Annotated in this window: 46 protein-coding genes, 1 pseudogene and 1 riboswitch; of the genes and pseudogenes, 41 read left to right on the forward strand and 6 right to left on the reverse strand. The window is 33.8% G+C overall.

The genetic code is table 11. The annotated features are described in order from the left end of the window. Positions 1 to 242: 242 nt before the first annotated feature. The 6 genes from CVU84_16350 (at position 243) to CVU84_16375 (ending at position 7,073) form a co-directional block, all read left to right on the forward strand. Entirely contained in the window at positions 243 to 665 is a 423-nt protein-coding gene (locus CVU84_16350) for a transcriptional repressor (GenBank protein PKM93278.1), read from the forward strand. Positions 666 to 678: 13 nt separating this feature from the next. Then, positions 679 to 1,263 (forward strand): rubrerythrin family protein, encoded by a 585-nt coding sequence (locus CVU84_16355; protein PKM93279.1) that lies wholly within the window; start codon positions 679 to 681, stop codon positions 1,261 to 1,263. A 185-nt stretch (positions 1,264 to 1,448) separates the two neighbouring features. Continuing rightward, positions 1,449 to 2,483, forward strand: a complete 1,035-nt coding sequence (locus tag CVU84_16360; GenBank protein ID PKM93280.1) for an iron ABC transporter substrate-binding protein — start codon at positions 1,449 to 1,451, stop codon at positions 2,481 to 2,483. Beyond that, the gene (locus CVU84_16365) at positions 2,461 to 4,245 is read left to right on the forward strand and encodes a hypothetical protein (GenBank protein PKM93281.1); all 1,785 of its coding nucleotides are present in this window, start codon (positions 2,461 to 2,463) and stop codon (positions 4,243 to 4,245) included. Before CVU84_16360 ends, CVU84_16365 begins: the two co-directional genes overlap by 23 nt. Further along, positions 4,238 to 5,032, forward strand: a complete 795-nt coding sequence (locus CVU84_16370) for a DNA-binding response regulator (GenBank protein ID PKM93282.1) — start codon at positions 4,238 to 4,240, stop codon at positions 5,030 to 5,032. Before CVU84_16365 ends, CVU84_16370 begins: the two co-directional genes overlap by 8 nt. 415 nt (positions 5,033 to 5,447) lie before the next feature. Beyond that, positions 5,448 to 7,073, forward strand: coding sequence for an alkaline phosphatase (locus tag CVU84_16375; GenBank protein ID PKM93283.1), 1,626 nt, complete (start codon positions 5,448 to 5,450; stop codon positions 7,071 to 7,073). Positions 7,074 to 7,140: 67 nt separating this feature from the next. Here the strand turns inward: CVU84_16375 and CVU84_16380 are convergent, their stop codons facing one another. The 4 genes from CVU84_16380 to CVU84_16395 all read right to left on the reverse strand — a co-directional run bounded on the left by CVU84_16380 (position 7,141) and on the right by CVU84_16395 (position 12,337). Further along, entirely contained in the window at positions 7,141 to 8,670 is a 1,530-nt protein-coding gene (locus tag CVU84_16380; GenBank protein ID PKM93284.1) for a hypothetical protein, read from the reverse strand. Positions 8,671 to 8,746: 76 nt separating this feature from the next. Beyond that, positions 8,747 to 9,460, reverse strand: coding sequence for a hypothetical protein (locus CVU84_16385; protein PKM93285.1), 714 nt, complete (start codon positions 9,458 to 9,460; stop codon positions 8,747 to 8,749). A gap of 183 nt (positions 9,461 to 9,643) precedes the next feature. Continuing rightward, positions 9,644 to 10,417: a hypothetical protein gene (locus CVU84_16390; GenBank protein PKM93286.1), complete on the reverse strand. Its 774-nt coding sequence runs from the start codon at positions 10,415 to 10,417 to the stop codon at positions 9,644 to 9,646. 30 nt (positions 10,418 to 10,447) lie between these two features. After that, positions 10,448 to 12,337, reverse strand: coding sequence for an ABC transporter (locus CVU84_16395; protein PKM93287.1), 1,890 nt, complete (start codon positions 12,335 to 12,337; stop codon positions 10,448 to 10,450). Positions 12,338 to 12,470: 133 nt separating this feature from the next. On the opposite strand from CVU84_16395, the gene CVU84_16400 reads away from it, so the two are divergent. The 27 genes and pseudogenes from CVU84_16400 (at position 12,471) to CVU84_16530 (ending at position 39,741) form a co-directional block, all read left to right on the forward strand. Further along, positions 12,471 to 13,811, forward strand: a complete 1,341-nt coding sequence (locus CVU84_16400) for a sensor histidine kinase (GenBank protein PKM93288.1) — start codon at positions 12,471 to 12,473, stop codon at positions 13,809 to 13,811. Then, complete coding sequence (locus CVU84_16405; GenBank protein PKM93289.1) at positions 13,804 to 14,475, forward strand: DNA-binding response regulator; 672 nt, start codon at positions 13,804 to 13,806, stop codon at positions 14,473 to 14,475. Before CVU84_16400 ends, CVU84_16405 begins: the two co-directional genes overlap by 8 nt. Positions 14,476 to 14,484: 9 nt before the next feature. Beyond that, positions 14,485 to 15,783: a sugar ABC transporter substrate-binding protein gene (locus CVU84_16410; GenBank protein PKM93290.1), complete on the forward strand. Its 1,299-nt coding sequence runs from the start codon at positions 14,485 to 14,487 to the stop codon at positions 15,781 to 15,783. A 1-nt stretch (position 15,784) separates the two neighbouring features. Further along, positions 15,785 to 15,964, forward strand: a pseudogene (rbsC, locus tag CVU84_16415) (ribose ABC transporter permease). A gap of 284 nt (positions 15,965 to 16,248) precedes the next feature. Further along, positions 16,249 to 17,184, forward strand: coding sequence for a sugar ABC transporter substrate-binding protein (locus CVU84_16420; GenBank protein PKM93320.1), 936 nt, complete (start codon positions 16,249 to 16,251; stop codon positions 17,182 to 17,184). A gap of 70 nt (positions 17,185 to 17,254) precedes the next feature. Next, positions 17,255 to 18,199 carry a carbohydrate kinase gene (locus CVU84_16425; protein ID PKM93291.1) on the forward strand — a complete coding sequence of 315 codons (945 nt, stop codon included), beginning with the start codon at positions 17,255 to 17,257 and terminating at the stop codon, positions 18,197 to 18,199. Positions 18,200 to 18,494: 295 nt separating this feature from the next. Then, positions 18,495 to 19,427, forward strand: coding sequence for a hypothetical protein (locus CVU84_16430; GenBank protein ID PKM93292.1), 933 nt, complete (start codon positions 18,495 to 18,497; stop codon positions 19,425 to 19,427). Between the two features lie 32 nt (positions 19,428 to 19,459). After that, positions 19,460 to 20,749: a virion core protein (lumpy skin disease virus) gene (locus tag CVU84_16435; protein ID PKM93293.1), complete on the forward strand. Its 1,290-nt coding sequence runs from the start codon at positions 19,460 to 19,462 to the stop codon at positions 20,747 to 20,749. 452 nt (positions 20,750 to 21,201) lie between these two features. After that, entirely contained in the window at positions 21,202 to 24,858 is a 3,657-nt protein-coding gene (gene addA / locus CVU84_16440) for a helicase-exonuclease AddAB subunit AddA (protein ID PKM93294.1), read from the forward strand. A gap of 21 nt (positions 24,859 to 24,879) precedes the next feature. Continuing rightward, positions 24,880 to 25,530 (forward strand): hypothetical protein, encoded by a 651-nt coding sequence (locus CVU84_16445; protein ID PKM93295.1) that lies wholly within the window; start codon positions 24,880 to 24,882, stop codon positions 25,528 to 25,530. A 3-nt stretch (positions 25,531 to 25,533) separates the two neighbouring features. Further along, positions 25,534 to 26,475, forward strand: coding sequence for an inorganic phosphate transporter (locus CVU84_16450; protein ID PKM93296.1), 942 nt, complete (start codon positions 25,534 to 25,536; stop codon positions 26,473 to 26,475). Between the two features lie 88 nt (positions 26,476 to 26,563). Further along, positions 26,564 to 26,746 carry a small acid-soluble spore protein alpha/beta type gene (locus CVU84_16455; protein ID PKM93297.1) on the forward strand — a complete coding sequence of 61 codons (183 nt, stop codon included), beginning with the start codon at positions 26,564 to 26,566 and terminating at the stop codon, positions 26,744 to 26,746. 53 nt (positions 26,747 to 26,799) lie between these two features. Next, positions 26,800 to 27,519, forward strand: coding sequence for an SAM-dependent methyltransferase (locus tag CVU84_16460; protein ID PKM93321.1), 720 nt, complete (start codon positions 26,800 to 26,802; stop codon positions 27,517 to 27,519). Then, positions 27,519 to 28,394 carry an Hsp33 family molecular chaperone HslO gene (locus CVU84_16465; protein ID PKM93298.1) on the forward strand — a complete coding sequence of 292 codons (876 nt, stop codon included), beginning with the start codon at positions 27,519 to 27,521 and terminating at the stop codon, positions 28,392 to 28,394. Before CVU84_16460 ends, CVU84_16465 begins: the two co-directional genes overlap by 1 nt. A gap of 937 nt (positions 28,395 to 29,331) precedes the next feature. Beyond that, positions 29,332 to 29,865 carry a nuclease gene (locus tag CVU84_16470; protein ID PKM93299.1) on the forward strand — a complete coding sequence of 178 codons (534 nt, stop codon included), beginning with the start codon at positions 29,332 to 29,334 and terminating at the stop codon, positions 29,863 to 29,865. Positions 29,866 to 30,384: 519 nt separating this feature from the next. Next, positions 30,385 to 30,783, forward strand: a complete 399-nt coding sequence (locus CVU84_16475) for a bacteriohemerythrin (GenBank protein ID PKM93300.1) — start codon at positions 30,385 to 30,387, stop codon at positions 30,781 to 30,783. 21 nt (positions 30,784 to 30,804) lie between these two features. Continuing rightward, positions 30,805 to 32,733 carry a threonine--tRNA ligase gene (locus CVU84_16480; protein ID PKM93301.1) on the forward strand — a complete coding sequence of 643 codons (1,929 nt, stop codon included), beginning with the start codon at positions 30,805 to 30,807 and terminating at the stop codon, positions 32,731 to 32,733. 151 nt (positions 32,734 to 32,884) lie between these two features. After that, a complete protein-coding gene (locus tag CVU84_16485; GenBank protein PKM93302.1) occupies positions 32,885 to 33,283 on the forward strand; it encodes a GtrA family protein in 399 nt (132 codons plus the stop codon). 111 nt (positions 33,284 to 33,394) lie between these two features. Next, positions 33,395 to 33,496, forward strand: a riboswitch (TPP riboswitch). A gap of 65 nt (positions 33,497 to 33,561) precedes the next feature. After that, on the forward strand, positions 33,562 to 33,762 hold the full coding sequence (gene thiS / locus CVU84_16490; protein PKM93303.1) for a thiamine biosynthesis protein ThiS: 201 nt from the start codon (positions 33,562 to 33,564) through the stop codon (positions 33,760 to 33,762). A 2-nt stretch (positions 33,763 to 33,764) separates the two neighbouring features. After that, positions 33,765 to 34,532, forward strand: a complete 768-nt coding sequence (locus CVU84_16495) for a thiazole synthase (protein ID PKM93304.1) — start codon at positions 33,765 to 33,767, stop codon at positions 34,530 to 34,532. A 10-nt stretch (positions 34,533 to 34,542) separates the two neighbouring features. After that, positions 34,543 to 35,637: a 2-iminoacetate synthase ThiH gene (locus CVU84_16500; GenBank protein ID PKM93305.1), complete on the forward strand. Its 1,095-nt coding sequence runs from the start codon at positions 34,543 to 34,545 to the stop codon at positions 35,635 to 35,637. A 38-nt stretch (positions 35,638 to 35,675) separates the two neighbouring features. Beyond that, on the forward strand, positions 35,676 to 36,290 hold the full coding sequence (thiF, locus tag CVU84_16505; protein PKM93306.1) for a thiamine biosynthesis protein ThiF: 615 nt from the start codon (positions 35,676 to 35,678) through the stop codon (positions 36,288 to 36,290). Between the two features lie 41 nt (positions 36,291 to 36,331). Next, positions 36,332 to 37,012: a thiamine phosphate synthase gene (gene thiE / locus CVU84_16510; protein PKM93307.1), complete on the forward strand. Its 681-nt coding sequence runs from the start codon at positions 36,332 to 36,334 to the stop codon at positions 37,010 to 37,012. A gap of 54 nt (positions 37,013 to 37,066) precedes the next feature. Continuing rightward, a complete protein-coding gene (locus tag CVU84_16515; protein PKM93308.1) occupies positions 37,067 to 38,371 on the forward strand; it encodes a thiamine biosynthesis protein ThiC in 1,305 nt (434 codons plus the stop codon). A 242-nt stretch (positions 38,372 to 38,613) separates the two neighbouring features. Next, on the forward strand, positions 38,614 to 39,114 hold the full coding sequence (locus tag CVU84_16520; GenBank protein PKM93309.1) for a translation initiation factor IF-3: 501 nt from the start codon (positions 38,614 to 38,616) through the stop codon (positions 39,112 to 39,114). Between the two features lie 50 nt (positions 39,115 to 39,164). Continuing rightward, entirely contained in the window at positions 39,165 to 39,362 is a 198-nt protein-coding gene (locus tag CVU84_16525) for a 50S ribosomal protein L35 (protein ID PKM93310.1), read from the forward strand. 22 nt (positions 39,363 to 39,384) lie between these two features. Beyond that, positions 39,385 to 39,741: a 50S ribosomal protein L20 gene (locus CVU84_16530; protein ID PKM93311.1), complete on the forward strand. Its 357-nt coding sequence runs from the start codon at positions 39,385 to 39,387 to the stop codon at positions 39,739 to 39,741. 67 nt (positions 39,742 to 39,808) lie between these two features. Here CVU84_16530 and CVU84_16535 read toward each other — a convergent pair whose 3' ends face one another. Together CVU84_16535 and CVU84_16540 are read right to left on the reverse strand one after the other, a co-directional pair. Then, on the reverse strand, positions 39,809 to 41,026 hold the full coding sequence (locus tag CVU84_16535) for a 6-phosphofructokinase (protein PKM93312.1): 1,218 nt from the start codon (positions 41,024 to 41,026) through the stop codon (positions 39,809 to 39,811). 142 nt (positions 41,027 to 41,168) lie between these two features. Beyond that, a complete protein-coding gene (locus tag CVU84_16540; protein PKM93313.1) occupies positions 41,169 to 42,089 on the reverse strand; it encodes a PEP phosphonomutase in 921 nt (306 codons plus the stop codon). 275 nt (positions 42,090 to 42,364) lie between these two features. Between CVU84_16540 and nagA the strand changes: the two genes are divergently transcribed. The 8 genes from nagA to CVU84_16580 all read left to right on the forward strand — a co-directional run. Continuing rightward, positions 42,365 to 43,510 (forward strand): N-acetylglucosamine-6-phosphate deacetylase, encoded by a 1,146-nt coding sequence (gene nagA, locus CVU84_16545; protein ID PKM93322.1) that lies wholly within the window; start codon positions 42,365 to 42,367, stop codon positions 43,508 to 43,510. 4 nt (positions 43,511 to 43,514) lie between these two features. Further along, complete coding sequence (gene nagB, locus CVU84_16550; GenBank protein PKM93323.1) at positions 43,515 to 44,255, forward strand: glucosamine-6-phosphate deaminase; 741 nt, start codon at positions 43,515 to 43,517, stop codon at positions 44,253 to 44,255. A gap of 306 nt (positions 44,256 to 44,561) precedes the next feature. Then, the gene (locus CVU84_16555) at positions 44,562 to 45,419 is read left to right on the forward strand and encodes a hypothetical protein (GenBank protein ID PKM93314.1); all 858 of its coding nucleotides are present in this window, start codon (positions 44,562 to 44,564) and stop codon (positions 45,417 to 45,419) included. Positions 45,420 to 45,619: 200 nt separating this feature from the next. Continuing rightward, the gene (locus tag CVU84_16560) at positions 45,620 to 47,011 is read left to right on the forward strand and encodes a PTS sugar transporter (GenBank protein ID PKM93315.1); all 1,392 of its coding nucleotides are present in this window, start codon (positions 45,620 to 45,622) and stop codon (positions 47,009 to 47,011) included. 276 nt (positions 47,012 to 47,287) lie between these two features. Further along, a complete protein-coding gene (locus CVU84_16565) occupies positions 47,288 to 47,779 on the forward strand; it encodes a PTS glucose transporter subunit IIA (GenBank protein ID PKM93316.1) in 492 nt (163 codons plus the stop codon). A 5-nt stretch (positions 47,780 to 47,784) separates the two neighbouring features. Then, the gene (locus CVU84_16570; protein ID PKM93317.1) at positions 47,785 to 48,039 is read left to right on the forward strand and encodes a phosphocarrier protein HPr; all 255 of its coding nucleotides are present in this window, start codon (positions 47,785 to 47,787) and stop codon (positions 48,037 to 48,039) included. A 23-nt stretch (positions 48,040 to 48,062) separates the two neighbouring features. Then, entirely contained in the window at positions 48,063 to 48,332 is a 270-nt protein-coding gene (locus CVU84_16575; GenBank protein PKM93318.1) for an HPr family phosphocarrier protein, read from the forward strand. A gap of 11 nt (positions 48,333 to 48,343) precedes the next feature. Then, positions 48,344 to 49,120 (forward strand): phosphoenolpyruvate--protein phosphotransferase (locus CVU84_16580; GenBank protein ID PKM93319.1); only part of this gene is annotated, 777 nt, incomplete at its 3' end.

Here is a 49,120-nt window from a genome sequence, read left to right on the forward strand (position 1 = left end):
TCTAATTTTATGATGAGGTTATATCATACTATAGATTTATCAAACGGGACATAATCACAAATGATATACTAGGACATTATCATAAATGGTTCAGAAAAATAAACAGTGTTTATAAAAACAATATTGACAAGAAGAACAGATTCCATTATAATACAGATTGTAATGATTACAAATATGAAAATAATACAATTAATATATGGCCATTTATTAATTGTAAAAGATGACATTAGAGGAGTACTTCCATGGAAATATTAAATAATAATATTAGTACCTATCTATTGAAGAACAAGATCAAGCCTTCTTACCAAAGGATTAAAATTATGCAATATTTAGTTGAACGTAAAAATCATCCTACAGTTGAAAAAATACATAGTGATTTAGTGAATGAAATTCCAACTCTTTCTAAGACAACAGTGTACAATACTTTGACTATTTTAATGAATGCAAATATTGCAAAAAGCTTAACTATTCATGGTAATGAGTTAAGATATGATGCAGATATTCAAAGTCATGGTCATTTTATGTGTAGCCAATGTGAGACTATATATGATTTTAATATAGACTTTGATAATTTATGCATAGATGGTTTAAATAATTTCCAAATAGATGAAAAAAGCCTTTTTTATAAAGGCATTTGCGAACAATGTTTAAAAAATAAAAATTAAATGGAGGCAATGAATGAAATCATTAAAAGGAACAAAAACATCTGAGAATTTACTAAAGGCTTTTGCAGGAGAATCACAAGCTAGAAATAGGTATACATATTATGCAGCAGTAGCAAAAAAAGAAGGATATGTGCAAATATCAAATTTGTTTACTGAAACTGCTGACAACGAAAAGGAACATGCAAAAAGATTTTTTAAGTTTTTAAAAGAAAGCTTAAATGGAGAAATGGTAGAAATTCAAGCATCTTATCCAGTGGCTTTTGGGGATACAAAGTTTAACTTATTAGCAGCTGCCAATGGAGAAAACGAAGAATGGTCAGATCTTTATCCGGAATTTGCAAGGATTGCAGAAGAGGAAGGTTTTAAAGAGGTAGCAATCGTATTTAATAAAATTGCTGAAATTGAAAAACATCATGAAGCGAGATATCGCAAATTGTTAAATAACATAGAAACAGATAAAGTTTTTACAAAAGATACTACTGTTAAATGGAAATGTGGTAATTGCGGGTTCATTCACGAGGGTACTGATGCATTAGAGTTATGTCCTGCTTGTGCACATCCTAAGAGCCACTTTGAAGTGTACGTTGAAGCATATTAAGTACCATCATAAATTGCAATAAAGTTAAGTGCCGATAGAGGATTATAATCTATCGGCGCTTTCTTGTCCAGCTATCGATACGAAATAAAGATAAGCTAATGTAATTTCATAAATATATCTAGTACTATTTTTGAAAATGATATACAATATCTTTATTACAATCATAAAAACGAGGAGAATTATATATGAAAAATGCTATATTTGTTATTATATGCTGTATTATTTTAGCTGTAATCGTTGTAATTCTCGCTCCAAAGGGAAAGCTCATTGCTCAAATTAATAAAGAGGAAACAAATTCAAATACTTTAGTTATATACAGTCCACTGAATGAAGAAATCATCATACCGATTGTAAAAGAATTTCAAGAAACAACAGGAATACAAATAACCTACTTGTCGGCTGGTACAGTTGATTTGCTTACTCTTTTGGAGCGTAAGGGTGACAAACCATTAATGGATGTCCTCTGGGGAAGTAGTAAAGAATTCATAGATTCAAAATTGGAGTATTTTCAACCTTATCAAACCTCCTATGACAGCAAAATTCACAAGGGATTTAAACATGATAGAAATGATTGGAACGGATTTAATCTTTTGCCAATTGTTTTAATGTATAATAAAAAGTTAGTCTCTCCGGAAGAGGCTCCAAAATCATGGGAAGATTTACTGGATCCAAAATGGAAAGGAAAGATGGTATATACTGATCCAAATAATTCGGGGTCCTCATTTATGATTTTGTCTACATTACTATCACTAGGTAAAGAAGGTAATGAGTATAATTGGGGTAATGTCCGTAAATTTTTAAATAATGTTGATGGTAAAATTATGGCTAAGTCTTCTGAAGTATACAATGGAATAGCGAATGGTGATTTTGCATTGGGATTAACAATGGAGGAGGCGGCAGTAAGACTAATTAGAAATGGTGCTGATGTGGAGATGGTGTATCTTGAGGAAGGGACACCTGTGATTACCGATGTAATTGTCCTGATGAAAGATGCACAAAATTTGGAAAATGCAAAAATATTTATTGATTTTGTATTAAGTGATCATGTGCAAAAATATATGGTGGATTATTTTTATCTTCGCTCTATTAGAACAGATATTACCCCTCCAGAAGGGTTGATTAGCATAGAGGATTTGAATATTCTTGATTCTAATAGCGCGGATATTTATAGGAACAAAGACGAAATTTTACATACTTTTGACCAGCTCCTTTCAAAATAACGATATGGAGATCAATATGAAAAAATCCTTTCCCCTTTTCTACAAATTATTAATTTCATTTATTGTTTGCGGTATTATACCATTGATTATTATTAGTATATTAATCTACGGGCTTTCTGTGAGATTTATTAATGATATGATTTATGAACAAACACGTTTAAACCTCACCAATATGCATCAAGAGCTAAACGTGATTTTAAAAGACTATGAAGATATTATGATCACACTTCAGAGTGATGAAACAATTATGAATGCTTTATCTAATGATTTGACTAAAAATAATGAAAATAAAATATATGAGAAAATATATGATGCGCTAAAGAATCGAACTGGAAAACCACCATTGTATATATTAAATACAACAGGAGATGTTATATTTTCTACCAATCCATTGCCACATATATATGAGACTGGTATCAAAAACAATTGGGGAATTTTTCGAGAAGTAACCCAGGGAAATGATGGTACTACAACGATTTATCCTCAAAAGATAAATTATGAAGAAGGTAAAAGTAGCTTATTAAGTATGGGTAGAAAAATACTGGATTCGAAGGGCAATCCTATTGGATATGTTATTATAGATGTATATCGAGATACCATAATAAATATATTTAGACCCCACATTAATGGGGTGCCGATTCATATTGTAGTTTTAGATGACTATGACTATACTGTTTTAGATATTCAAAATCCGAATATGGAAGGCAAGTTTCAAAATGCTACATATCTCAATCATGCGAAAGATATAGAATTTAAAGGTTTTTTCAGTGAACTAGAAAGGGATAGTTATTTAACAATTTCATATAAGGATACTTATTCAAAAACAACTACAATAGCCAATGTTCATTCCAATATTTTTCATCAACTGAATGGTATTGTGAAAACACTTCTTATTATAGGATGTTTTATAAGCTTGCTTATATGTTGTTTGATCTCTATAGTATTAGCGGAGCATATATCAAATCCAATGAAGCAATTAATATATATCATGAGTAAAGTAGAAAAAGGTGACTTTTCAGCTTATACTAGCTTTAATCGTAATGATGAAATTGGTGCGTTAGGAACATATTTTAATCAAATGGTTCTACAACTTAAGAAATATTTAGATCGGCTTATGGAAGAACAAAATAAACTCAGAGTCACTGAAATAAAAATGTTGCAGGCGCAAATCAATCCGCATTTTTTATACAATACACTTGATGTCATTAAATGGAGTGCAAAGCTAAATAAAACGGAAGAAGTAACCAGTATTGTAACAAATTTAGCGAAAATACTTAGAAATAGTATCGATTGTGAAGAGGAATATGTTTCTGTAAGAAAGAGTATTGAATTTATCAACAGTTATCTTGCAATACAAAAAATAAAATATAATGATAAATTCGATGTCAATATTGACATTGATCCATCCATACTAGAACTCAAAACGCTTAGATTAATTTTGCAACCATTTATTGAAAATGCAATTATTCATGGGCTCACTTACATCGATCATACTGGTCTAATTACAATCATTGGAGAGAAAGATGGTGATGACATCATTTTTTATATTATAGATAATGGAGTTGGTATGACAGAAGATACAATCAAGCGCATAAGTAAAAGTACGAATGATAATCATATTGGTATATATAATGTTGATAAAAGAATTAAGTTATATTACGGCGATAAATATGGTGTACATATAGAAAGCATTGAAGAAAAGGGAACTAAGGTTACAATCAAAATACCTTATTTAACTGGAGGCGATAACCAATATGATTAAAGTTGTAGTTGTTGAAGATGAGGAATTTATTAGAAGAGGAATGATTTTGACAACACCTTGGGAAGAATTTGATTGTGAGGTAATCGGTGAAGCACGAAATGGTATTGAAGGTATCAATTTAATTAAGAAATTAAACCCAGATATAGTAATTACTGATGTTAGAATGCCGATTATGGACGGCATAATGATGATTAATGAACTAACAAATTTTGTAGAAGCTGAATATATTATTGTTTCAGGTTTTGACGATTTTAAATATGCACAGCAAGCCATTAAATTAGGTGTAAAAGATTATCTATTAAAACCCATTGACGATACAGAGTTTTATAATACGTTAAGAAAAATAATTGAGGTTGTAAAAGGAAAGCAAGATCATACCAACACCGCAGATCATTACTCTCAAATATCTAACTGCAAGCTCCAGTTCTTCAAGGAATACGAGTTCGAACTTCATTATGACAGCAGAAAAAAATACGTCTTTGAAGCAGTAGAATACATAAAAACAAATTATTACCGTGAAATTACATTAAGAGATGCCGCCGACAGTCTCTATATAAGTGAAAGCTATTTAAGCAGATTATTTAAAACACATACAAGCTACACCTTTATAGAATACTTAACAAGCTACAGAATTAAAATGGCCATCTCGCTATTAAAGGATCATAGAATAAAAGTATATGAAGTATCAGATAAAGTAGGATACAAGGATTCAAAATATTTCAGTGTTATATTCAAAAAATATATAGGAGTCACACCCTTAGAATTCAAATATAGTGTATCACATTAATAGTTATAATCATCTGCTTTCAAATTATCGAAAAAGGAACATTTAGTAAAAGTTCTCAGACTGTCAACAAAGGCATTTTTTCTTATCGGTGTATGTATTATTGGCAGTACGTGTTCATTTTTCTGGCCTTACCCTTCGGCCGGTCAGGCGAAAAATGAACACGTACTGCCTTTTGTATTCATCTAGAAGAAAAAATGCTTTTATCTCTGTTTCGTTAATCGATAATTAATTAGATTGTCGACAACCTATTACAAGTTTTTAAGTTATAAATTTCTTTGCCTAATCATAAAGTGTCCATAATATTAAACCATATAAGAGAATATTGGATTGTCCTTCTTCTTCAAATTCTATACAATTTTATTAACTAATGATAGCACTACAATTAAATTAGCAATAAAACTAAAGGAGATTGATTATGAAAAAACGTATTTTAGCATCAGTAATGGTAATTATGTTAACGATTACTTCTATGAGTATTGTATTTGCTCAAGAAGAAAACAAAGAAGTAGTAATTAAAAATGTTATTTTATTAGTACCAGATGGTACAAGAGTTGATTCAATAACGTTAGCAAGATGGTACAATGGTGGGGAACCGTTAGCAATGGATGAATTTGCTTGTGGACTTGTAAGAACCTATAATTCTGACTCTCCAATAGCGGACTCAGCTCCTGCAGGTAGTGCTATGGCAACAGGCTTTAAAAGTAAAACTGGATTTATAGGAGTTCTTCCAGATGAAAATACGATGCCTGGACTGAAACCTCTTGCAAAAGGTGATGAAAGAAGACCGGTTGCTTCCGTCTTAGAAGCGGCACAGTTAGCAAATAAATCAACAGGTTTGGTTGCAACCTCTGAAGTAATGCATGCTACACCAGCAGCATTTTCGGCACACTATCCTAATAGAGGTGCTTATGATATCTTAAGTAAGCATATGGTTTATAATGAAGTTGATGTAGTTTTTGGTGGTGGTTATGAATTTATGATACCTGAAGGTCGTAAAGATGATGCAAATATGGTAACAGTTCTAGAATCAAAGGGCTACGAAGTGTTAACAACAAAAGAAGAGTTTGATAGCTTTAAAGGCGAAAAGGCATGGGGTCTTTTTGCAGATGCTTCACTTCCATATGATTTTGACAATGACGGAAGTGTACCAACCTTAGAAGCAATGACTGACAAAGCAATCGATATATTAAGCAAAGATAAAGATGGATTTTTCTTAATGGTTGAAGGTAGCAAAGTGGACTGGGCTTCTCATTCGAATGATCCAATTGGAATTATTAGTGATTTACTTGCTTTTGATAAAGCTTGCAAAGTTGCACTTGATTATGCAAAAACAAATAAAGATACAGTTGTAATCATTGTACCTGACCATGGTAATGGTGGTATCAGTATTGGAGCTTCTAGTCTTGATAAAGGTTATGATAAAGAACCATTATCGAGTTTCCTTGAGCCTTTGAAAGCTGCAAAGCTTACAGGCGAAGGTATTGCAACAAAATTAAATGAAGATAGAAGTAATATTGTTGAAGTAATGGCAACATACTATGGAATCACTGATTTAACAGATGAGGAAATTGCAATCATAAAAGAAGCTAAGCTAAGCGCTATGAATGTTGCCGTAGGTCCAATGATAAGTGAAAGAGCTCATATTGGATGGACTACAAAAGGACATACTGGTGAAGATGTTGTACTTTTCATTTATTCGCCAGATCAAGACCGTTTAACGGGTGTTGTAGAAAACACAGACATCGCTTTATATATGGCTAGGAAATTAGGTGTTAATTTAGCTGATACAACCAAAGAGTTATTTGTACCTGCAAGACAAGGATTTGAAGAATTAGGTGCAAAGGTTGCTTGGAGTGAACCAGTTAAATACAATCCTATTGTTACAGTAACAAAAGGTGATGATGTTTTAGAACTCTTAGTACATACGAACAAAGCTATCTATAATGGAAAAGAAGTAGTGCTTGATGGCGTTATTGTATATAATGGAATTAGTACCTATGTTCCACAAGACGCATTAGATTTGTTTCAAGTAGCTAAATAAGAGAAATTAAACCAATTAAAAAACTCCTTTCTGGTTAAACCAAAAAGGAGTTTTTTTGAAATACAAGTTATTTATTAACAAAGCTCTCATAGGTTCGTTTAACAAATACAATACCTTCTTCACGCGAAGTGTATTCTAGTGGATTAATCGTATTGTTTCCAATACCTTTCATGATATTATGTTTAGCTACATACCTTACTTCATTTATAGCCCAGTCAGCAATTAAATGTTCATCTGCAAATTTGTTTACACCCGATACATTAAAATCCATATTAGGCTTAGCTGCGTTTAAAGCTCTATAAAGCATGATACAGATTTCTTGACGTGAAATACTAGAATTTGGAGCAAACCTATCATCAGTGATGCCTTTTACAATACCAAGCTTGAAGGCTTCTAATACGTACATATCAGAAGTATCTTTGAAAGGATTGGTCAAAGATGGTGTAACTTGTTCACTAGTTAGAGCTTGATAAAGCAAAACAGCAATACTGCAAAATTCCTCTCTAGTAATGTCTTGTTGTAAGTTCGTTAGCACTTTATTTGTTACAAGTGAATACTCTTCCGCTTTCTGTAATTCTTCCACTGCCCAAGAATTGGCAGAAAAATAGTCAAGCATATAGATTTGATTTGGCTGCTGATCAGAATTTGGTATATAAATACTTGCTAAATTTGAGTAACCGGAATTGCCTGAACTATTGCTTGAATAAACTCTATAAGTATAGGTTTCTCCTTTTGTAAGACTTGTATCATCATAATAAGTTGTATTACTTGGAGTGGTAGTTATAGGGCTATAACCACTACCATGTTGTTGCCTTTCGATATAGAATCCAGTTTCATTTTCAGAATGATCCGACCAAGTTAGATGAACTGCATTTCCGGAAAGAGTGACGGCTAAGTTAGATGGTGCTTGAGGCTTTGAAGCAAGAGAAACGGTAATTGTTTTTTCGGTGGATAAACTACTTCCAATAAAGCCAATGGTTTCTATCGTATAAGAATAGGTACCAGGTGTGACTGTTTTATCTGTATAACCATTTTGAGTGGAGTTTACTACGCTAATATTGGAGTACAATTCACCTGCTGTTTTCCTTTTCACTCTATAATAATCTACTCTTTCAGGTGTACTTTCCGTCCAGCTAAGTTGTACGCTTTGATCAGGATTAAGCGAAACCTGGAGTTCAGGTTTTAGTGGTTCGAGTAAGGAAACAGTAACCTCAATGCTATTAGAAGAATATCCATAAGATGTATTGTACCCTTGAATCCGAAATGTAAAGGGTTGAGAAGCGAACATATATGTAGGAAATGTAAATGTTTTAGTAGTTTCATCGGCATAAGCAAAAACCAAATCATCATAATTATTATTATTATTTGTTTTATATTGTATCCTATAATATTCTTCATTGTTTGAATTATCATTCCATGTAAAAGTAACTGTTGCATTAGAGCCTAATACTGCTTTGAAATCACTAGGAGCAACTACAAATTTAGGTATGGGAACACTTGCTGCAGCTGTCTGATACATAGAAAATGGTAATAGTACAAGGGTTACTATTATGCAAAAAAATAATTCAGTTATTCTTTGCAACAAACTTTGCTTCATAATTTATTTCACCTCTTTTAGTTTTTGTAAACCTCGACCAACTCACTTATTGTTAATAATCAAGAAGTATAATGTGTTACTTAAAATAGGGTTCAGAAATCATCATAATGTCAGGATTGGTGTTTTTAGGAACTCGATCTGTAACTAGATTTTGTATATAGAGTGTATTCACACCCGGAATATCAATTTCAAAAGGAATTGATTCGCCCTTTTTCACCACTATTTCTTTTAATACCTTACCCTCAAAATCATTTTCCCTAATCTTAATAATAACCTCCTCAGTTGAACCATCAAGGTCCTCCATGCAAGCGACACCACCGAATTTTTGATAGTTACCCTTTGGATAAATAAAACCACTATACTCATAGTAACCCGCAGTTCCAGTATAAATGATTCCCCACTTGTACTGTTGTTTGTTGACTTGGAGTAGTGTAGTGTCTGTACTTAACTGGCTGGTGTGATTGTTAACATAAGCCTCGCCCTCTAGAGGAACAAGCCCTCTTTCACCAAGATGAATAATTTGATTGATAGGGTCATAATTTACTGCAATGGAGAGTACTTTTGCTATGCTTCGAGCAGGAAGATAGGTCCTACCCTTGTAAGTTATGGGATACATTTGAGTGCCATCTTCATCAAGGGGAATATAATCGCTACCATTTAGTTTGATTTTAACAACGCGATTTAGGATAGCAACAATTTCTTCATTGGCGGCCGCAGCCCCTACAGTTCCCACAGTTATTCCTAAAATAAATACCATGCATAGGAATAAAGCAATTAATTTTTTGTGCATAATTCCATCCTCCTTTTAAAAACTAGTAATAGTAATAATAAAATACCTGTATTTATTTTTCATATCTAATTATATAGGAAAAATATTATCGTGAGTACACCCGAAAGTATTAGAATAATAATATAATAGGCTCCCAATTCTGGGAGCCGTGATTTATTGATCAATGATTAAAATATAGATTCATTAACAAGATTCGCTTTTTTTGACAGAGTATAAAGAAAATAGTTGACCTCGCTTCTTTATCCCGAGCTTTATGAAAATATTTTGTAGATGCATCTTCACAGTATTGATAGAAATTCCAAGATTTATAGCTATTTCAGGATTGGATTTATTAAATAAAACCTGTTGTACAATTTCTCGCTCCCTAACAGTAAGCAAGTTAAAGTAATCAATTTCTAGCTCAGTATCTGGTAAATTGTATAATTTTGAACGTAACGTCTTTTTCTCATAAACCCATCGCAACTTGTTAACAAGATGTGGATATAGAGTATGTAAAATGAGAAGTTCTTTTTCTAGAAAATTTCCGATGCTTTTTTCCCGATGAAGGCATAGAGCTCCATAAGACATATAGTCATCCTTTATATCAAAGCCGAGTATGTAATAAACATTATTTTCTTTTAGAAAATCATAATAATACTCGCTTTGTTTCGTCCATTTGCTATAATCTAACAAATCAGTACTACGAGCGATTAATAAATTATTCAAATTATATTTCTGATGAAATTCGTCTAAGTGAACATAATGTTGCAAGTAGTTATTTAGAGAATTCTGAGGAGAATCCATGAAAACCAAAGCTTGCTGGGGATGGGTAATAAGAGGTGGGTACAACCAAAAGTTTGCTGTATCAAACCATACTATTTTTCTAATCATATCAAGAACAATTTTACGGATTTCAAAGATGTCCTCAGTAGTACCAATAGCGGCGACTATATCAAGTATTCGTTTTTCATTTGTCATACGCTCACCCCCAACAAACGCTTAGGCATATTAAAAGTTTTTGATTTCCTCATCAAGTTGCATTAAATATTCTTGCCTCTCCATTTTAAATAAAAGTTCTTCTTCGGTTTTATCTTTTTTCTCTGCAAGCTCTTGTAGTTTCACAAAATCAGTTGCACTTTTTTGCATAGCTTCGTCGATTGTAGCCAAGGTAGCTTCAAGTACTTCAATTTCACTATCTATCTTTTCAAATTCTAATTTTTCTTTGTAAGTAAATTTCGGCTTTTTTGCTTGTGCTTTTACATTCTCTTGAGTTGGTTTAGAAGTAGATTTTGTTATGGCAACAGGCTCGGGTCGATGTAGTAAGTAATCAGAATAATTGCCGGGGTATTCTGTAATGCTTCCTTCACCTTCAAACGCAAAAATCTTCTTGCAGGTACGATCCAAGAAATAACGATCATGAGAAACTGTAATAACCGCTCCCCTGAAATCATCTAAATAGTCCTCTAAAATTTTCAAAGTATCAATATCTAAATCATTCGTTGGTTCATCTAGAATAAGGATGTTTGGTTCATCAATAAGGATTTTTAAAAGATATAAACGTCTTCGTTCACCGCCTGATAATCTAGAAATGGGGGTCCATTGCATATCACCAGTAAAAAGGAAGGTTTCCATTAGTTGAGATGCACTTATTCTAATACCAGCTCCATTGGTGATATATTCTGCAGTCTCTTTAATGTATTCTATTGCACGTATGTTGAGGGGCATTTCCTCTGATTCTTGAGAAAAATAACCAATATTAACTGTGCTACCAATATCAATCGTTCCTTGATCAACCGTAATCTTTCCAGTAATAATATTTAACAAGGTTGATTTACCAATACCATTTTCACCAATAATACCTAAACGGTCATCCCGAAGCAAGATATAACTGAAATCCTTAATGAGAAGTTGAGAGTAGGCTTTTGAAATGTTTTTTATCTCAATAATTTTATTTCCTAACCTCGAATTACCGACAGAAATATTGATTTTTGCATCGTTCAATATTTTTTCACTACTTTCAATATCTTCAAATCGTTGAATACGAGCTTTTTGCTTTGTTGTTCTTGCTCTTGCACCTCTTCGCATCCATTCTAATTCATTTCTATATAAGTTGAGACGTTTTCGTTCATTGGCATTTTCACGAGCTTGTCTTTCGATTTTCTTTTCCACAAATAGAGAGTAGTTCCCATCATATGAAAATAATTGACTGCTATCTAATTCAAGTGTCTTATTAACAACTCGATCTAAGAAATACCTATCATGGGTAATCATGATCAGGGCGCCTTTTCGAGATTCTAAATATTTTTCTAGCCAATCAATGGTGTTATTGTCCATGTGATTTGTCGGTTCGTCCAATATGAGCAAATCGCAGGGGGATATTAACGCGCTTGCAAGAGCTACTCGTTTCTTCTGTCCACCGGATAAGTGATCCATCTTTTTGTTAAAATCGGTAACGCCTAGTTTGGTTAGAATTGTCTTAACTTGACTTTCATAATCCCATAAATCTAACGTTTTCATATCATTAGAGAGTGTGATAAGCTGTTGTTGCAAATGAGCATCTGAAGGATTGTGTTCAATTGCTTCAAGTGTTTCTTCATAGTTTCGAATGAGTTCCATAGAAGGAGAATTACCCTTAAATACCTGTTGAAGTACTGTAGATTCTAAGTCATAATCTGGATTTTGAGGTAAGTATTCAATTTTAATTCCTTTGGCATAGCTGAGATTACCAGAGTCAGCAGTTTCAAGTCCAGCAATTATTTTAAGCAGTGTAGACTTTCCAGTTCCGTTTACACCTATTAGACCTATTTTATCGGTATCAGTAACTGAAAAAGAAATATTCTCAAAAAGCTTTTTTATTCCATAACTTTTGCTTATATTTTCAATTGATATTAAGGTCATGTTTGTTCATCCTTTGACAAAATAATGTTTTACAATCTATTGTACCATAATTATGCAAACGATTAAAGTTGTAATAAAATGTATAAGGTGATAATATTGTAGGAGAAATGAAGAGCTTAAATATTCGAAAGGGATGGGTGTTGTGGATTACGATAAGAAAATAAGATGGATTCGTAATGGACATTATGTTATTAATTTTATAATTATATTATTTATTTCAATTATCATTTCGGAAACAACACTTAGAATTTGTGGAAAATTCGAGGCAAGAGAGTTTTTGGAACGTGCTCAATATTTGCCTTTAATACCTTGGCAGGTTCCCGTGTTCTGTGTTTTACTTATGATTATTTTTGCAATTTCTAATTTGGTTAAGAGTAAGTTTAGCCTTACACAACCAGTATTAATTAGAATTTTATGTGTATTTGACCTAATTATTGGGGTTAGTATAAGCTATTATTTAAATCTTAGCTATAAAGGTATTTTGTTACTCATTATAGCAAATATGATTTTGTATATCAAAGAACAACGATCAAGAATTATATTTATCATCATATCATTGATTATATATAGCTTCTTTGATTACGATGTTATTTCTATTAAATTAAACATGTTCTCAATCAATGAATACATAGATTTTTACCCCGATGTGCAAAGATTATATATATACAGTATTAAGAATGTTTTTACATCCTTAAATGAAGTAGGATTCATTGCTTTTATATTTATGCTCTTACAAGGTGAGATTAGTGAAAATCAGGCTATTAAAAAACTGAATTCAAAGCTTGAGATTACAGCAGATGAGCTTCGTACTGCAAATGAAAAATTAGAAGAATATGCAAGGGAGTCTGAAGAAATTGCTAAGATGAAAGAGCGCAACAGATTGGCGCGTGAAATTCATGATATTTTAGGTCATACGCTCACAAGTATAACCATGGGAATAGAAGCCTGTTTGGCCATATTTCCAATTGATGTTGAAAAGGCAAAGTGTCAGCTTGAGAAAATTTTAGACACTTCGAAAAAAGGTCTTCTTGATGTTAGGAGATCAGTTAGAGAGTTAAAAGTGGATACGCAGAAAGATTATTCATTGATAAAATCTATACAAAACTTAACAGAAGACATCAATGAATGTACTGATACAGTGGTCAAGCTTGAAATAGTTGGTGAAGTGATGAAGCTTAAAAATGATGAAAAGCAGACTATTTTTAGAATCATTCAAGAAAGTATTACAAATTCCATGAGGCATGGAAAAGCCAAACACATAGATGTAAATATTGAATTTGACTATTACAAAATAAACATACATATTGTTGATGATGGTATTGGATGCGAAACTATAAAAAGTGGATTTGGGCTTACACATATGCAAGAACGTGTAGATATGTTAAAAGGTAGTATCCATTATGAAGCGATTAAGAACAAAGGGTTTGAAACTAAAGTCAGTATTCCAGTGAGATGGGGAGATGCATATGATTAAAATACTTATTGTTGATGATCAAGAACTAATTAGACAAAGTTTGGAGTTAATGTTAAGTAGTAGAAGTCAATTTAAAATCGTAGGAACAGCATCAGATGGTAGAGAAGCCATTGCCATGACAAGAAAATTTAAACCAGACATTATTTTAATGGATATACGAATGCCTGAAATTGATGGTATAGAATGTATAAAGATCATCAAAGAAAATTACAAAGAAATAAAGATTATCGTCTTAACCACCTTCGATGATGAAGAATATATTTTTGAATCCTTTAAACATGGGGCAAATGGATTTTTATTGAAAGGTATTTCTATTAATGAGCTAGTACATACGATTGAAACTGTTTATAAGGGCGGATCTCTAGTGGAACCGAAAGTGGCTAGTAAAGTTTTAGCACTCTTTTCACAAATGGCAAAGTCAGATTATATTTCGAAAGTAGATAGTGTTGATATCAGTTCACTTAGTATTAATGAATTGAAAATCATTCAGTTTATTGGACGAGGTATGTCGAATAAAGAAATTACAATCAAGATGAATTTTAGCGAGGGAACCATTAGAAACTACATTAGCAATATTCTTACAAAACTGAATTTAAGAGATCGCACACAAATTGCTATTTTTGCAATTCAATCAAGCATCATGATAAGAGAATTCGAAGAGTAGGTATAAATTATGAATAGAAAAAGCAAAACTATTTTAATAAAAGCATTGGTAATATGTACTTTAATGAGTATTGTTTTTTTTGTATATCAAAAAAATAGAACAATTCATATTGAATTTGGACTTTTTGCTGGAAGTAATTGGAATGTACCAATATCAGAGTGCTATAAAATATATGATGAAGCAATTAGGGAATTTGAAAAAGAATATCCTAATATTAAAGTAACCTATAGAAGTGGTGCATTAAGAGAGGATTACTCAGAGTGGGTAGCTCAAAAGATATTGAATGGAAATGAGCCAGATGTTTTTATTGTGCCTGAAGAAGATTTTAATACATTTTCGTCAATTGGTATGTTAGAAGATTTAAATGCTTATATAGAAAAGGATCATGAATTTGAATTAGATGCTTTTTATGATAAAGCTTTAGAGGCAGGTATGTATGACGATAAAAGATACTCTGTACCAATGGAGATTGTACCCTCGCTTATGTGTGTCAATGTTACATTGCTTAACAAAGAGGGAATCGTGTTGCCAGAGAATGACTGGACTTGGGGAGAGTTTTATAAGATTTGCAAAGACGTAACAAAGGATACAGATGGTGATCATATCATCGATCAATTTGGTGTTTATGGTTATCAGTGGGATCAAGCATTTTATTCAAATGGACAAGTGCTATTTGATGAAAAAGGAAAAACGCTTCAATTTATGGATGCTGCTATGGTAGAAACAATTGATTTGGTAAAAAATTTGAATCAGTTAAATCTTGGTGTAAAGGTAACAGCTAAGGATTTTGACACGGGTAAAGTAGCGTTTAGACCCTTTACGCTTGCAGAATACAGAGCCTACAGAGATTACCCTTATAGCATAAAAAAATATTCGGCTTTTCAATGGAAATATGTGAGTTTTCCTAAGGGACCGGGTGGAGAAAACATTGCTGAATCAACGCCCTTATTAATTGGTATGAGTTCAAGGACGAAGGAAGGAAAGGCTGCATGGGAATTCATTAAATATTTAACCTATAATGTAGAAACCCAACTAAATGTTTGGGATTACACCAACGGTATGCCAGCGAATAAAAGGGCAGTAGAAAAAATATTTGAACGACAAAAAACAGGCGTTGCAGGGGTACTTGATTATGAAATGCTTTCAAACTTAATTGAAGATTCGGTGATTTCATTGAGGTTTAAAAAATACAATCAAATAAAAGAAGTCATTGATCAAATTATTTATTTGGGTATTATCGAAGAAAAAAATGCTGGACAATTGGTAAGAGATATAAAAAGAGAAGTGAACAAACAGTTATTAGAATAAAGCTAAAATTTTAGGAGATACTAGTTATTTCGGTGGTATTGGAAGAATTTGAGGCACATTAATTGGGGTGCTTGTTATAGCAGTACTTAACAATGGACTGAATCTAATGAATGTAAATTCCTTTTGGCAATCCATTGCCAAAGGACTTGTAATTCTTGTTGCAGTAAAAAAGAAAAATTAATATATTTATGTTGATTGATAACGCAATACTCAATATACTAAAGGTGCACAACACGCACCTTTTCGTTTCTGATTAGAGGAATGGCCATTTAATTTATCGTTCACTTCATTTATGAGTAATGACAATTGTCATATACAAACGATGACATTATTCTATAGTTTCACATTCCTAAATCATATACAATCTAGATATAAACATAAACCTAATAGGAGAGGTTAATTATTATGAAGCAAATCAGCAAAAGAATAATGGCAGTATTATTAATTGCAACATTTACAGCATTTATGTTTACAGCATGTAGTACCAAAGAGGTAGCAACAGACAAACCTACAGAAGGTACAGAAGCAACGGATGCACCAGAAGCAAAGCACTATAAATTTGGGGCTACATATATGACAATGAACAACCCATTTTTTGTCGCTTTAAATGGTGGTATTAAGGATGTAGTAGAAGCAAACGGAGACACTTTAATCGCATTAGATCCAGCTCTTGATGTCAGTAAACAAATTAGTCAAATAGAAGATTTAGTTGCTCAAGGTGTTGATGCAATTTTCGTTAACCCAGCAGACTGGAAAGGAATTCGTCCAGCGCTAGAAGCAGCACAAGCAGCAGGCATTCCAATTATCAATGTAGATGCACCAGTATTTGATGTGGATTTAGTAAATTCTATAGTAGCATCAGACAATTATAACGCAGGTGTACTTTGTGCAAAAGATATGATGTCAAAATTAAAATCAGCAAAGATTGTAATATTAGAGCATCCAACAGCTAAATCAGCAATTGATAGAACAGATGGTTTTATTGATACAATCAAAGACATGCCACAATATGAAATAGTAGCAAAACAATCATCAGAAGGTCAATTAGAACAAGCTATGCCAGTAATGGAAAATATTATCCAAGCCAATCCAGTAATTGATGTTGTAATGGCACTGAATGATCCAACAGCAATGGGTGCATTAGCAGCATTAGAATCAGCAAAAAGAGCAGAAGGCGTTCTAGTATATGGCGTAGATGGATCACCTGATGCAAAACAAATGATTTCTGACGGTAAAATGACAGGAACAGCAGCTCAATCTCCAATCACAATTGGAACAACTGCAGCTGAATTAGCTTACAAAATATTAAAAGGCGAAACAGTTGAAAAAGAAGTTTTTGTAGATGTTATTTATATTGATAAGACGAATGTAAATGAATATGGATTAGACGGTTGGCAATAAAAAGCTTTTAGATTTCATTGGCTCCCTATAGTAAATTAGGGAGCCGTTTATAAAATTAAAGAGGTGAAATATGAAGAAAATCTTTACACTTGGAGAAATATTAATTGATTTTGTTTCAATGAACTCTAGCAATCAAGTTTATTTGAAATGTCCAGGAGGTGCACCAGCAAATGTTGCATGTGGTATTTCAAGGCTTGGAGGAAAGAGCGGTTTCATAGGTGGCTTTGGAGATGATATGTTTGGACATTATTTACAGGAAATACTAGAGAGCCTAAACGTTGATACAAAGAATGTAGTATTTATCAAGGATTATAGAACTCAACTAGTGTTTGTATCTAATGATGAAAAGGGAGAAAGATATTTTAGTTTTTATGTAAAAGAACCAGCAGATACGAAACTTAGTCCGGAAATGATCACGCAAGAACAGATGAAAGATTGTGATATTTTACATATAGGTTCTATCTCAATGATTCAGGAGCCAGTAAAATCTGCTACGATTAAAGCTGTTGAAATTGTCAAAGCAAACAATGGGTTGATTTCTTTCGATCCGAATATACGATTAAATTTATGGCCTACTGAAGAACAAATGATTCAAACAATTACATTCATGTTACCCTTCGTTGATATCCTTAAAGTTTCAGAAGAAGAACTTGAATGCATAACTCAAATTAAGGACATTCAACAAGCTATAACAAGCTTAGATCATTATCAAATCCCTTTGATTATTGTTTCATTGGGAGAAAAAGGATCTATGGCATTTATAAATGGACAAAACACATTAATACCTTCTATATCTATAACACCAGTTGATACAACTGGTTCAGGAGACGCTTTTATAGCAGGAGTTTTATATAAACTAAGCCAAATGAATCAAGATATTAAAGAGATACCATTAACGGAGATTGAAGTAATATTAAGATTTGCAAATCTATGCGGTGCTCATACAGCTTTGGATAGAGGTGCCATTCAATCAATGCCGACGCTTGAAGATTTAGAAAAGTATGATGTAATTTAATCGAAGGGAAGAAGTCCCCCACTTCTTAAGTCGTTTAAATTATATTTCATGGTTGTTCAAACATTAACATTTCATTCTATCCTTCCTATATAATATAGAATAGGGACGTACTTCTTGCCGTGTTGCTGAAAAGTGACAAGGTGAGAAATACGTCTCCATTTCTAATTTGGGAAGAAGGTGTTCAGAGGCTATCTTGCATATGGCTTATATTGACAAATAAATACACCTAGTATAAAATTTAAAGTGATGTTATTTATAGCAATAAAACTTGAGGGATTAAAAGGAGAAGGACTTTATGAATAAACGCATCAAAATTATCTTGTTTATAGTTCTTGTTTTTATGCTGGTTAGTGTAACTGGAATAATAGCTGACACAGGTAATAATAACGACTATAGTGATATTGGCTCTGGCGGAGATTATGGTGGTGGAGGGGATGGTGACGGGATTGCTAGCTTAATATTTTGGCTTATATTCTCAGCACTTCCATGGCCACTGAAATTAATCATTGTAATTGCTATTGTCGTATTTGGTCTTAAGTCAAAAACGAAGAGGAAAAGCAATAGAAGTATAAATCAACAGGTAAATCAAATGAACATACCTGCCGGAGTTAAAAATAACGCATCAATCATTGAACCAGCAATTAAAGCAATTGACCCATTGTTCAGTACAAATAAGTTTTTAACCTGGACAGAAGAAGTATTTATGACTTTACAACAAGCTTGGACTGCAAGAGATTGGAGCAAAATAAGACCTTTTGAAAAGGAAGAGTTATATCGTAAACATGAAATGCAGTTACAGGAATACATTAATTTAGGAACCATCAATGTAATGGAGAGAATTAATGTGAATCAAACCTATTTACATAAGTATGTTAGAGATTCTGAGTATGAGTATCTTACAGTATTGCTTTCAGCAAGAATGAATGATTATATTATTAATGAAAAAACAAGAGAGGTTGTTAAAGGAGACCCTAACAGAGAATTCTTTACAGATTACTTGTTGACCTTTATGAGAAAAAAAGGCGTTCTAACAGATCCTGCCACAAGCAATTTAAGTACTAAGAGTTGTCCACATTGTGGTGCACCAGTTGCAATTACGAGTGCAGGCAAATGTGAATACTGTGATTTTATTGTTACTACAGGAGAACATGATTGGGTACTATCTGATCTTGATTCTGTTAAGCACAATACATACATAGATAATTCGGGAGTTATTATAAACGAATAATATAAATAAATATAAATCAGGAGGGTTCATTTATGGGTTTAATAAAAGCAGCACTTCATGCAGCATCAGGTACGTTATCTGATCAATACAAAGAGTTTATATCTTGTGATTCCATGTCAATGGATGTATTAATTACAAAAGGTCAAGTTAAATTATTTCAGGGCAGCACAAATAAAGGCAATAGCAATATCATAACAGATGGTACACGCGTTGCAGTAGCAGATGGACAATGCCTTCTCATCGTTGAAGATGGAAAAATAGTCGAATTTTCCGCAGAGTCAGGTGAATACATTTACAACACGGGAACCTCTCCATCCTTATTGACGGGAGGAATGGAAGGTCTTAAGAAGAGTTTCACAACGCTTTGGAACAGAATTCAAGCTGGTGGACAACAAGATCATGAACAAAGAGTGTACTATGTAAATATGAAAGAGATTATGGGCAATAAAATTGGTGCAGGTGATATTCCTTTTAGAGACAGTGAATTTAATTTTACAATGAAAATTAGATGCTATGGTGAATATTCCTATAAAATAACCGATCCATTGATGTTCTATTCAAACGTTAGTGGTAATGTATCACAGGAATTTTCTCGCAATAATATTGATTCTCAATTTAAAGCGGAAGTTCAACAAGCACTTCAACCAGCGCTTGGAAGAGTTGCTTTAAAGAAAATACCATACGATCAACTTACGCTTTTTACAAAAGACATTGCCAACGAACTTAACCAAGAATTAACTACGGATTGGGTAGAAAAAAGAGGTATCTCGGTAATATCCTTTGCCCTCGCATCTGTTACACCTGATGCGGAAAGTGCAAAGAAGATTGAGCAATTCCAAAGCAGTCGAGTATATACGGACACAAACATGTTAGGCGCAAGAATCGGTGAAGCACAAGCCAATGCTATGGAAAATGCTTCTCAAAATGAAGCAGGTGCTATGACAGGCTTTCTGGGTATGGGATTTGCTCAACAAGCTGGAGGCATGAATGCAACAAATCTATTCGAAATGAATCAACAAAAACAATCAGGTGCGCCTCAACAACATGGCGCCTCTCAACAGCAAGAAAAGCCTAGTTGGACCTGTGAATGTGGTCAAAGCAATACAGGAAAGTTCTGTGAAAGTTGTGGCAAACAATCACCTTCAAATATAACCACATCCTCAGACGGATGGACTTGTGAATGTGGTACGATGAATAAAGCGAAATTTTGTGCAAACTGTGGAACAAAAAAACCACTTGATAGCATTTGTGAAACTTGTGGGTTTGTAGGAGACAATCCATTTAAATTCTGTCCGGAATGCGGTGCAGAAAACAAATTATAAATACCGTAGACCATTGTATAATTTGAAAAGAACTCTATTTGTGATAGATGTTATGTTCTTAGGCAGTCGATAAAAGCATTTTTTCTGATAGGTGTATTGATTATTGGCAGTAAGTGTTCATTTTTCTGGCCTTACCCTACGGCCGGTCGGGCGAAAAATGAACACTTACTGCCTTTATATTTATCTAGAAGAAAAAATGCTTTTATCTCTGTTTGGTTAATTGATGATAAATTAAATTGTCAATAACCTGAGAACATCAATTGCATAGATTTCTTTTTTATCAAACGTTTATCAAAATAAACTAGATAATTGTCTCAACATAGGATAAAATGTTTTTATCCAGTAGGAAAGTTCTACTTTCCACGAAGCATAGAACAAAGCGTTAGAAAGCATAAATTATTATGTAACGCGCTGACAAGCGCTTTGTTATTAGATATGTAAGGAGTAGTCCCATGGCAGTTTCATTTACGGACGAGCAACAAAAAGTCATTAATACTAGAAACCGAAATCTTTTAGTATCAGCCGCTGCAGGTTCAGGCAAGACGGCTGTATTAGTTGAACGTATTATCAAGATGGTTACAGATATAGACAATCCAATAGATATTGACCAACTTCTTGTGGTTACATTTACAAATGCGGCCGCCGCGGAAATGAGAGAACGTATTTCTGATGCAATAGAAAAAAAGCTTGAAGAGAATCCCTCCTATAAGAGATTACATAAGCAATTAGCATTGTTATCCAATTCAAATATAATGACCATCCATGCTTTCTGTTTGAAGGTAATCAAGAATCATTTTAATGAGATTCAATTAGATCCAAGCTTTCGCATTGGAGATGAAAACGAATTGATGCTTCTCAAAAATGATGTGTTAAAAGACTTGATAGAAGAAAACTATGAAGAGAGCACTGAGGATTTTTTGCATTTTGTTGAAAGCTTTTCTAGTTCTAAATCTGATGTAATCATTGAAGAACTCATTTTAACATTGCATAGATTTTCAATGAGCAATCCTTGGCCACAGGCTTGGCTTGATTATCATATTGAGAACTTAAATATTAAGGATGAAGCTACTTTAGTCGAGGCAGGTTATTATAAAAGTCTAATACATAATACTGAGGTTTCTATAGAAGAATTCATTCAAATACTAAAAGAAGCTAAAAATATTACATTACAAGAAAACGGTCCATTACACTATAAGGATACGATAGAGGCTTATATAGAACAGGTAATTAAAATTCAAGAGACATTAAACCAAGGTTATATTAAAATCAAGCAAGGGTTTGATTCATTTGAGACCTTAAGATTAAGTGGGAAGAAAATAGGATTTGATCCAGTACTGAAGGATCGAGCAAAAGGTTTGATCGATTTAGCTAAAGATAAACTTGTTGAATTAAAAGAAAGTAATTATAAGCATGATATTAGTGATGTTATAAATGATATTCAAGGTACTTATAAGATGATGAAAGTACTTGTGGAGTTGACTAAGTCATTTTCAGAGCATTATCAAATTGCAAAAGAAGAAAAAAATGTAATTGATTTCAATGATATTGAACATTATGCGCTAAATATTTTAGTAGCATATGATGAGGAAAATGAGCTTAAACCAACTGGGGTTGCAGATATTTACCGTGATTTGTTTGCTGAAATTTTAATTGACGAATACCAAGATAGTAACTTGGTACAAGAAACCATTTTGACTTCAGTTTCAAAGGAACGAATTGGAACACCAAATATGTTTATGGTTGGGGATGTTAAGCAAAGTATCTATAAATTCAGATTAGCAAAGCCAGAGCTTTTTATGGATAAGTATGCAACTTATAGCCAAGAAGACAGTCTTTTTCAACGGATTAACCTTCATAAGAATTTCAGAAGTAGATCACAGGTTGTTGATACAATAAACTTCTTTTTTAAGCAGGCAATGTCTAAAGATATTGGAGATGTAACTTATGATCATGAAGCAGCTCTTCATGTTGGAGCAAGCTTAGATGAGCTCTTTGAAGAACAACTCGCTACTGAAGTGATTATCGTTCATCAACAGGATGAAGATCTTGAACCAGAAGCTGATTTTACACAAAAGCAGTTAGAAGCTAAAGCAATTGCTAATAGAATCGTCCAGTTAGTACGTGGTGAAGATAAGACTAAGATTCTTGACAAACAGACTGGAGAATATAGGAATATTCAATATAGGGATATCGTAATTTTGCTAAGAACTACATCAGGGTGGACGGATATCATCTTAGATGCGTTAGGTGAAAAAAGCATTCCTGCATATACAAGCACTACTACAGGATATTTTGAAACGTTAGAAATAACAACTATGATGAATTTACTTAAGCTAATAGATAACCCAAGACAAGACATTCCGCTTGTTGCTGTACTTAGATCTCCAATTGTGGGGCTAAAAGGGGAAGAATTAGTAAAAATAAGAACCGCCTTAGATGTAGAAATGTATGATGCTATGCTTTGGTATGTAGAAGGTTGTATTGAGGAAGATGTATTAGGTATTAAGCTAAATAAGTTCATTCACAAACTCAATTATTTTAGAAAAATATCTCGTTATATGCCGATGGATGAGTTGATCAATGAAATCTTTGAAAAGACGGATTATCATCATTATACAGCCCTAATGACAAATGGGGTTCAAAGAAAGGCAAATTTAGATATGTTTGTTGATAAGGCAGTTACCTATGAAAAGTCTAGCTATAGAGGTGTTTTCAATTTTATTAGATATGTTGAAAACATTCATAAATACGACATCGATACTGGAGAAGCCACTGTATTTTCTGAACGAGATAATTTGGTTAAAATAATGAGTATTCATAAAAGTAAAGGCTTGGAATTTCCTATTGTTATTGTTGCAGCGTTGGGGAAACAATTTAACAAGCAGGATATTAGACAATCTATTGTATGCCATCAAGACTTAGGAATTGGTGCTGACTATGTCAATTATGAAGATAGATATAAAGTGGAAACGTTGCCTAAAAACATCATTAAAAATCAAATGTTGAAAGAGCTACTTTCAGAAGAATTGAGAATTCTTTATGTTGCCTTGACTAGAGCCAAGGAAAAGCTAATACTAGTCGGAGCTGTTAATAACCTTGAGAATAAAGGGATAAAATGGTGTGAAAGTCTTTATAATAAGGATGAGGTTATGAGTAATCATTATATGAACAGCTGCTCTTGTTATTTGGATTGGTTGATGGGAGCATTTATACGACATCCTAAGGGTAAGAAAATTAGAGATTTAATAGACTGTGAACTAAATGGACCTATAGCATTTTTAGACGATCCTTTACTTATTGATTTCCAACTAGTAAGTCCAAGTAATCTTTTAGACGATACAAATGAGGATTCTATTACGAAGGAAGAAGAGCTAATTCATAAGCTCAGTCAATGGAAAGAAGAAACAATGAATTGTGATGATGATATTTCTAAAAGGCTAGATTTTAAATATGGCTTTGATGCACTTGTTTTTTCTAAGGTGCAGATGTCTGTTTCTGATGTGAAGAAAATGCATGAAACAATTGATTATGATAATTTTGAAAAACCAGCAATCGTACCTAAATTTGTTGGTGAAGAGGAAGGCCTTAACGCTGCTCAGAAAGGAACTGCCTATCATAAGGTTATGTGTTACCTTGATTTGACACTTGAACCAAACATAGAAAATATTAGAGCATGCTTAAGTAACTTGCAAGAAAAGAGCATTTTAACAGAGAAAGAAGTAGCAAGTATTCATGAAAGGTCGATTATAAATTTTTTGAAAAGCAACTTGTGTAAAAAGATGGTTCAAGCCATTGATACTTTGAAACGAGAAACTCCTTTTGTAATTGGTATTCAAGCAAGTGAGATGTACGTTGATCTAGAAGAAGAAACAGATGATATTATTATGGTGCAAGGTGTTATTGATGCTTTTTATGAAGAAGATGGGGAAATTGTACTTATTGATTATAAAACTGACTATATTGAAGACGGGCAAGAACAGGTACTAATTGACCGGTATAAAGAACAAATGGATTATTATAAAAGAGCACTAGAGCAAGTCCTGGACAAAAAGGTTAAAGAGGTTGTAATTTATTCTTTAAATGCTTCAAAGGAAGTCAATGTTTATTAATGTTATAACGGAGGTAAGTATATGTTTTTTAATAGAATGAATACCAATATTGAGAAGTGGATAGGAGTATATTTAGAGGCTGTCACCAATAGCTATTCTTATTATATGTCAGCAATGGAAAAACTTCTTGTTGGGACTGATACAGATACAACAAAACAATTAATGCAAACAATGGAAGAGTATGAAAAAAAGGCAGATGAAATTCGGCGCCAGATTATCAGACAAATGTTAGAGGGTGGAATTCTTGTTGACACAAGAGTTTCATTGCTTAGGATGATTGAAGACATTGACCGAATTGTAGGGATTTGTGAAGATATTATTCAAGAAATCTATATGCAAAATATGATTATACATGATATTGTTAAGAATCCGATTAGGGAAATTCATGAAATAACAAATAAGCAGCTTGATTTGATGGTATATGCAGTAAAAGGAACCGTTGAAAAATATGATGTGAATGAAATGCTGAATGATATAAGAGAGATTGAAAAGCTGGAGACAAAGGTTGACATTATTGAACATGATATCATTAAGAAAGTGTTCGATTTACCTATTGGACTTGCAGAAAAAACGCAAATGAGAACTCTTATTGGCCAAGTTGGTAATTTAGCGGATATTATTGAAGACGTTTCTGATGAAATTGAAATTATTATGATGACGAGAAGGGTATAATTCGTGATGAACCCATTGTTACTTGCAGGAGCATTTTTAGGTTGGGGTTTAGGCGCAAATGATTCAGCAAATGTGTTTGGAACAGCTGTATATACAAGGATAGTGAAGTATTCTACTGCTATTATTCTGACAGCTCTATTTGTTATCATTGGAGCTTTTTTTGACGGTGCTCATGGTATAGAAAAACTTAGCACATATGCATATAACGGAGGAATTGATACTGGAATGAAAGCATTCTTTGTTATGCTTTCTGCTGCAATTACTGTTGCAGCGATGACCTTTCTCAAACTACCCGTATCAACCTCACAAGCAGTAATTGGTGCAATTATTGGTGGGGGTATTAACCGAGGGGCTACAGATTTCTCAGCAGGAATTCAGTTTTTTAGTGCATGGGTATTTACTCCAATTGGTGCTATGATTATTGCCTATGTATTATATAAATTTACTTGTAATAAGATTGGATCTAAGTTAACTGAATTTAGATTCTATGAAGCTTTTATTCGTTTTGGATATATTATTTCTGGAATTTTAGGTGCATATTCCTTGGGTGCTAATAATGTAGCAAATGTTACTGCGGTTTTTTCAGGACAACTTCATATGTTGAATGTGCAACAAGCTGCTTTATTTGGTGGTATATCTATAGCAATTGGAGTTTTGACCTTTAGTAAGCCTGTAATGTCAACAGTTGGTGAAGGGATTGTTCCACTTTCTCAAGTTGCTGGCTTCGTAGTTGTTATTGCAGTAGCAATTACTGTCTATATTTATGCTAGGATCGGCATCCCTGTTTCTACATCTCAAGCAGTTATTGGGGCAATCATGGGTATTGGATTCCATTTAGGTATTAAAACAATTAACATGAGAGTACTAAGAAATATACTGTTTGGGTGGGTTGGAACACCGATCATTGCTGGAACAGTAAGTTTTATATTAAGTTTATTTTTATGATTTATAATTGTTATGTATAATTTCTTGTAAATCATCCTATAATCAAGCTAAGAATCATTATCAAAGTTTGAGGAAAAGGGTGGATTTTATGAAGGAAGATACAAATAAGTTTACTGAAAACGATTTGCTTAAATATGAGATTGCAGAGGAGCTTGGTTTAATAGACAAAATTAACCAAACGGGATGGAAATCATTAACAGCAAAGGAAAGTGGAAGAATTGGTGGCTTAATGACCAAAAGAAAAAGAGAGAATAAATCTGAAACAAAATAAATTCGAGGTGATTATTTGTGGGCTATAAAAAGTTCGCTAGTGTATATGATGTTATGATGCAAGACGTGCCTTATGAACAGTGGGCTAATTATCTTGAAGCTATTATGGTTAAGTACAATGTTAGGCCACAACTTTTATTAGATCTAGGTTGTGGAACAGGAACGATAACTCAGTTATTTGCAGAAAAGGGTTATGATACAATCGGAATTGATTTGTCAGAAGATATGTTGATTGTTGCAAAGGAAAAAGCGCAAAAGTCTAAGCTGGATATTTTATATTTGTGTCAGGATATGACTTCCTTTGAATTATATGGTACTGTAGGCTGTATTATATCAGTTTGTGATAGTTTAAATTATATTACGGATGAACAAGAGCTGCTCAAAGTATTTAAACTGATTAATAATTATTTGGAGCCTGGGGGGCTTTTCATATTTGATTTGAACACAGAGTATAAGTTCGAGAAAATTCTAGGCGATAATACCTTTGCGCAAGCCTATGAGCGGTGTGCATATATTTGGGATAATTATTATTACGAGGATGAAAAGATGAATGAATATCATCTCACCTTATTTGTTGAGGAGAACAATAACTATTCAAGATATGAAGAGTTACATTATGAAAAAGCGTATAGTATTGATTGTATTAAGCTTTTATTGAAAGAAGCAGGACTAAAATTAGAAGCAATCTATAATGACAATACATTTGAAGAATGTGAAGCTACATCAGAAAGAATTTATATTGTAGCTAGAGAACAAATGAAGGAGAAACAATAGTGAACGATTACATAATTAGAGCTATGGCAGCAAACAACCAAATAAGTGTAATATCTGCTACTACAAAAGAGTTGGTAGAGAAAGCAAGAGAATTACATCAAACATCACCAGTGGCTACAGCTGCACTGGGAAGACTTATGACCGCAGCTGCAATGATGGGAACTCAATTGAAGGGTGAAAACGATCTATTAACATTACAAATAAAGGGTTCTGGTCCTTTAGGTGGTATGGTAGTTACTACAAATGCGAAAGCAGAAGTGAAAGGATATGTATATAATCCAGAGGTGGAACTTCCACTTAACAATGCGGGAAAGCTAGATGTATCTGAGGCTTTAGGATTAGGAATCATGACCATTATAAAAGATATTGGTCTTAAAAAACCATATATTGGACAAACTCATTTGGTATCTGGTGAAATAGCAGAGGATTTAACCTATTATTTTGCAACATCAGAACAAGTACCCTCAGTAGTTGCATTAGGTGTACTTATTGATAGAGATTGCACGGTTAAGCAAAGTGGTGGCTTTATCCTTCAGCTTTTGCCAGATGCAGAAGATGACTTAATTGATAAGTTAGAAGAAAACATATCAAAAATGCCATCGATAACGAGTTTATTAGAAGATAATTACTCACCAGAGGACATTATTAAGCTTGTTCTTGGTGATTTAGATCTAGTGATTCATGAAAAAGTTGAAACGAAATTTTCATGTAACTGTACAAAAGATCGAGTAGAAAAAGCTTTGATTAGCGTAGGTAGAAAAGATATTCAAGAAATGATTGATGATGGAGAGACAATAGAGTTGAATTGTCACTTTTGCAGTAAAAAATATAATTTTACAATTGATGAATTGGAAAATATATTAATAAAATCTTAAAATGACTCAAATGCGTCATTTTGAAAAAATAATGAAAAAAATACTTGCAAAAGCATTTTTTCAGGCGTATAATATATTTAAAGGAACTTTCCGGAAGAGCCTTTTCAACGAATAAATGTCATACGTAAAGTAATTTACTAAAACATTTAAAAGGAGTGGTTGTATGAAAATGATACTCCAATTGGCAGGTCGCATAAGGGCAGTTAAGTAAGGCCCACTATGATTAGTTGGGCGAAGAAGCAGTATATTTTTATATCTTATCGTAAATCAGATAAGTATAATTGCCAATAAGTTTGATACTTTAATGATCATGATTGATGAATATATTGAAAAGATCACTACTATTGGCAAGCTAAAAAAATGGTTATTGATGGAGATAGTGAACGGACATTTAGTTTGAGGTTCATTATTTGGAATAATATCAAATAATGAATAAGTGAGTATGAACGAATTATAATGATGAGTTACGGATTATTTTGGAATAGTAGAAAGTTAATTGTATGTTTAGTAAAGAATTTATTTTGTAATATGTTATTATTATGATTTAGTTAAAGCTAATTATATGTTTGGTTAAAAGATTATTTTGTAATAAGTTTATTATGATTTAGGTAAAAGCTAATTGTATGTTTAGTTAAAAGATTATTTTGTAATAGTTTATTATTATGATTTAGGTAAAAGTTAATTGTATGTTTAGTTACAGATTATTTTGTAATAGTTTTTGTTATTATGATTTTGGTAGAAAGCTAATTGTAAGGATTTACGATTTTGAACGGATGTTTTGAGTATTTAGGTGTTACCAATCAATAGCTAATATACTGCGGAAGATCTATTAATTTATATTTAAAACAACTTAATGTTTTTTAATAACAAAGGGCTGGAGAATTCTAGCCCTTTGTGTTATGTTAAATGATATATTAATCGTTTATGAGGTAGTGGTATGAAAAAGGTTGATTATCAAAAGAGTATCATTGTGCTTATCGTTTTCTTCGTTGCTATAGTAGCTGTTGATTCCTATCGGTTAAGAACGAGTCTAGTCACGGTAAACTCTAGTGATACCATTTCTTATGATATGGCCGAAGTATTGAAAGTTATTGATGGAGATACGATTGAAGTATTGATCAGTGGTCATAAGGAACAAATTAGATTCATAGGTGTCAATTGTCCAGAACTTAATGATCATTATAGCGAGGAAGCAAAACGATTTACTAGTAATGAGCTGCTCGGGAAAATTGTATATATGGAAAAGGATACGATAGATAAGGATCATTACAATCGCTTACTGAGATATGTGTGGACAAGAATACCAAGCAGTGAGGATGACAATATAACGGAAATGTTCAATGTAAAACTATTGTCTGAGGGGTATGCTAGTATATTGAAGATTGCACCAAACGATAAATATGCAGCTCAATTTCAAACAATAGAAAAAGAATCCCAAGAAAAGAACAAAGGTATTTGGGAGTTGAAATAATATTTATATAGTCCAATATTCAATATCTTGACAAATACTATGGCGGTGCTATAATAGTATTAAGTAAACATAAAAATACGATGAAGAGACAAGTAAAATGTGGAAAGTTCTAGAGAGAAGGCCGTAAGCTGGAAGACCTTTATTTGAAACATTTGAAGACTACCTCTGAGTGACTTTAATGCAGTCCGTTGATTACGTTATAATCATCATAATAAGTGGTTTCTATGAAGCAATGAGGGTGGAACCGCGGGAAACAATCTCGCCCCTTACTAATGTATTATTAGTAAGTGCGAGTTTTTTTATTGTTTAAGAATGCTCTTCAAAAGCAATTGGAAAAGCGGCAGATTGGTAACGAGAGTTTTAATTCAGCGTATAAATAACAAAGTTATTTAACGCGGCACAGCCGATTTTCTTTGTTTAAGAATACACAGCACGAGCAATTGGAAAGCGTAACATTGACATTAATATGACGTAACTAGAAGTTTAATAAATATTTACATAATTAGGAGGACATAAGACATGATGTGGAATGATCAATTCCTTTTAGGAATTAAGGAAATCGATGAGCAACACAAGAAATTGGTAGGTTTGGTTGAGCAAACCAAAGATTTGGTTTATGAAGCTGAGGATGGTGTGGATTGTTATGATGATCTTGTAATAGTATTAAAAGAGCTAGTAGACTATACAATTTATCATTTTAACTTTGAAGAGAATTTAATGGAATCAGTTAACTATGAGGGATTGATAGGACATAAAATGGAACATAAAATATTTGTGAAAAAAATTAGTCAATTTATGAGCGATGATCTAGATGAAAATCAACTTGAAAAAATCGAACAAATTACATTTTTCCTATTAGATTGGATTACTAAGCACATACTAGGTACAGATAGTAAGTATGTACATTTGTTAAGATAATTAAATAAAAGGAGTTTATATATGATTGTACAATTAAAAGATGGTTCTAAAATAGAACTAGAAAATAAACAAAGTGTCTTAGAAATTGCAAACGGTATTAGTGAGGGGCTTGCTCGTATGGCTTGTTGTGCTATTGTCGATGGAGAAGTGGTAGACCTTAGAAAAGAAATTGACAAAGACATTGAACTAAGCATTTTTACCTTTAATGATGAAGAGGGGAAAAAGGCTTTTAGACATACAGCTTCACATGTTTTGGCGCAAGCAGTGAAAAGATTATATCCAAATACGAAGCTTGCTATAGGACCAGCGATAGAAAATGGTTTCTATTATGATTTTGATAGGGAAGAAGCCTTTACTCAAGAGGAATTAGATGCAATAGAAAGTGAAATGAAGAAAATTGTTAAGGAAGGGTTAGAAATTGAACGCTTCGAATTGCCAAGGGCAGAAGCAATTTCCTTAATGCAAGAAAAAGGTGAAGATTATAAGGTTGAACTTATTCAAGATTTACCTGAAGATTCAACAATATCTTTTTACAAGCAAGGAGAGTTTGTGGATCTTTGTGCAGGCCCTCATTTAATGAACACTAAGGCAGTCAAGGCTTTTAAGCTTTTATCTGTTGCCGGTGCTTATTGGCGTGGTAATGAAAACAATAAAATGCTTTCAAGAATATATGCTACAGCTTTTGCAAAAAAAGCAGACCAAGATGAATATTTAGCAAAGCTTGAAGAAGCCAAAAAACGTGATCATCGTAAGTTAGGTAAGGAGCTTGAACTGTTTGCTATCTTAGACGAGGGTCCTGGCTTTCCATTTTTCTTACCAAAAGGTAGTATTTTAAAGAATACCTTAGTTGAATATTGGAGAGAGGTTCACAAAAAGGCCAAATATCATGAAATTTCAACACCTATCATACTGAATAAGGAATTGTGGTTACGTTCAGGCCATTGGGCACATTATAAAGACAATATGTATACAACAATTATTGATGAAGCAGATTTTGCTGTTAAACCGATGAACTGTCCAGGTAGTTTGTTGGTATATAAAACAAAACAACATTCCTATAGAGATCTTCCTATTAGAATGGGAGAGTTAGGACTAGTACACAGACATGAAATGTCTGGAGCCCTACATGGTTTAATGCGTGTGAGAAACTTCACTCAAGATGATGCTCATATTTATATGCTACCAGAACAAATCAAGGATGAAATCAAAGGGGTTATTGATTTAATTGATGAAATCTATAGTGTGTTTGGTTACAAATATAAAATGGAGCTATCAACTAGACCAGAAAACAGTATGGGAAGTGACGAGGACTGGGATAAGGCAACAACAGCCCTTAAAGAAGCATTAGATGAAAAAGGTTTGACCTACGTTATTAACGAAGGAGACGGCGCTTTTTACGGACCTAAGATTGACTTTCATTTAGAAGATTGTTTAGGTAGAACTTGGCAATGTGGTACGATCCAATTGGACTTCCAAATGCCTGAAAGATTTGAAATTGATTATGTAGGAAAAGACGGAGAAAAACATCGTCCAGTTATGATTCATAGAGTAGCTTTTGGTAGTATTGAGAGATTTATTGGAATACTTATTGAACATTTTGCAGGAGCTTTCCCAACCTGGCTTTCACCTGTTCAAGTGAAGATATTACCGATCTCTGAAAAGTATCATGACTATGCACATAAGGTTATGACTACGCTTGAGGATGCAAATATTAGAGTTGAGCTTGATGAAAGAGCAGAGAAAATTGGCTATAAGATAAGAGAGGCTAGAATGGAAAGAGTACCTTATCTGTTAGTAGTTGGTCAAAGTGAAGAAGAACAAGGAACGGTATCAGTAAGAAGTAGAGCAAAAGGTGATGAAGGCGTTTCTGTACTTGATGACTTTATTGTGAAAATAAAAGATGAGATAAAAAACAAACTCATTATTGAAAGAGAAGTAGAAGATAATTAATACAATGAACCGCTATATAATCGAATTATATAGCGGTTTCATATAATCAATTATTTAGATCATGAAGCAGATTTTTTCACAGATGTATATTTAGTACAGCATTATAAAGAAAGGCTTTTTTGCTTTTTTTAAAAGGAGTAAAGAAATATTAATGAATATAAAAAAGATAATAAACATTTTTTTCAATAAAGAATTTATGGTATTTCTTATAATAGGAGTCATTAACACCTTTAATGGCGTCGGGTTGGCCTTATTGTATTCATATTTCGCTGATGCCAACTTAGCATTTGCTCTTGGTTATGGGACAAGCTTATTAATCTCATATTTGTTAAACAGTTATTTTACCTTTAAGGAAAGTTTGGGGTTTGTAAAGTTAATTAAGTTTTGTATATCCTATCTTCCTAATTTCATCATCCAATTTGTTACTGTTTTGTTGTTTTACAATCTATTAAATTTTCCTAAAATATATGCATATGCAGTTGCTGCTGTTATTGGCGTTCCAATTACCTTTTTGGTACTCAAGTTCTACGCGTTTGCTAAAAAAAAGTGACTTTGGGGAAATTCTATATTACTTTACGATGAAGTGGAAAGTATATATCAATATATGCCTTTACAAAACATCAATCATTGTGTATACTGATTTTAAAATTAAATAATAAAATCAAAAAGCTAGGGGAGTTCGAAAGAACTGAGAAGATAAAAAGTCTGACCCTTGGAACCTGATGTAGTTAGTACTACCGTAGGGAAGCTTTATCATAATAATAGAAATACTAAACTTATTATATAAACTTACCTTATGGGTAAGTTTTTTTTATTGGAGGTGTTGAAATGGAGCTTATGGTAAATGGAAAAAAAGAAGTATTATTGAAGGAAATGAGTATTTTAGCGTTTTTAGAGTGGAAGGGATTGAATCCTAAAAGTGTCGTCATTGAATACAATGAAAACATTGCTAAAAGTGAAGAATGGGAGTCAATTCAATTAAAGGAAAATGATCAATTAGAAGTATTAAGACTCGTTGGAGGAGGATGATAATGAAAGATACATTAATGATTGGTGGTAGAGCACTAAAAAGTCGTTTATTTGTGGGAAGTGGCAAGTATTCAACTGATACGTTGATTCCTGAGGTTTTAAAAAGTTCAGAATCAGAGGTGATTACAGTTGCACTTAGACGGATTGACTTGGAAGCTACGTCAGATCCTATATTGAGTTTAATCCCAAAGCATATTCAATTATTACCGAATACATCAGGTGCTAGAACTGCTAAAGAAGCAATTCGAATTGCTAGATTAGCAAAAGCAGCGGGATGTGGTAACTGGATTAAAATTGAAATCATTTCAGATCAAAAGTATTTGTTGCCTGATGGCTTTGAAACCTTGGCAGCGACTGAAGTTTTGGCAGCTGAAGGGTTTGTTGTTTTACCTTATATCAGTCCGGATTTGATGTTGGCTAAAAGATTGGTGCTCGCTGGTGCAGCGGCGGTTATGCCATTGGGTGCACCAATTGGGACAAATAGAGGGTTGAAAACAAAGGAATTAATCAGAATTCTGATTAGTGAAATTGAGTTGCCTATAATTGTTGATGCGGGGATAGGAAAGCCATCTGATGCATGTGAGGCAATGGAGATGGGGGCGGCGGCTTGTTTGCTTAATACAGCAATTGCTAGCGCGCAGGATCCAATCCGAATGGCGAGCGCCTTTGGTCAAGCTGTAAAAGCGGGAAGAGATGCTTACATTGCAGGGTTAGGTCCTTCGTTTTTTGAAGCAAATGCTTCCTCGCCACTTACTGGATTTCTTGTATAAGGAGTAAAAAATGGGTTTCTATAAAGTATATGATGATTATAAAGATTTTGATTTTGAGGAATATTTTAGTGGTTTAACAGACGATAGGATTCGAGCAATTCTCGGTAAGGAGCAAATAAATTTACTGGAGTATTTGGCATTGCTATCACCTGCCGCAGAAAATCATTTAGAAGAGATGGCTCAAAAAGCCCACCGAATGACGGTTCATCACTTTGGTAAAACCATTCTTCTGTACACACCGATGTATTTATCTAATTATTGCACCAATCAATGTGTGTATTGTAGCTTTCATGAAAAAAATGATATTAGTAGGCAACAACTGAGTTTAGAGGCAGTTGAGGAAGAAGCAAAAACCATTGCTACGCAAGGATTGAAGCATATTTTGCTGCTTACAGGCGATGCAAGAAAAATAGCTTCCATAGAATACTTGTCGGAATGCATTAAAGTAGTTAAAAAATTTTTTTCTTCTGTAAGTTTAGAAATCTACGCTCTTACGGAGGCGGAATATGAAGCGCTTATTGAAGTGGGTGTTGATGGTCTGACCATTTATCAGGAAACATATAATGAAGAAATTTATGATGCTGTTCATCCAAAAGGGCCTAAGAAAGATTACCACTTTCGTTTAGATGCGCCAGAAAGAGCATGTAAGGCATGGATGAGAGCAGTTAATATCGGTGCACTTCTTGGATTAGATGGATGGAGAAAAGAAGCTTTTTACACTGGAATGCATGCCAATTATTTGCAAAACAATTATTTAGGTACTGAAGTTAGCCTTAGCTTTCCTAGACTAAGGCCACATCTAGGAAGCTATGAACCAAATGATGATGTCAATGACAAAAATCTTGTGCAAATGATTCTGGCTGCGAGGATTTTTATGCCTAGAGCAGGTATTACCATATCAACAAGAGAGAGCGCTACTTTGAGAAATCATTTGCTTAAGCTGGGTGTAACGAAGATGTCAGCAGGTTCCAAAACAGCTGTCGGAGGGCATACGCAAAGCGATGAAAATGTTTCTCAATTTGATATTGCTGATATAAGAGATGTTCAAGAGATGAGTGCAGATATCACCAAATTTGGCTACCAACCTGTTTATAAAGATTGGTAAGAAACTACAATAATAAACGATAACTAAGAAGGTGCATGATGAATGAATTTGAAAAAGGACTACTAAAATATCTTGGCAAAGCCCGTTTAGAACACATACAAAGCTATAAAATTGCCATAGCTGGAGCAGGCGGACTTGGCTCAAACTGTGCTTGGAATCTTGTTAGGTGTGGCTTTAAGAAATTCATTGTTGTTGACTTTGATCGTATTGAAAATAGCAATTTGAATAGACAATTCTATTTTTCAAATCAATTGGGAGAAGAAAAGGCACATACCCTAAAAGAAAATTTACTAAAAATCAATCCCGATTTAGACATTACCGCGGTTTGTACCAAAATTACAAACGAGAATATTTTATCTTTATTTGAGGATTGTCAGATCATTGTCGAAGCCTTTGACAAGGTAGAATATAAAAAAATGATTATAGAGGCTTATATGGAGAAAGAACAGTTATTAGTCGCTGCATCCGGTCTTGCTGGTTGGGGCAATAGTGATGAGATAAAAGTCAATAAAATTAAGGATACCTTTTATCTAATCGGTGATTTGAATACTGAGGTAAGTACTGATACACCACCAATGTCACCAAGAGTCAATATAGCGGCAGCAAAGCAAGCGGATACGATTCTTGAATTTGTACTAGGGAAAATGGCATAAAGAAACTTCAAAATATGAAAAGATAAGGAAGGCTCTATAAAATGAGTTCTAAAAGAAAAATAATAAAAGACATTATGGACCAAGAAATTTACTGCATAACAGCTGAAATGTACTCAAACGGTAGAAGTAATATTGAAATGGTTACTGAAATGGTCAAGGCTGGTGCTAAAATTATTCAATATCGTGAAAAAGAAAAGAAATTGAAGGACAAATACGAGGAATGTAAACTTATTAGAGCAATAACACACGAAGCAGGGGTTACATTTATTGTAAATGATGATTTAGACATTGCCATACTTGTTGGCGCTGATGGTGTACATATTGGTCAGGATGATCTGCCAATCGAACAGGTGAGAAGGCTTGTTGGTGATGAAATGATTATTGGTTTGTCAACACATTCTGCTTTGCAGGCTCAAGACGCAGTAGAGCGTGGGGCGGATTATATTGGCGTTGGTCCAATCTTCAAAACTGCTACTAAAAAAGACGTTTGTGATCCTGTAGGATATAAATATCTGGATTATGTTGTTCAAAATATTGAAATTCCTTTTGTAGCCATTGGGGGTATTAAAGAGCAACAGATAGCTGAGGTTGTAAAGCATGGAGCTAAATGTATTGCACTTGTTACAGATATTACAGGCGCAGAAAATGTGAAAGACAAAATGAGGAGACTCAAGAAACTTGCATTCGGTTACGAAACCGTAGCGAATGCGGAGGTTTTGTAACATTGACTCGATACTGAAAGTTCAACCTATAAAATAAGAAAGTGAGATCATAAAATGAATTATACAACGCAAATGGATGCAGCTCGAAAAGGCATTTTCACAAAAGAAATGCAAATTGTTGCAGAAAAGGAAAATATCTCTAAGGAAGTATTGATGGAGAGAATAGCAAGTGGAGTAGTCGTTATTCCAGCTAATAAAAATCATACGAGCCTAGATCCTGAAGGGATTGGTTTCGGATTGAAAACGAAGATTAATGTCAACTTAGGCATTTCAAAGGACTGCAGTGATATGGACTTAGAGCTGGAGAAGGCACTTAAGGCCATAGAAATGAAGGCCGAAGCCATTATGGATTTAAGCAATTCTGGCAAGACGGAAATCTTTAGAAAGAAGCTGATAAGCGCGTCAAGTGCAATGATTGGCACCGTACCAATCTATGACGCATTCGGTTTTTATGAAAAAGAATTAAAAGACATTCAACCTAAAGAATTTTTAGATGTTGTTAGAAAACATGGTGAAGATGGAGTAGACTTCATTACAATTCATGCTGGCATTAATCAAGAGACGGCAAAGACTTTTATGCGTAATAAACGTTTGATGAATATTGTATCCCGTGGAGGTTCACTATTATTTGCTTGGATGCGTATAACAGGCATGGAAAACCCTTTTTATGAATACTTTGATGAGCTTCTAGATATTTGTGCACAATATGATATGACCTTAAGCTTAGGAGATGCTTGCCGACCAGGGGGCTTGGCTGATTCAACTGATGCAAGTCAGGTCAAGGAACTCATTACATTGGGTGAGCTCACCAAAAGAGCTTGGGAGAAAAATGTTCAAGTCATAATTGAAGGACCAGGGCATATGTCAATAGATGAAATAGAAGCAAATGTATTGCTTGAAAAGAAGCTTTGTCACGGGGCACCTTTTTATGTGTTAGGACCATTGGTGACAGACGTTGCTCCAGGTTATGACCATATTACAGGCGCAATAGGTGGTGCAATTGCGGCAAGTAAGGGTGCGGACTTTTTGTGTTATGTAACACCTGCAGAGCATTTGCGTTTACCAACACTTGAGGATATGAAGGAAGGTATTGTTGCATCTAAAATAGCAGCCCATGCTGGTGATATTGCAAAAAAAGTTGCAGGTGCAAGAGATTGGGATAATGCAATGAGCCAAGCGAGAGTCAACTTGAACTGGGAAGGCATGTATCGTCAGGCTATCGATCCTGAAAAAGCCCGTACCTACCGTGAAAGTGCAAAACTCGAAGACGAAACAACCTGTTCCATGTGTGGCAAGATGTGTGCGGTAAAAACCCTGAATAAAACACTTAATAATGAGGAAATTAATATTATTGGTTAGATGAAATCCCCATATGAATTTTCTTGGAAAATATTTGACATGTATCTAAAAGCATGTTATAATTATTCGAGAAAAGAAGAAGAGTATCCACTCTCACCTTATAGTTTTGAACTGATAAGGTTATTATATAAGTTTTGAAGCCAACTTGAGTTGGTGCGCTTGTATATATGTGGATAGAGTAACTATCCTTTTTTATTGCAAAAAACTAAATTATTTGGAGGTGTAGGACTATTAGTGAACATATGATTAATGAGCAAATTCGAGATCGAGAAGTTCGACTTATTGATGAGGAAGGTAATCAGCTAGGCATTATGTCAGCAAAGGATGCCCAAAAGTTAGCAAGAGAAAAGAACCTCGATTTGGTGAAAATTTCACCAAAGGCAATTCCACCAGTATGTAAAATTATTGATTATGGTAAGTTCCGTTATGAGCAAGCTAAGAAAGAAAAAGAAGCTCGTAAGAAACAAAACATCATAACTTTAAAAGAAGTGCGTTTATCACCGAATATTGAGGAACACGATATAACTACTAAGAAGAAACAGGCCGAAAAGTTTTTGAAAAATGGCGATAAGGTTAAGGTTTCTGTGCGCTTTAGAGGTAGAGAAATGGCACATACTAACGTAGGAAGAGAAATCCTTCTTGAGTTTGCAAAAGGGTTGGAAGAAATAAGTGATGTTGAAAAACCACCCAAAATGGAAGGTAGAAGCATGATCATGTTTCTTAATCCAAAAAAAGTTATCTAAATTTGAAATAATCTAATTACTTAGATTAACATACAAGGAGGAAAATTGAAATGCCTAAAATGAAAACACATCGTGGTGCTGCAAAGCGCTTTAAAGCAACAGGTACTGGAAAATTAAAAAGAAGCAAAGCTTACAAAAGACATATTTTGACTAAAAAAAGTCCAAAATCAAAAAGACAAGCTAGACCAAGCGTTGTGATGTCACCATCAAATGAAAAAGTAATCAAAAAAATGTTACCATACTTATAAATCGTGTTAGGAGGAAAATGAAATGGCTAGAGTAAAAGGTGCATTGCACACACGCAAAAGACACAAAAGAGTACTTAAATTAGCTAAGGGATATAGAGGCGCCAAATCAAAACAATTTAGAACTGCAAAGCAAGCTGTTATGAAATCAGGCGTTTATTCATATGTAGGTAGAAGACTTAAGAAGAGAGATTTTAGAAAATTGTGGATTGCAAGAATTAATGCAGCGACAAGAATTAATGGTATGTCTTATAGTACTTTTATGTACGGTTTGAAATTAGCAGATATTAACATTAACAGAAAAATGTTAGCTGAAATGGCTGTTAGTGATGCTGAAGGGTTTGCAAAGTTAGTTGAAACCGCAAAAGCGAAAGTAAACTAATATTTGTATATATATAAAAAATTGCCAGTAGAAAGATGTAAAATACATCTCGCTACTGGTTTTTTTGTTATATATTTAAAATTTTCGGTGCCATTGGAGCTCTTAGTCTATGCGCTGTCGCAAAACCTGAGCCAAGTAGCGGTCTTAAGTAAAACTTAAAGGCATCAGTAACATTGTTTCCATAAGAATTAATGAATTCATCAGGCATAATTTTTGTTTTTCCTGCAACTTGTTCTAGGGGAACTAATTTATAATCAACAGAATAAAATCCCGTTCTTTCTATGATAATTGACCCGTCAATTTTATGCCAAATAGCAAATTGAGCGGCCTTTTCACCTACTTCTCGGGCTTCACTTTGATCAATATCAGAAATGCTTCCAATAAAGTTTCTTTGTGGATAGCCTAAAGTATCTGATCTTACACGGCTTATATTTAACTTTTCCTTAACGAGTTTGGAAAGCATGTCACCAAGTGCGCCAGTACCAGAAAGTTGAATGTTGCCATGAGCATCCTTTTCAATCGTATCACTGAGAGAAGCAACGATGGACTGCCCATTTTCATCTTTAATTCCTTCGGATACTGCAACAATACATTTACCATATTTTTGATAGACGTTGTGTACATCTGATAGAAATTTATCAATATAAAAGGTTCTTTCAGGAAGATAGATTAGATGAGGACCGTCATCAGGATATTTTTGTGCCATAGAAGATGAAGCAGCTAAAAAACCGGCATGTCGTCCCATAATAACACCAATATAAACACCTGGTAGTGCTCTGTTATCGAGATTTAATCCTATAAACGATTGTGCCACATACCTTGCGGCAGAACCATAGCCGGGCGTATGATCGTTTAAAACCAAGTCATTGTCAATGGTTTTTGGAATATGAATTGCTCTAAATTCATAGTCTGATTTTTTTGCATTGTCATTTACAATTCTTACAGTATCGGCAGAATCATTTCCTCCAATGTAAAAAAAATAACGTACGTCATGTGCTTTTAATACTCTGAAAATTTCTTTGCAATATTGTTCATCAGGTTTCACTCTGGTTGATAATAATGCAGATGCAGGAGTTAAACCAACCTGTTCTAAGTTGTGAGTGGTTTCTTGAGATAAATCCATAAATTCTTCATTTATGATACCTTCAACACCATTAATAGCTCCATAAACTCTAGTAATTTGCGGAAATTTTCTTGATTCTAGAACAGCACCTACGAGACTTTGATTAATGACAGCTGTTGGACCTCCGCCTTGTGCAATAACAACTTTTCCTTTTAATTCCAATGTTACTGATTCCTCCTTTTGTTTCTTTTGCTAATGAAACATCCATAAACATATACCGCCAATCTAACTATGGTGAGTATATGTGTTTATTATATTTATTATACAAGATACAAGAGTATAAATAAAGGGTGATCCTTATAATTTATCTATTGATTGATCTTGCCATACGAAGATATGTATGTTTTTTCCCTTTTATTGCTATGCTGTAATCCATTATGTTTTCAGGTATAGCCATCCCAGGAAAACCATTGTCTCCGATATGATGTAAATCGGTTCCCGTCATTTTACACATAAGAGCAATCTGCTTAATGGTATCTGAATCAGCACCTTCTTGAGAGGTACCAATTGCTGTAATTGTTAATTTTTCTAAGCTGTGGGCATAACTTACAAGTTCTTTAATATATTCAAGAGTAATACCGGGTACTGTAGCCGGAGCTGGTAATAATATGATATCGGCGCCAGCGTTAGAAAACTCAAGAACATCTTTTTTTGTTATGATATTTTCGCCAGCTTCCCTTAAAGAACCTGCTGCATGCATCTTACCAGCGACAAGAATAACCTGATCTCCAAGCGTCTCGCTGATATGTTTAAGTGAGTGAACAATTGCTTTATTGGTAACACCTGTACCAGGATTTCCAGTTAGCACAATGAGATCAACACCCATTTCAACAGCCTTCTTTGCAGTTTCTACAGTTGCAAGCCTTCCCTTTGATACGGATATCATTTCACCTACTGTTTCGGCATTTGAATCAACGGGTTCTAAATTGATACCGATTAATCGTCCAGTGAGATTTTTGATTTTTCTTATGATGTCATGCTTTTCAACCTTCGGTATACCGTAGAATACTGGGTCGTAAACATCAAACATATTTAATAGCAAGATATCAGCTCCAAAAGCAGTTGATAGTTCAGCATTGCTGATATTTACTAGGATTGGTTGTAGCAACCCAATAATTTCTGAAACGACAACTCTGCCTTCGCTGGCTATTATCGCCTCCAATTTCATCTGCTTAGTTAGTCCAAGCAAATCAGAAGTATCACAATCTAACAATCTTTTGCTCATAATCTATCGCCTCCAAAATATTTGAGGAATCCTCTACCATAAAAAAAGGCATGAGTCCTTGAGAACTCATGCCTAGTCTTACTAGTTACACGTTATATTTATGATAAACCCGTTTGTAAATTATGTCAAGCAATAAAGTATTGTAACGTTGAAAATATGTATCCGCATATTACGAGCAAAAATAAAGGTATTGACAAATCGACTCATCTGATGGTAAGTTGACAATAAGGAGAAGCGATGTGCTTTGTCCGAATTTGAAAGAAAGGAGTGATGATTTGAAAGCAGTTGTGAACGGAGCTATTTATAAAGATCATGAATTTTTACAGAACAAAGCACTCATTTATGATTCGAAGATTGAAGACATCATTGATTACAAGGATGTAGATTATTCCAAATACGAACAAGTAATCGATGCCAAAGGATTGCTGATTGTACCAGGCTTTATTGATATTCACCTTCATGGTTACGGAGGCTACGATACAATGGATGATTCTGATGATGCGCTCATAAACATCAGTAAAAGGCTCGTTGAAAATGGGGTAACCTCTTTTTTGCCAACCACAATGACGATGTCTGTTGATTTGATACATCAAGCATTACAGCGTATCAGAAACTTGATGACGCAATCTTTTATTGGTGCAAAAGTACTGGGAGCACATTTTGAAGGCCCATTTATTAACGCTGAATATAAAGGTGCTCAAAGTGAGGAATTCATTACTTATCCAAAAATTGACATACTGAAGGATTATGAAGATGTTATTAAAGTAATTACAATGGCTCCAGAAATGAGAGATGCAATGAGCTTTATTGAGACGATTTCCAATAAGGGCATAGCAATTTCTATAGGTCACACAGGAGCAGATTATGAAACCGTTGTAAAAGCTTATGAACATGGAGCCAAGGGAATTACTCATTTGTTTAATGCTATGACAGGTCTACAACACAGAAAACCTGGCTGCGTGGGTGCTGCTCTCTTAAAAGATTTCTGCATTGAAGTAATTGCTGACAATGTTCATATGAACCCGGTTATGTATGAATTGCTATTGAAAACCAAAAAACTTGAACATCTGATTTTAATTACGGATTGTATGAGAGCAGGAGGAATGCCAGAAGGTTCTTATGATTTGGGTGGACAAAAGGTTATCGTTGCAGATGGAAGATGTTTGCTAGAAAATGGCACATTGGCTGGAAGTACGTTGAAACTTAACCAAGGATTAACTAATTTCATGCTTCAGACTTCCCTTGAGTTAGAAAACGCAGTCAAGCTTGTGACGGAAAATCCTGCGAGATACTTAAATATCTTTGATAAGGTGGGGTCTTTTGATCAAGGTAAGCTGGCAGATATTACAATCATTGATCCACAAATCAACGTACACAATACGATTGTAGAAGGAGTGGTTTTGTATGAAAAAAAAGATTAAAGGTATGACTATATTTATTTGCCAAGACTATGAGGAAATGAGTAAGAAAGCAGCAAATATTGTCGCAGCTCAGTTAATCATTAAACCAAAAAGTGTTTTAGGTTTGGCAACTGGATCAACCCCTGCTGGCATGTATGAACAATTGGTAAAGCTATACAATCAAGATGATCTTGATTTTAGTGAAGTCACAACCTTCAACCTTGACGAGTATTATCCAATTCAAAAAACAAATGAGCAGAGCTATTACTATTACATGAGAACCAATTTGTTTAATCATATCAATGTGAACGACCACAGCATCAACATCCCAAATGGAGAAACGACAAACATTCAGAAGGAATGTTATGATTATGACGATGCAATTTATTTACATGGCGGGATTGACCTTCAGGTGCTTGGAATTGGTAACAATGGACATATTGGCTTTAACGAACCTGATGTAAGATTTGAATCTGGAACTCATTTGGTGAAGCTTGATGAGGAAACCATTAAAGCGAATGCAAGATTCTTTGGTAGTCAGGAAGAAGTACCGACAAAAGCAATCAGCATGGGAATTAGAACCATTATGCATTCAAAGAAGATCGTGCTATTAGCTAGTGGACAATCAAAAGCGCACATCATTGAGCAAATGTTACTTGGTGATATTACGCCAAATGTTCCGGCATCTATATTGCAACTGCACAACGAGGTAACCCTTATTTTAGATAAAGATGCAGCTTCAAATATTTTCGAAAAGTACAACTAGAAAGTTAGTAAATATGAACAGAAAAAAATCACTAGTAATCGTCAAATGCTGCTTTTGATAGTCAAATACAACAAAAAAAAGTGAAAGTTAGTTTTATCGTTGACAATTAATACAAAACATGATAACTTATAAGTACGTAATAATTAAATAAACTTTGGTGTGTTACTGTTAAAGCAGGCATAAACCTACATGGCGATTTTGATCAAGTAGTTTATGTTTTTTTTATTTCTATGACCTAATTTTTAAAGTATCTGTATGATTGCGCAAGGTTAGTAAAAACATAATTGTAAGAAATGAGGTTGTAGCATGGAGCATAAGTATGAGATTGCTAAAATAATGAATAACAATGTTATCCTTGTGAGACGCATTGCAGATGATTTGGAAAGTGTATTGATTGGGAAAGGCTTAGGATTTCAAAAAAAATGTGGCACTATAACAACAATACCTACTGAACAAATTGAAAAAGCTTTTTTTACTTATGATGAGAAATTAAAAAACGATTACCATGTTCTTTTTAGAGATATGGACAGTAAGGTTTTTGGAACCTGTGCTGAGTTGGTCTCTTTAGCAGAAAAAAAGCTTGGTGAGTTAAGCCCTAAACTACTCATAGTTTTAACAGATCACATTAGTTTTGCTCTCGAAAGAATAAAGATGGGTATGGAAATTGAAAACCCCTTTATCTATGAGATCAAGAACATTTATCCAGAGGAGTATGCAATTGCTCAGATGGGACGTGACCTATTTATTAATTCAATGGGCATCGATATTTCAGAAGATGAGGTTGGCTTTATTGCTTGGCATTTAAATGCAGGTAAACAAAATAAAAATGTAGCAGAAAATGTTAAGTCAACAAGACTTATTAAAGCGATTATTGAAACCGTCGAAAAGAGGATAGATTATACGCTAGATGTTAACTCCACCTCTTATAACCGATTTATAAACCATTTAAAAGGCCTTGTATTTAGAACTCAACACAATGAAAATATTGTAAATCCATTGCAAGAAGCAGTGCGGCTTGAATTAACAGATGCCTACAATATTGCATTAGAGGTGAAGAAAGAAATTAAAAATGGAGCACAACTCACGATTACCGATGATGAACTAGCTTACTTAGCAATTCATATTAATAGATTACAATTGTTATCAAAAATTCAAAATAGTTAAAGCGTGTTACTGTTTAGTCAGGCATGAGCTTATCGTTGTGATTTATCACAGCTATGGGCTCATTTTTTTATTTACTAAGAAAGTTCTGGATGGAGCAAGTAAAGTGAGTAATTAAGAAAAGCGGCAATAGCCTAGGTGTTTAACCCAGTATAGCCGATTTTCTTAACTATAAAAAAATGATCTTAGGAGGTTATAATTTTATGAACAGTAAAGTGTTTAGTTCATTTCAAAAAGTAGGTCCAGCTTTAATGACACCTGTAGCAGCATTACCAATAGCTGCACTATTACTAAGGTTAGGTGTGCTTTGGAACATCGATATTGTAACAGCAGCGGGGGCAGCTATCTTTGACAATTTGGCATTAATATTTGCAATTGGTGTAGCTTTTGGTTTAGCAAAAAACAACCATGGCGCGGCAGCACTTGCAGGAGCAATTAGTTACTTAGTTATCACTAGAGTAGCGCCAGCAGCAGCAGTAAGCTTTGGTGTTGTAGAAGAAGCATATGTGCTTAACAACAACGTACTAGCTGGTATGATTTCTGGTATGATTGGGGGCTTAATGTATAACAAGTATTATAATATTAAGTTGCCAGAATGGTTAGGGTTCTTTGCAGGGAAACGATTCGTTCCCATCGTTACTTCAGTATTTACGATTTTTGTAGGGATGCTCTTTGGAGTACTTTGGCCAATCATTGAAAAAATTATTGGTGGTACGGGCGAATGGATGATGGCTTCTGGATCAGTTGGTGCATTTTTCTTTGGTCTATTAAACAGACTATTAATTCCAACAGGATTACATCATGTTATTAACTCTTTTGTTTGGTTTGTGTTTGGTGAATATAATGGAGCAACAGGAGACCTTAGTAGATTCTTTGCTGGGGACCCAACAGCGGGTACTTACATGACAGGCTTCTTCCCAGTTATGATGTTTGGCTTACCAGCAGTTGCACTTGCAATGTACACTACAGCTAAAAAACAAAATAGAAAAGCAGTAGGCGGTTTGATGTTTTCTGTAGCTTTTACAGCATTCCTTACAGGAATAACTGAACCATTAGAATTTATGTTTATGTTTTTAGCACCAGTACTTTATGGAGTTCATGCAGTTTTAACAGGAGTATCAATGGCAGTATGCCATATGTTAGGTTTATTACATGGATTTGGATTCTCAGCAGGATTTATTGATTATGTTGTTAACTTTAACTTAGCGACTAAACCTGTATTATTGGTTGGTGTAGGCCTTGTATTCGGTGTAATCTACTATGTTATCTTTGTTTTCATAATCAAGAAACTAGACTTACCAACACCAGGAAGAATGGATGACGAAACAGGTAATGAAGAGTTATTGGCTGAAAAAGGTGTTTCTTACATAGCGAAAGAATACCTTCGAGTTCTAGGAGGTAAAGATAATATTCAAGAGATCAATGCTTGTATTACAAGATTAAGATTGACTTTGAAAAATAATGATCTTGTAAAAGAAGAAGATTGTAAAGCATTAGGTGCTAGTGGTATTATTAAACCAAATAAGTATAACATTCAAGTTATCGTTGGTACAAAAGCAGAGCTAATTGCAGACGAAATTAAAAATTTATTATAATTCATTATTTATAAATCTAAAATGTTTAGTAGGTTAGGAAAGTACAATGCATGTTGATACTTTCCTGCCTGCCAAAACAAATAGAAAGTAATGAATTTGAAAAGTAATTTAGAAATATAAATTATTTTCCAAAGTCATTATCGCCACAGAAAGATATACTAGTCTTTCAACTGATTTATTCATAAGCATATCCCTAACTGCTATTTGTGCAGAAAGATAGGAGATAAAGACTAATAATTGACATCATTTAAAAAAACGGTTACAAGGAGGTACAATATGTTTAACTTTTTTAAAAAAAGCCATAATAAAACATGCCATTTAATCGCACCAATGGAGGGCGAAATCATACCGATTCAAGATGTACCAGATCAAGTATTTTCAGAGAAAATGATGGGAGATGGCTTTGCTATAAAACCTACAAACGGACTTGTTTGTAGTCCATGTGATGGAGAAGTGTTGCAAATATTTCCAACAAACCATGCTCTAGTAGTGCATTCTATTGAAGGATTAGATATTATTATTCATATTGGATTAGATACAGTCCAACTAAAAGGAGAAGGATTTACAAGGCTGGTCGAAGTAGGTAAACATGTGAAAGCAGGAGATCCGCTTCTGCAAATGGACCTAAAAGTAATGGAAAAGTATGAAAAGTGTATTATTTCACCTATCGTTATTACGAATATTGAGTGCATTGAAAGTATGAAGATTAATTATAAGAACTATAAAATTAAGGAAAGCATTGGTAAAGTGATTATAAAAGGGGAGTGACAAGTATGACGACTGTGGTAGTAACAAGTAAATCAGGTCTACACGCAATGCCTGCAAGCCTATTTGTTGATTTAGCCAAAAGGCATAGCTCCAATATTACAGTTATTAAGGACTCCAAGGAATATGATGGAAAAAGCATTGTTAGTATTATGATGGCTATGATCGCTGGAGGAGAAACCATTCATATACATGCTGAAGGTAGTGACGCCATGATTGCGGAAAAGGCCTTAGCAAAATTCATTGAAGAATATAAAGAATAAGAATTCATTAAAGGAGACAAAAAATGAAACAAACGATTATAAAATTACAAAATGAAGAAGGTATTCATGCTAGACCTGCTAATTTGTTTTCGAAAACTGCTATGAAGTTAACTTGTGATATTCAAGTATTAAAAAATGGAGATAAAAGCAAAGTATTTAATCCCAAAAGCATCATTTCAGTTTTAAGTATGGGTGCAATAAAAGGGGATGAATTAACCATTATTGCAAACGGTGTTGACGAAGAGGAAGCGATTAGAGTCATTACTGAACTTTTTAAAAATGGTTTCAACTAGGAGGAGAAACTATGATAGAACTTAAAGGTATTCCTGCCTCAAATGGTATTGGGATAGGTTCGGTTATGATTAAGAAAGAGATTATAAATCCCAGTCTACATAATGTAACAGACACTGAACAAGAAAAAAAGAGATTTAAAGATGCAAGGATAAATTCGATTAAGCAATTGTATGGACTTTATGAAACTACCATGATTAGGATTGGTGAAAAAGAAGCTAGTATCTTTGCAGCACATATTGCATTAATTGAAGATGAAGAGTTAATCAATGGAGTTGAAACTTCAATTGAAGGCAATTATTGGAATGCTGAGTGGGCATTAAAAATAGTCACAGATCATTTTGTCTCCATTTTCAATGAAATGGAAGACCCGTACCTAAGAGAGCGTGCGCTAGACATTAAGGATATTTCAAACCGTATTCAAAGGCATTTGGCTGGTCTAGGTGAAGAAAATGAGATGGAAACAGATAAACCTGTTATCATAGTTGCACATGATTTAACTCCATCAGATACCGCTCAAATGGATACTGCTAAAGTATTAGGTTTTATTACTGAAATAGGTGGGAAAACTTCCCATACAGCAATTCTTGCTAGAACTTTAGAAATACCAGCAGTTGTTGGACTTCATGGCATTGTTTCAAAAGTTACCCATGGACAGCGCGTTGTACTAGATGGACGAGATGGAAAGGTATATATCGAGGCTGACAATAGCACGATAGAACATTTTAACAATGAGAAAATTATAATTGAAGAATATAAAACAAAGCTAAGTCAATTGAAATATACAAAG

The organism is Firmicutes bacterium HGW-Firmicutes-1, from assembly GCA_002841625.1.
GTDB lineage: Bacteria > Bacillota > Clostridia > Lachnospirales > Vallitaleaceae > HGW-1.

Excerpts from the sequence above, each read along its gene's own strand:
- CVU84_16350 (PKM93278.1), top strand. The coding sequence starts at position 243 with ATGGAAATATTAAATAATAATATTAGTACCTATCTATTGAAGAACAAG.
- CVU84_16355 (PKM93279.1), top strand. The coding sequence starts at position 679 with ATGAAATCATTAAAAGGAACAAAAACATCTGAGAATTTACTAAAGGCT.
- CVU84_16360 (PKM93280.1), top strand. The coding sequence starts at position 1,449 with ATGAAAAATGCTATATTTGTTATTATATGCTGTATTATTTTAGCTGTA.
- CVU84_16370 (PKM93282.1), top strand. The coding sequence starts at position 4,238 with ATGATTAAAGTTGTAGTTGTTGAAGATGAGGAATTTATTAGAAGAGGA.
- CVU84_16375 (PKM93283.1), top strand. The coding sequence starts at position 5,448 with ATGAAAAAACGTATTTTAGCATCAGTAATGGTAATTATGTTAACGATT.
- CVU84_16380 (PKM93284.1), bottom strand. The coding sequence starts at position 8,670 with ATGAAGCAAAGTTTGTTGCAAAGAATAACTGAATTATTTTTTTGCATA.
- CVU84_16385 (PKM93285.1), bottom strand. The coding sequence starts at position 9,460 with ATGCACAAAAAATTAATTGCTTTATTCCTATGCATGGTATTTATTTTA.
- CVU84_16390 (PKM93286.1), bottom strand. The coding sequence starts at position 10,417 with ATGACAAATGAAAAACGAATACTTGATATAGTCGCCGCTATTGGTACT.
- CVU84_16395 (PKM93287.1), bottom strand. The coding sequence starts at position 12,337 with ATGACCTTAATATCAATTGAAAATATAAGCAAAAGTTATGGAATAAAA.
- CVU84_16400 (PKM93288.1), top strand. The coding sequence starts at position 12,471 with ATGGGTGTTGTGGATTACGATAAGAAAATAAGATGGATTCGTAATGGA.
- CVU84_16405 (PKM93289.1), top strand. The coding sequence starts at position 13,804 with ATGATTAAAATACTTATTGTTGATGATCAAGAACTAATTAGACAAAGT.
- CVU84_16410 (PKM93290.1), top strand. The coding sequence starts at position 14,485 with ATGAATAGAAAAAGCAAAACTATTTTAATAAAAGCATTGGTAATATGT.
- CVU84_16420 (PKM93320.1), top strand. The coding sequence starts at position 16,249 with ATGTTTACAGCATGTAGTACCAAAGAGGTAGCAACAGACAAACCTACA.
- CVU84_16425 (PKM93291.1), top strand. The coding sequence starts at position 17,255 with ATGAAGAAAATCTTTACACTTGGAGAAATATTAATTGATTTTGTTTCA.
- CVU84_16430 (PKM93292.1), top strand. The coding sequence starts at position 18,495 with ATGAATAAACGCATCAAAATTATCTTGTTTATAGTTCTTGTTTTTATG.
- CVU84_16435 (PKM93293.1), top strand. The coding sequence starts at position 19,460 with ATGGGTTTAATAAAAGCAGCACTTCATGCAGCATCAGGTACGTTATCT.
- addA (PKM93294.1), top strand. The coding sequence starts at position 21,202 with ATGGCAGTTTCATTTACGGACGAGCAACAAAAAGTCATTAATACTAGA.
- CVU84_16445 (PKM93295.1), top strand. The coding sequence starts at position 24,880 with ATGTTTTTTAATAGAATGAATACCAATATTGAGAAGTGGATAGGAGTA.
- CVU84_16455 (PKM93297.1), top strand. The coding sequence starts at position 26,564 with ATGAAGGAAGATACAAATAAGTTTACTGAAAACGATTTGCTTAAATAT.
- CVU84_16460 (PKM93321.1), top strand. The coding sequence starts at position 26,800 with ATGATGCAAGACGTGCCTTATGAACAGTGGGCTAATTATCTTGAAGCT.
- CVU84_16470 (PKM93299.1), top strand. The coding sequence starts at position 29,332 with ATGAAAAAGGTTGATTATCAAAAGAGTATCATTGTGCTTATCGTTTTC.
- CVU84_16475 (PKM93300.1), top strand. The coding sequence starts at position 30,385 with ATGATGTGGAATGATCAATTCCTTTTAGGAATTAAGGAAATCGATGAG.
- CVU84_16480 (PKM93301.1), top strand. The coding sequence starts at position 30,805 with ATGATTGTACAATTAAAAGATGGTTCTAAAATAGAACTAGAAAATAAA.
- CVU84_16485 (PKM93302.1), top strand. The coding sequence starts at position 32,885 with ATGAATATAAAAAAGATAATAAACATTTTTTTCAATAAAGAATTTATG.
- thiS (PKM93303.1), top strand. The coding sequence starts at position 33,562 with ATGGAGCTTATGGTAAATGGAAAAAAAGAAGTATTATTGAAGGAAATG.
- CVU84_16495 (PKM93304.1), top strand. The coding sequence starts at position 33,765 with ATGAAAGATACATTAATGATTGGTGGTAGAGCACTAAAAAGTCGTTTA.
- CVU84_16500 (PKM93305.1), top strand. The coding sequence starts at position 34,543 with ATGGGTTTCTATAAAGTATATGATGATTATAAAGATTTTGATTTTGAG.
- thiF (PKM93306.1), top strand. The coding sequence starts at position 35,676 with ATGAATGAATTTGAAAAAGGACTACTAAAATATCTTGGCAAAGCCCGT.
- thiE (PKM93307.1), top strand. The coding sequence starts at position 36,332 with ATGAGTTCTAAAAGAAAAATAATAAAAGACATTATGGACCAAGAAATT.
- CVU84_16515 (PKM93308.1), top strand. The coding sequence starts at position 37,067 with ATGAATTATACAACGCAAATGGATGCAGCTCGAAAAGGCATTTTCACA.
- CVU84_16520 (PKM93309.1), top strand. The coding sequence starts at position 38,614 with ATGATTAATGAGCAAATTCGAGATCGAGAAGTTCGACTTATTGATGAG.
- CVU84_16525 (PKM93310.1), top strand. The coding sequence starts at position 39,165 with ATGCCTAAAATGAAAACACATCGTGGTGCTGCAAAGCGCTTTAAAGCA.
- CVU84_16530 (PKM93311.1), top strand. The coding sequence starts at position 39,385 with ATGGCTAGAGTAAAAGGTGCATTGCACACACGCAAAAGACACAAAAGA.
- CVU84_16540 (PKM93313.1), bottom strand. The coding sequence starts at position 42,089 with ATGAGCAAAAGATTGTTAGATTGTGATACTTCTGATTTGCTTGGACTA.
- nagB (PKM93323.1), top strand. The coding sequence starts at position 43,515 with ATGACTATATTTATTTGCCAAGACTATGAGGAAATGAGTAAGAAAGCA.
- CVU84_16555 (PKM93314.1), top strand. The coding sequence starts at position 44,562 with ATGGAGCATAAGTATGAGATTGCTAAAATAATGAATAACAATGTTATC.
- CVU84_16560 (PKM93315.1), top strand. The coding sequence starts at position 45,620 with ATGAACAGTAAAGTGTTTAGTTCATTTCAAAAAGTAGGTCCAGCTTTA.
- CVU84_16565 (PKM93316.1), top strand. The coding sequence starts at position 47,288 with ATGTTTAACTTTTTTAAAAAAAGCCATAATAAAACATGCCATTTAATC.
- CVU84_16570 (PKM93317.1), top strand. The coding sequence starts at position 47,785 with ATGACGACTGTGGTAGTAACAAGTAAATCAGGTCTACACGCAATGCCT.
- CVU84_16575 (PKM93318.1), top strand. The coding sequence starts at position 48,063 with ATGAAACAAACGATTATAAAATTACAAAATGAAGAAGGTATTCATGCT.